The organism is Salipaludibacillus aurantiacus (assembly GCF_900111295.1).
Classification (GTDB): Bacteria; Bacillota; Bacilli; order Bacillales; family Salisediminibacteriaceae; genus Salipaludibacillus; species Salipaludibacillus aurantiacus.
Window position 1 is genome coordinate 288,358 of the sequence record NZ_FOGT01000002.1, and the last position, 57,671, is coordinate 346,028.

Genomic DNA, 57,671 nt, shown 5'->3' on the forward strand with positions numbered 1-57,671 from the left:
CGGCCGGATACGGTGTTCATTTACATAAGAAGAGTGGGTGAAAGCTTGAATAAACAAGTCTTCATTTTTGAAGTTAATGTGAATAGCGTCTAAAAATTTTCGGTATTTTATTTTTTGAGCGTTCGTCATTTGCATTTTCTTTGCCTGACGTTTCATTCCCCTTCTATGGATCTTTCTTGACTGTTGCATGAGAACCCCCATCACTTGTCTCATTTAGTTTTTAAATCCCAAGTTCCTTTTATAAGGAACTTGGGAGACTAACTGTTAAACTTTGTTGCTGATTTTAAAATCAGCAATTACCTTTAACAAAGCTTTTCTAAATAGATAAAAAGCTGGTTGCTGCCAGACAGGCAGTGATCAGCTGGCATCAAACATGCTTTATTGATGACGCTCTATGTAATCGATCACGTCACCGACCGTTGCGATTTTTTCAGCATCTTCGTCGGAAATTTCTAAGTCGAACTCATCCTCAAGTTCCATAACAAGTTCAACCACATCTAAAGAGTCAGCTCCAAGGTCATCCTTGAAAGTAGCTTCTTTTTTGACCTCTGATTCATCTACACCGAGGCGTTCGGACACGATTTTTGCAATTCTGTCTTGAATTGTTGCCATTTTACTTCACCTCCTCTCAGTAATTATAGGATAAACAAGTAAAAAATACTAGTTCGTTTTTGTTTTGTAAAGGCTATGGCATGACCATGCCGCCGTCGACATGTAAGGTTTGCCCTGTCATATATGAAGCTGCATCACTTGCTAAAAATGATACGACGCGTGCAACATCTTCAGGTTTGCCAAGTTCTCCTAAAGGAATTTGCTTAAGGAGCTCTCCTTTTGTCTCTTCCTGAAGCTTGTCAGTCATCTCAGTTTGGATAAATCCCGGAGCAATCGCGTTTGCCCGGATATTCCGGTTAGCCAGCTCGCGGGCTAATGATTTAGTCAAGCCGATCACGCCTGCTTTACTTGCTACATAATTGGCCTGTCCAGCATTCCCGAGAACGCCTACGACAGAAGAAATGTTAATAATTCTGCCATAACGCTGTTTCATCATTGTACGGGATACCGCTTTAGCACAGTTAAATACTCCTTTAAGGTTCGTATCAATGACAGCGTCAAAGTCCTCTTCTTTCATCCTCATAATTAAGGTGTCTCTCGTAATTCCGGCATTATTAACAAGAATCTCAATTGAACCAAAAGCCTCTGACACAGTCTTCACCATGTCTTGCACACTTTTTGAATCTGCCACGTCTGCCTGGACAGTTAAAGCTTCCACACCGAAACTGCGGCATTCTTCCGCTACCTGTTCAGCTTTGTCTTTACTTCCAGAATAGTTCACGGCCACGTTGACTCCCTGTTGAGCAAGTTCAATACAAATGGCTTTGCCAATTCCCCGTGATCCACCGGTTACGAGGGCATGTTGTCCTTTCATGGGATCACTCTCCTTTATTTTCAAAATGTGTTAATGCTTTTTCCAATGTTTCTTTATCATATACCGGCAGCACAGTCGCCCTTCTTGATACCTTTTTTACAAGTCCGCTTAAAACCTTACCGGGACCTGCTTCGATAAACGTATCGACTCCTTCGTTTACCAGGAACCTGATCGTGTCCTCCCAAAGAACAGGAGAATAAATCTGCCTGATTAACGCATCCGGAATCTGGCTTGCATTTTCAAAAGGTTCAGCTGTCACATTAGCAATTACCTGTAAGTCAGGTTGACTGAAGGTGATGTCATTCAGGACAGTTTTCATTTTTTCCGATGCGGGCGCCATGAGCTCAGAGTGAAAAGGCCCGCTGACTGATAATAACATAGCCCTTTTAGCTCCTTCCGATTTGGCAAGCTCTACCGCTCGTTCCACACCTTCAACCGTTCCGGAAATGACTATCTGGCCAGGAGAATTAAAGTTAGCAGGCTGTACAGATCCTGCTTCTTCAGTTGCCCGGTCAGTCACTTTCTGAAGAGTTTCCCGCTCCATCCCTAAAATGGCGGCCATCGTACCTTTGCCTTTAGGAACGGCCTCTTCCATAAACTGCCCCCGTTTCCTAACAGCTTTTACAGCTTCCTGAAAATCCATACTGTTCCCTGCCACAAGAGCAGAGTATTCGCCAAGGCTGTGGCCTGCTGCATATTCAGCGGTAATGTTTTTTTCTTTAAGCAGTTCCCAAATGGCAGTACTTACCGTCAGCAAAGCAGGCTGAGTATTTTCTGTTTTTTTCAGCTCATCTTCACTGCCTGTAAAAATCAGCTCACTTAGTTTTTCTCCGAGAGCTTCATCTGCTTTCTGAAAAACTGATTCGCACACTGGATAAGCCTCAGCAAGTTCTTTTCCCATACCGGCTTGCTGCGAACCCTGTCCAGGGAATAATAAAGCTGTTTTAGACATTATTCTTCTCCTTTCGATGCAGGCATTTGTTCAAGTTCCTGCTTTATCGTGCTGATTACTTTTTCTTCATGCATTAATTTGGCTTGTTTAACAGCACTAAAAAAAGCATGTGCATCTGATGAACCGTGAGCTTTAACAACCGGGGCCTGCAAACCGAATAAACCGGCACCCCCGTATTCTGAATAATCCATTTTTTGTTTAACCCGTTTAAATGACGGCTTAAGGACCCCAGCAGCAAGTTTATTCTTAAAAGAAGAAGTTAGTTCCTCTTTCAGAATAGAAAATAGTGAAATGGCCGTTCCTTCGATTGTTTTTAAAACAAGGTTGCCGGAAAATCCGTCACATACCACGACATCAGCAGCCCCATCCAGAAGATCTCTCGCTTCTACATTTCCAATGAAATTCATCTTGCTTTCCTGAAGGAGCGAATAGACTTCCTTTGTCAGCTCAGTTCCTTTCCCCGCTTCAGACCCCACGTTTAAAAGGCCTATCCGGGGATTATTTAAGCCGCGGACTTTCCGCATATATACGTCACCCATTAACGCGTATTGTACAAGATGGGAAGGTTTCGCATCCATATTTGCCCCGACATCAAGAAGCAGAAAACCTTCTCCTCCAAGTGTAGGCAGCATCGGGGACAATGCTGGACGCTCGATCCCGGACGTACGGCCGACAACCAGAAGACCTGCTGTCATAAGAGCGCCCGTATTACCCGCTGAGACCGCAGCGTCAGCTTTCCCTTCTTTTACTTGCTGCACCGTCAGCACCATAGACGAATCTTTCTTTCTTCTAACTGCTTTGACCGGGGCATCTTCTGCATCTATCACAACTTCAGTATGGATAATATCAAAACGGCGGGAGTCCATCCCTTTCAAAAGAGGTTTGATTTTCTTTTCATCCCCCACAAGTATGATATGTAAATCACGATAGGCATCGAGTGCTTTTCTGCATCCGTTCACCACACTCTCCGGCGCATGGTCGCCGCCCATCGCATCTATTGCAAGCCTCATTAATCCGCTTCCTCCCCTGCGTTAATTTCTTCTCTGAACATTGAGAAAGTACCTTTAAATACCAGCACCTGTTCAACATAACTTTGTACTTCCACTATTGTTCTGGTGTCTTTAATCTTAGTCACTTTTGCTTTAGCTACGACTCTCTCTCCAACTTTGACCTGGCTTTTAAAAGACACGTCCGCCGAGGCAGTCAAAGCAAGCTCATCGTTAATAACAGCAACCGCAAGAGAATTTGCCTGGGCGAATAAATGATGTCCTCTCGCAATACCTGTTCTTGAAAATACATGTTCATTTTTTATATCAAGAATCGAAATAGCATGTTTATCAAGCTCCAGATCAATCACTTCACCGATAACTTCTTCAATAGGAAGTGCTTTGACTGTGTCGTACTGTTGTTTAGCTACATGTTTAATTCTTTCTCTGACTTCCGGAATATTTAATTCAAGTCTGTCCAGCCTGATTGTCTGAACGCTTACCTTAAACTCTTCAGCCAGTGTGTCGTCCGTAATAAAAGGGTTTTCCTCAATTTTTTCCTTCAGCAAAGGCTGACGCTGTCTTTTTGACAGTTTCATTATTAATCACATCCACACTCATATGACTAGGTACTAATAGTAGTATATAGGTCCAAAAGTATGTTTTCAACCGGAATTTGCACCTAATCGAATTTTGATTCGCGGAAGGCTCCCTGTTTTTGAAGCGTTTCGCGCAGATTCCTGTAATCCTCACTTGTCCAGAAAGCACTTGACTGGACTAACTTAGCAGCATCTTGTCTTGCGACTTCCAGCACTCTGTAATCTTCTATAAGGTCTGCTACTTTAAATTCGGGCAGACCGCTCTGTTTAACACCGAAGAAATCACCGGGGCCTCTTAACTCCAAATCACGCTGGGATAATTCAAACCCGTCGTTTGTTTCAGTCATAATACTCATCCGTTCTTTTCCCACATCTGTTTTTGGATCTGCAAGTAAAACACAGAAGGCCTGAGCATCTCCCCTGCCGACCCTGCCCCTGAGCTGATGCAGCTGGGAGAGGCCGAACCTGTCAGCATCATAAATAACCATTAAGGTAGCATTAGGAACATTAACACCTACTTCTACTACTGTGGTAGAAACGAGAACCTGGCTTTCATTCTCTGCAAAGGAGAGCATAACCTGTTCTTTTTCATCGTGGGGAAGCCGGCCATGCATCAGTCCGACAGATACACCAGGTAAGGCCTGGTCCAGCTGAAAATGGACGTCAATAGCGTTCTGAACATCCAACTGCTCAGATTCTTCAATTAAGGGACAAATGACATATACTTGATGACCTTTTTGAATTTCCTTTTTCATAAAATCAATTACACGCGGCAACTTATCGTGCTTAGCCCAATGGGTTTTAATAGCCTTACGTCCTGCAGGCATTTCATCGATTGTCGATACATCCATGTCCCCAAAAGCTGAAATAGCCAACGTACGAGGAATGGGGGTAGCTGTCATAAATAAGACGTCAGGCTGGATTCCTTTTTCTCTTAACACCCTCCGCTGCTGCACGCCAAAGCGGTGCTGCTCGTCTGTTATTACAAGACCGAGATTACTGAATTCCACCCCTTCCTGAATAAGAGCGTGGGTTCCTATTATAATATCCACATCCCCCTTCTGAAGAGACTCAAGCGTCTCCCGTTTTTCTCTCGCACGCGATGAGCCTGATATGTGGGCAATCTTAAGGCCGGTGTGCTCAAACAATTTTTTAAGAGACTCGGTATGCTGTTCAGCCAGAATCTCAGTAGGCACCATCAATGCTCCTTGATACCCTGCCAGCACATTAGCATACAGAGCAATAGCAGCCACCACCGTTTTTCCTGATCCCACATCCCCCTGTAATAAACGGTTCATGCGATAAGGGGACTGCAAATCCTGAAACACTTCTTTTAACACTTTATCCTGAGCTGCTGTAAGAGGAAAAGGAAGCTCTTGGACAAATTCGTTCACCACGCTTTGATTAAAGGATTTCCCGTTTCCTTTGTCCCCTTCTCTCTGTTGTTTTCTGAAAAGCTGCATTTTCAGCTGAAATAAAAGAAGTTCTTCATATATCATCCGCCGTTTGGCCTGTCTGAACGAGTTTAGATCAGTCGGAAAGTGTAAATGGTATAATGCTTGTTTCCTGCCTGCCAGCTTATAAGTGTCCAGCAGCTGGGCCGGAAGAATTTCTTCAATCGAACTGCCAAATGACGAGAAAGCCTGGTCAATAAGTTTTCGCAATTGGCGGACTTTCATATCGCCTTTTACGGAATACACCGGCTCAAGCCTGTCGCTGTTGGGAGACTGCGGTTTAACTGTACCGCCTGTCATCACCATACGGTTCCGATCAAGTTTTCCCGAGAAAACGAGGTGGTCTCCAAGCTGAATTTGTTTTTTCAAATAGGGCTGGTTGAAAAACACGGCCTGCACTAAGAGACCGTCCACGAAAACGCGCACGGTCAGCCGGGACTTTTTTTTGCCAAAAAACCGAAGTTCAGGTTCACTGTATACTTTTCCTTGAACAGTTACCCTCTCGTCATGCTGGACTTCATTCAGAGGACGGATCGCGTGGTCTTCATACCGGAAAGGAAAATGTTCTATTAAATCCTCCACAGTGACTATGCCCATTTGCTGCAGCTGTTCAACTGCCCGCGGGCCGGCACCATGAAGGGCGGAAACCGATTGCTTCATTGTTCTCTCTCCTTATTTGGAGCCGGTACCGAATATTTGCTCCTTGTATCTGACTCCTGTTGGTGTCGCTGCTAAGCCGCCTTCACCCGTTTCCCTAAGGGTACTCGGCATCGTTTCACCTATACGGTACATTGCGTCTATTACTTCATCGCAAGGAATTCTGCTTTCTATTCCTGCAAGAGCCAAATCGGCCGCTACAAGAGCATTAGAAGCCCCAAAGGCGTTACGTTTAACACAAGGCACCTCAACTAAACCGGCAACCGGATCACAGACTAATCCAAGCATATTTTTTAAAGCCATGGCCATAGCTTGAGCCGATTGTCTTGGTGTACCTCCCGCCATTTCCACTATCGCAGCCGCTGCCATACCCGTAGCAGAGCCAACTTCAGCCTGGCATCCTCCCGCCGCACCGGAAATAGATGCATTGTTTGCTACTACAAATCCGAATGCACCGCTGACGAATAAATAGCGGACCATTTGCTCTCTTGAAGGATTCAGTTTCTCTTTAACAGCAAATAAAGTACCGGGTACAACTCCGGCAGCTCCCGCTGTAGGCGTGGCACAAATGGTACCCATCGCAGCATTCACTTCATTGGTAGCCATAGCCTTACTCACTGCATCAAGGATAAGGTTACCGGACAGTGTCTCATTTAATTGCATATATTCATTGAGCTTTTTCCCGTCTCCGCCTGTTAAGCCAGATACGGATTTAACTTGCTCTGTTATTCCTCTGTTCACAGCTCTTTCCATCACATCTAAATTGCGTTCCATCTGTGAAAAAATTTCCTCGTAAGAGCGCTCGTGCACTTCCATTTCCTGTCTGATCATAATTTCCGAGATAGGCAGGTTCTTAGTCTCACAAAGCTCTACAAGTTCCTCTACGTTGCGAAACATGCTGTTTCCTCCTTCGTCTGTAAAACGGAGCTCTTTTATCAATCGTGAATTTTAGTAACTTTCTTTACATGTTCGAGTTTCGATATCTCGGCCATCGTTTTTTCATCAATGTTCTGGTCTACTTCAATTACCATCAATGCTTCTTTCCCCTGTTCTTTTCGGGAAACTTCCATATGGCCGATGTTGATCTCATACTCGGCAAGCTTTGTTGATACTGAGGCAATCGTTCCATAACGGTCATCATGGACTACGAGAATAGCAGGATGGTTCCCGCTCAGTCTCAGTTCAAATCCGTTAAGCTCTTTTATTTCTACTTTTCCTCCGCCAATCGAGATACCTACGAGCTCCATTTCTTCTTTCCCTGCACCGAGACGGATTTTAACGGTGTTCGGGTGATCAAGGTTAGCCTCCTCTTCATAGAAAGAATAGGAAACCCCTTTATCTTCCGCATATTTAAATGACTCAGTCATCCGGGTGTCAAATGTGTCAAAACCTAATATTCCTCCTACGAGCGCCACGTCCGTTCCATGGCCCTGATACGTTTTAGCAAAAGAACCGTACAGGTGGAAGGCCGCCCATTCAGGTTCCTTTTGGAAAAGCTGCCTCGCCACCAGCCCGATTCGTGCAGCACCTGCCGTGTGAGAGCTGGAAGGGCCAACCATCACTGGGCCAATAATATCAAAAACACTTCTGTACTTCATACAGATGTCCTCCTTCGTCTAAACCGAACCAACACTATATAACAATCAACTAGTCTTTTAATTGTAAAAAAGCAGGAAATAGTAAATTACCTGTCTGACATGTTTATCTTAACAAATTGGTAAAAAAAGAGCTATTATATTTACAAAAACAGTGAGAACGCCTAAGGGATTAAGCGCAGACTGCAGATCCGGGTATTTTGGCTGAGTTAAATTGAACATCACAGACTTCGGGTGCCCTCCCTTTTATTCACCGGAAAAATATATTATTAAAACCTGGGCAAGCATCCGCCTGGTGGACTGAAATCACGGCTTTCCTCAAATAGAACAGCCGAACAAAATTCGAAAATTTTGTTCGGCTTTCTTTATGATTACTATTCTTTTATACCAACGGCGTTTAGTAATTATGAGTTTTTCAGGCGGGTCACAGATACTGATACCGTGCCGGGGCCGACATGTGTACCAATAACAGGGCCAATACTGGTTATAGTCTCTTTTTTAATTGAAAAATGCTCGTGCATCTGGTTCATAAGAGTCTCAGCCTCAGATTCCGACTGGGCATGGGAAATTCCAACATGAAGGTCGTCGCGGCCATAAAGGTCCTGAAACTCCTGAATAATTCTGTTAACAGCTTTTTTTTGCCCGCGAACTTTTTCAAATGGATAAACTTCGCCTTCCTTAGTTAAAGACAATATCGGTTTTATTTTCAACAGGGATCCAAGAACCGCCGAAGCTTTTCCTATCCGACCATTTTTCTCCAGGTATTCTAAAGTATCGACCATAAAAAACACCGAAGTATCTTCCAAAAGCTCGTTTACTCTTTCAAGGCATTCCTCTTTAGAAGCCCCTTCTTTAGCAAGAGCAGCCACTTCGACTACGATAATACCGATCGCATAGGACGCGCGCTTTGAGTCCACGACAGTTACAGGGACCTCATCCCCCAAGGTCTGAGATGCTATATAGGCAGACTGGAATGTGCCGCTCAGTTTGGAAGAAAGATGTATTGAAATAATATCCGGCTTGTCCATCTTTTCAAACAGCTGCCGGTACTCTGTTTCAAACTGGTGGGGAGTAGGCTGGGAAGTAGTAGGGATTGCCTCTGTCTCAGCTAATTTTATATAAAACTGGTCTGCTGTCAGATTAACCCCGTCTTCATAAGTTTCTTCGCCGAAATGAACTTTGAGCGGGACAACTGTTATATCGAGCTCTTTTTGAAGATCTTCAGGAATGTCTGCAGTTGAATCTGTAACAATTTTAACTTTACCCATCAAAAACAACCCCTTGATTAATTAGTAGCAGTTAACCCTTCCTTTATTCTACAGATAAAATGTAAGAGTAAAGAGGCTGATTTCCTGCATGCACTTCAATTTCTATTTCTGTGTGCTGTTCTTCGATGTAACGGACTAATTCATCCGCTTCTTCCCCGCTGCGGTCTTCTCCATGTATTATTGTCACAATTTCGGCGTCCTCTTCTACCATCTTATCGAGGAGTTCTTTTGCTACTTCCTGGACAGATGGCCCGGTTGAAACGATTGTTTTTTCATGGATCCCCATAAAGTCGCCTTTTTTAATCTCTACGCCGTTAAGACTTGTGTCTCTTACAGCATAAGTGACTTCTCCTGTTTTAACTTCCTGCATAGCTTCTTTCATTTCCTCAGTGTTTTCCTCAAGAGACTGGGCTGTATTGTAAGAAAGCATAGCTGCAAGACCTTGAGGTACGGACTTGGAAGGCACCACTGCCACTTCAAGGTCGGAAACTTCAGCCGCCTGTTCGGCAGCCATTACGATATTACTGTTATTAGGCAGAAGAATTATTTTTTCAGCGTGGCATTCGTCGATCGCCTTAATAAAGTCTTCAGTAGAAGGGTTCATTGTCTGGCCGCCTTCAATCACCTTCTTTACACCTAACCCTTTAAATAACTCGGCAATTCCGGCTCCCATTCCTACAGTAATGACAGCAAACTCCGTTTTTTCCTGCTTGTTTTCCGGTACAGGAGCTGCAGGCTGGCTGCCTTCCTCGTTTAAAATGGTAGTATGCTGTTCGCGCATATTTTCTATTTTAACGTTGACTAAAGAACCAAATTTTTGTGCTTCGGATATAACCTTACCAGGGTATTCAGCATGAATATGGATTTTTAGGAGGTCTTCATCTGAAACAACCAGCAGGGAATCTCCATGCTTGTCCAGCACCTCTCTGAATTCATCTTCGTTAAAAGAATTTTCTTCAACTTTATCATCTTCAAATTTAACCATTACTTCTGTGCAGTAACCAAACTCGATATCTTCCGTTGCCATGTGGCTTTGGGCAGATTGATGGTGCTCCAGCTTAACGAGCTCGTCCATACTTGGTGCATCCTGCTCAACTGTACTGGTTATTTTTTCGCCTTTCAGCACAGCCAGAAACCCTTCATAGATCGTCACAAGCCCCTGGCCGCCCGAGTCCACCACACCCACCTCTTTTAAAACAGGAAGGAGGTCAGGAGTTCTTTCCAGAGACGCTTTGGCCTCTTCAAGAACCCCTTCCATTAAACCATTAATATCCTGGCTGTCTTTAACGAATTGGCCGCCTCTATTTGCTGAATCTTTGGCTACGGTAAGGATTGTTCCCTCTACAGGTTTCATTACTGCTTTATAAGCCATGTCTACTCCATAGTTAAAGGCTTTACTCAAGTCTTCCGCCGTAATGGTTTCTTTGTTTTCCACCGACTTTGAAAAACCCCGGAATAACTGGGACAGAATGACACCGGAGTTTCCTCTGGCGCCCATAAGCAGTCCTTTTGCAAAACTGGAAGCAATTTTCCCTACATGGTTTTCAGACTGGGCTTTTACTTCTTTTACGCCAGAAGTAATTGTTAAATTCATATTTGTTCCTGTATCTCCATCCGGAACAGGAAAGACATTTAAAGCATCAATTTTTTTGGAATTATTGGAAAGGTTGTTTGCTCCTTCAACAAGCATTTGCGCAAACTTCTTACCTTCAATTTTTGTGACTGTCACGAATGTTCCTCCTAACTATAACTTCTACGGGTTGGTAACACGGACACCTTGAACAAAAATATTCACAGAGTCCACTTTTAATCCGAGCATTTGCTCCAGCTGGTATTTAACTTTAGATTGTACATTATGGGCCACTTCGGAAATTTTCGTGCCGTAACTTACAATAATGTACATATCAATATGAATTTCTTCATTTTCTTTTTCGCGAATGACCACACCGCGACCAAGGTTTTCTTTTCCCAAAAGGTCTGTGATTCCGTCTTTTAATTGTTTTTGTGAGGCCATGCCTACTATGCCGTAGCAATCCACAGCAGCCCCTCCTGCAATTACCGCCACTACTTCTTTGGAAACATCAATATTGCCAAACTTTGTTTTCATCTCTATGGTCATCTGAAACTGCCTCCCTTTAAGGTCTTTACCTTTATGGCTATCGTCATTTTACTATAAAACATACGAATTTAAAAGAAGATCCGGCGGCTGCAAAAGCACTATTACTTTATTGTTTTTTTGCGCCGCTGTCAAGTACATTTACTTGATAAAAAAACAAATATGACTTGAATTCTTTGACTTGCTATGCTAATATAACCAAGTGTTTCATTTTGATACTTGAACCGATTATAAACGATTGGACTTATCGTATAGTTGAAGGAGGGAATATCATGGCAAGAAAATGTGTTGTCACAGGCAGAGGCCCTAAATCTGGAAATAAACGTTCTCACGCATTAAATGCTACTAAGCGCCGTTGGGGTGCAAACGTACAAAAAGTCCGTATTTTAGTTAACGGAAAGCCGAAGCGTGTTTACGTTTCTGCTAAAGCACTGAAATCAGGCAAAGTAGAAAGAGTTTAATGACTCCACTGTTAAAAAACGGCGCAAATCTGCGCCGTTTTTTCATGCATTTATGACTGGCTTTTTACCCTTTTCGGAAGGATCCCATCACCGCACGTACAAAGCCTCCAATAAATTTTGGTAATTTAATCGTATAAAATTTCATGCTTTCCCCTCCTCGAAAGAACAACCCCTCATAGTGTTCTGATGATTGAGAAATCATAAATCGGTGTCTCGTTATTACACATTATATTCATGAAGAAAAAAATAGTACCTTTTTTTCAAAAATGATAATTATCAAGCTTTATCCATTGACTGAAATAAGTAAAGCCTTCCTGTTTTAAAAGATACTTTTCCGGTTTCAGCTGTTAATTCATTACTGATACATAAGCTGGACCCCTGCTCAATGTCTTTATTCTCAAGAGGGTAACGGAAACCTTGCAAGGTGAGCCCTTTCACCTCTTCTGTAAAAGGGAGCATAGAATAGTACTTAAAACTTTCTTTGTTAAAAGTGTAAATGCCAGGGTCTAATATTGTTATTTTATTCCACCGATCCTCGAGATATACAGGAACATTTACTTTTAAGCCTTTAAGAATAAGATGGGCGTTCATAAACAAGTGGTCAAGTCTGCCACCGGTAGCCCCAAGCAGAATAATTTGCGAAGGGTTTTGACGGAGACACCAATTAATTGCAATCTCCATATCTGTTTCATCTTTCTCTTTTGGGTAAATCTCTATATTTTTGAGCTTTGACTGTACCCACTGCCTTTCTTCCCCGGTAATTGAATCAAAATCCCCGAAAGCCATAAGCGGCATTATTCCGAAGGTTAAAAGATTATAAACTCCCCGGTCCACCCCTATCCAGGCTGCTGCAGGGTATTTCTCCTGCATTTTATCCAGTTCAGGGACCGATGTTTCCGGCCCGCTCCCGAGAAGTATAAAAGTCAAAGTTATCTCTCCTTTAAGTGAAGCAGCCCTCCCGGCCGTGTCACACTTATGCAGGCTGAAGGATTCTTCTGCTTCCTATATTTAATAAAATCAGAACAATTAAACAGACAATCATTGAGGGCAGAAGATATGAAATATTATACGTAAAAGCATAAACAGCTACAGGAGTACCTTCCGGAGCAAATTCTCCGAACCAGACCACACCTGCAGTAAAATGAGCAAGAAACCTCAATGCAACCCCTGCTGTGACACCTAGAATTAACGAGATAACTACTTTAGGCCCGCTTGCTTTCCCTTTAATTGTAAACAAGCCGGCCAATCCGATAACCGCAAAAGCAACCGGATAATCCAGCAACGCTTGCAGCCAGTGAACAATAAAGGGGTTATAGATCATATTAATGATTCCAAAGATTAATCCTGTGGCCACTCCGGGCCGAATACCTCTCCGGAATGCCATAACCAGAATAGGGAGCATTGCTAAGGAAACTGAACCTCCCTGAGGCCAAAAGCGCAAAAATGTCAGTAAATCAAGTATGACTGCCAAAGCTGCCATCATTGCTACTTCCGCCATGATTAGTGTCGATCGTGAATTATTCAAAGTAACCCTCTCCTTTATTTAGTAAAATACGAACCGCAAAGGAAGGGGCTGAACTGAAAAATAAAAAACAGCTATTGCCTCAAATGCAACAGCCGTTTATACCGGCTCCACATCCCTACGCAAGTATCAACTCACAGGTTCTCAGGGTCGAAGCGGCAGCTTCCTCTCAGTCCTTCTAAGGACTCCCCTTGTGGTTCTTGTATTTTATTTATAGTTTAATCTTACCTTGATGACCGGATACTTTCAATGGCTTTTTGCCTGTCTGTTTTTCCGTACACAGCAGACCCCGCCACTAAAACATCCGCTCCTGCTTCAATACACAACTCAGCAGTTTCAGCATTCACGCCTCCATCTACCTCGATTTCAATATCTTTGTCCAGTTTGGCAACCATCTCTTTAACTTTCCTTATTTTCGGAAGCACCTCATGAATGAATGTCTGGCCTCCGAACCCTGGATTTACTGTCATTAGAAGAACGAGATCTACGTCCTGAATGATATGCCTGACAGATTCTACTGGAGTAGCGGGATTTAAAACTACTCCGGCTTTGACACCGGCGTCTTTAATCAGATGCACAGTACGGTGCAAATGCGGGCAAGTTTCAACATGGACACTGATAATATCAGCTCCTGCTTTTGCAAACAAAGGAATATACTGATCAGGGTTCTCAATCATTAAATGGACATCCAAAGGAAGGTCAGTGACAGGACGTACAGCATTTACGATTAGCGGTCCTATAGTTATATTAGGGACAAAATGTCCATCCATTACATCTACGTGGATGTAATCGGCTCCTCCCGCTTCCACATCTTTTATTTCGTCACCTAATTTAGCGAAATCTGCTGATAAAATTGAAGGGGCTACTTTAACCATCTTTTAATACCTCCGTTTTTGGTTTTTAATCTCATCTAAAAACTGGGCATAATGCTCATAACGGTGCGAAGCAATAAGCCCGTCTTTATAGGCTTGTTTAACAGCACAGGACGGCTCGTTAATATGGGTACAGGCTCGGAATTTACAATCGTTTATCCGTTCAAGCATTTCAGGAAAGAACTGTGAAAGTTCTTCCGTCTCGATATTTTGAAAATCCAAAGAACTAAAGCCTGGAGTATCTGCTACATACCCGCCCTCTTCCAGCGGAATAAGCTCCACATGCCGGGTCGTATGCTTTCCTCTGCCGAGACTTTTAGATATTTCATTAGTTTCTATATTTAATTCAGGTTTCAACGCATTAAGCAAGGAGGACTTTCCCACACCTGACTGTCCGGCAAAGACAGATACTTTTCCAGATAAATATGGTTTTAACTGGTTCAGCGTTTCCTCGATATAGATCGATGTCTTCAACACTTCGTAACCAAGTTTTTTGTAATCTTCTTCATATTTTTCAATAAGTGAAGAATCTTCTCCGGAAAGCAGGTCGATTTTAGAAAGACAAATTACCGGGGATATATTGTTAGCTTCTATGTGCACGAGAAAACGATCTAAGAGAACAGGGTTGAATGAAGGCGATTCTACTGAAAACACGAGAATTGCCTGTTCTACATTTGCAATGGGAGGCCTCACAAGCTCATTCAGCCGGTCTTCCATTTCCAGAACGTATCCGTCAGTCTTATTAGCCGCCTCAAATTCTACCCAGTCGCCCACTAATGGCGTAAGTTTCCTCTTACGGAAATTTCCCCGTCCCCGGCATTGAAAGATTCCGTCTTCATTTTCCACATAATAAAACCCGCTCAATGCTTTTATAATACGTCCTCTTGGCATGCCATCCTCCTGATTTTAAATTTCGCAGACAAGTTTCCGGAAGACTCGTCCGCCTCCCCGGAAACCCCGTCTGAATTTATTGATATTCTTTCAATTCATCATACGTATATTCATAAGGAGAGTCTTCAAATTCTTCATCCCCGACAAAGAGAATAATAAAACCGGAATCTTCAGGCGCTACGGTCATAGGAACCTCAAATGTTGTATCTTCAGTAATTTCTTCATCGACAATCTGGAGCGGTGTCCGGTTATCCATATCTGTTACAGACAGCCTGATCCTGTATGATGGTCTCTCTTCTTCATCGCCGGCGTCTTCATTATTGTTGCTGCTCTCATCATTATTATTTCCTTCTTCATTACTATCATTGTTTTCCCCATTATTTTCCCCGGCATTTTCAACCATATCTTCATCGGCGTTATCATTATCGGGTACTTCTACTTTAAAAGGCACCGTTGCGGAGATGGGTTCTTCTTCGGGCTCCTCTATAGGCTCCTGACCTTTTGAAAAAACTGCATTCACTGTTGTGTGTTCCCTGATTTCCGTTCCTCTTGGAGGATACTGAGTGATTACCCTTCCTTCTTCCACTGTAGAATGATACTCTTCCTCAATTTTCAGATCTATCAGGTCGTTTCCTTCAAATGTGGCCAGAACTTCTTCCCTTGTCATATCATACAGGTTGCTCATAATATACGTCGGCCTTTCGCTCACAGTCAGGCGTACGACGGTCTCCTGAGGAACAACCATTGACCCGGGTTCAGGACTTTGATCAATTACTGTGTCGTCGTCATATTCGGATGTTTCTTCAAATTGGATACTGAAGTCATCAAAATCCTGCAGCAGGTCTTCAGCTCTTTCTCTCGACTGTCCGATTAAGTCTTCCATTTCCACTGGTTCTGACCCTTCACTGACTACTAACGTGACGATCGTACCTTCTTTTACAGACTGGCCTGCTCCTGGTCTGTGAGTAATAACAAGCCCTTCCTCCATCTCGTCATCATGGCGGAGTTCCTGTTCAACTTCAAGGTTGAGTTCCATTAATGTTTCAAATGCTTCGTTATATTCCATCCCCTGCAAGCCATCGGGAATTTCAACTTCATTCACATGGAGCCAGGTTGGTATTAAATAAAAAATAAGGAAAATCAGCCCGATAAAAAACACCAGTGCAAATAAGGAAGCTTTCACCCAGAACTTGGCACCTTTTTCTTTTTTCTTAGTATCCGGCTGTTCGGCTGCCGGCTTAGAGTTATGGAAGACATTTGTCCCTCCAGCTGTTTTGGAAGGTACAATTGTCTCTTCCTGGTCTGTCTGCCCTTGAATGCCTGCAGCAGGTATTGCTTTTGTCACTTCTTCATCAGGATCTGAAATCTGATAAGGGGCTTCAACACGGCGACCTTCGTCCAGAATAGTGGATAAATCAAGCAGCATATCTTCAGCCGAATTGAACCTTTTAAAAGGATCTTTTGCTGTGGCTTTAATTACAAAGTTTTCAATACTCTGCGGAATGGCTGGATCTTTTTCTCTAAGAAGAGGCAAAGGCTCCTGTAAATGTTTAATAGCGACTGAAACTGCCGTATCTCCAGAAAAAGGAACTTCTCCCGAAAGCATTTCATAAGTGACTACTCCAAGAGAATATAAGTCCGATTTGTAAGTGACCTGCCCTCCCCTGGCCTGTTCAGGTGATAAGTAATGAACGGACCCGAGAACTGAGTTGGTGTGGGTAATCGTCGCTTCGCTGATCGCTCTCGCTATTCCAAAATCTGTTACTTTTGCCGTCCCATCTTTACTCATAAGAATATTATGAGGCTTAATATCGCGGTGGACGATGTGATTAACATGGGCGTGGCTTACAGCCGCTACAATTTGTTCAAGAATCCTCACAGTTTCAGATACTGAAAGTCTGCCTTTCTCGTTAATATAATCCTTCAGCGTCTGGCCTTCCACATACTCCATGACAATATAATATAGATCTTCTTCTTCCCCGACATCGTAAATATTGACAACGTTAGGGTGGGATAAACTTGTTGCCGACTGGGCCTCCCGCCTGAAACGGCGGATAAATTCCTCATCTTTAGAAAACTGCTCCTTGAGCATTTTGACAGCAACCGTACGGTCTAATATTAAATCTTTGGCCAAATAGACATCAGCCATCCCTCCGCCGCCTACCGGACGAATGATCTCATAACGGCCACTGACCCTTTTTTGATTCATGTGTGACTCACACCTTCCGTCTCATGACGAACCAGTGTAAGTGAAATGTTATCTTCCCCGCCGGCTTTATTAGCATGATCAACAAGCTGTGAGGCAATTTCATCTAAGTTTTCAGAGCTTGAAAGGTATGAAGAGATTTCCTCATCAGAAACCATATTTGTCAGCCCGTCCGAACAGAGTAAAAGCATATCTCCTTCACGCCAGCTGATTGTTTTGACATCTACTTCAATGCTTTTTTCAGTCCCTAACGCTCTTAACAAAACGTTTTTTCTGGGATGATGTTCAGCTTCTTCCTCAGATATCTGGCCGGAGCGTACGAGTTCTCCTACTAAAGAATGGTCTTCTGTCATTTGCTTTAATTGCCTGTCTTCAAACAAGTAAACGCGTGAATCGCCCACGTTGGAAAAGGAAACATATTCATCGGTACACACGGCTGCAACAAGAGTGGTTCCCATTCCTTCACATTGGGCATTTTGGCGGGATTGAAGAAAAATCTCTTTATTTAATTTTTGTACCGTATCATTAAGCCATTCTTCGGCTTCTTTCGGAGAGAGCTGTTTGTCAATTTCTTTCCAGTAATCCAACAGCCCATCCCGTGCCATTTTGCTTGCTACATCCCCTGCCTGGTGGCCGCCCATCCCATCTGCCACAAGAGCGAGCATGTGCCCTGTCTGATTTTCTTTTACTGCGCCGTCATCTTCGTTATGAGGACGTACTTTTCCTGTATGGGTACGAAAAATCCCTTTCATCTGCCTATCTCCTCATTTCCACTGTCATCTATAATTAGTCATGTTTCATTACTGAAGAAATAAAAAAGCCGTCTGTCCCAAAATCCCCGGGAAATAACTGTACTTTTCCTGCCAGGTCCCCATTTTTTTCTGAGATTACGGCCGGAAGCCTGTCTTTTAGCTGTGAATCAAAAACAGCGTCTTCGTGCGTGTCAACAAACCGGGAAATTAAAAGGTCATTTTCTTCCACGTCAATGGTGCATGTACTGTACACCAGACGGCCGCCTTTTTTCAGAAGAGGCCAGACAGACTGGACAATCGCTTCTTGAATGGAAGATAAACGCAGTATATCATCTTCCTGCTTTGACCACTTTAAATCGGGTTTTCTCTGTATCACGCCTAAGCCGGAACAGGGAGCATCAACAAGTATTTTATCAAAAGTTTCGGGTGCAAACTTTTCATGAAGTTTCCGGGCGTCTGCCGTTTCTCCTTTAATGACAGACAGGTTAAGCCTCTTTTGCTGTTCCTTAACAAGTTTCACTTTATGGTCGTGGATGTCGATACTGATGATTTCTCCTTCATTATTCATACGTTCAGCCATATGAGCAGACTTCCCGCCGGGAGCTGCGCATGCATCCAGTATTTTCTCCCCCGGTTGAGGGTCAACTGCGTGAGAAACGAGCATCGACCCTTCGTCTTGAACTGATACGTAACCTTGTTTAAAAGCTTCCGAATTAATAACGGAACCTTTCTTTAAACGGAGGCTTTCCTTCAAGAGAGGGCCTTCTTCTACCTCCAGCCCTTCAGCTGTTAAAGATTCTTTAACATCCTTAACAGAGGAGCGCGCCGTATTAACCCTCAACGAATGAACAGGGGCGGAAAGGTTTGCCCGGGCCGTTTTTTCTGCCCTTTCAAATCCGTACTGGTTTATCCACCGTTTAAGAAGCCATTCAGGGTGGCTCGTTTCTACCGACAGCCGCTTGACATTATCATTTATTTTATCTAAAGAAGGAAGTTCCCCACGAAGCAATCCTCTCAGCATGCCGTTTACAAAACCGGCTGTCCCTTTATGCCCTCTTTTTTTAGCAATCTCTACGGCTTCGTTAATTGCAGCATGATCCGGGATACGGTCTAAAAATACAAGCTGGTAAACAGTCATTCTTAAAAGGACGTGAACCCACTTATCCAATTTTTTTAATGGCTTTTTCGTAAATGAAGATAAGTAATAATCCAGCCTCATCTGATTCTGGATGGTCCCGTAAACTAACTCGGTGAGAAGCGGGACATCCACTTGGGGGACTTTCATTTTTTTAATTGTATCGTTAATAAGAAGGTTGCTGTATGCCTGATTCTTTTCTATTTTCAACAGAATTTCCAACGCGGCATCCCTTACGGTGGCTGTATTTAAGTCTTTCTTCATGTAATTACTCTCCTAACTTCATTCCGGGCTCCCAATTACTCCCCGCCCCTCTTAAAAAGGTAGCAACATCCATCGGTTTTTTTCCTGCAGGTTGGACTTTTGTTAATGCCAGTGTCTTTCCATCCCCGCATGCCACCTTTATGTCGTGTTCTTCAATTGCCACGACCGTGCCGGGGGACTCGTCAGTATGATCTTGACTGGTTTCGGCTTCCCATACTTTAAACCTTTTCCCTTCAGCTTCTGTATGGGCAACAGGCCAAGGGTTTAATCCGCGAATCTGATTGAAAAGCTGATCTGCTGTTTTAGCCCAGTCTATGCGTTCTTGTTCTTTTTTTATATTAGGTGCATAAGTCACATACTCTTCATCCTGTCTAACCGGGTGAATATCTCCTTTCTCAATAAGAGGCAGAGTCCTGGTTAATAATTCTGCACCTAAACGGCTCAATTTATCGTGCATTGTGCCAGTCGTATCTTCAGGAAGAATAGGCAGTGATTCCTGGGCAATCATATCTCCTGCATCTAATTTAGCAACCATGTACATAATAGTTATCCCTGTCTTTTCTTCCCCATCAATCACTGCTTGATGGATAGGTGCCCCTCCCCGGTATTTTGGAAGCAGTGAGGCATGGACGTTAATACAGCCTTTCGGAGGTACATCAAGCAGTTCCTGAGGAAGTATTTGTCCGAAAGCCGCTGTGATAATTAAGTCAGGATTAATTTTTTCGACCTGTTTCCATTCGGTTTCGTTTTTTATTTTTTCCGGCTGAAAAACAGGCAGACCCATTTTCTCTGCTGCCACCTTGACAGGAGGCGGTGTTAACGTCTGTTTTCTTCCTTTAGGTCTGTCAGGCTGGGTAACTACCAAAGAAACATCATAGCCGTTATTAACCACTGATTCCAATACAGGAACAGCAAAATCCGGCGTTCCCATAAAAACTATTTTCATATATTATTCTCCCCTTAGAAAGTTTATAACATTGTATATGGATTTGTATCGATCGTAATGGATAGCCCGGTTCGGGCCATCTCTCCCTGATATGTTTTAATTATTTCCTGCAGTGCTTCAGTTAACTTTGGCTCAACTTTATATTTTACCATGCATTGGTATCGATATCTATCTTTGATCCGTGGTATGGCCGAGGCTACTGGACCGTAGACCATCGTCTGTTTTGAGAGCGATCTGTTTAGAAATGAGGCTATTTTTTCACTTACAGAGATGACCTGATCGAGCCTCTCATCACTTACGTGAATGAGCGCCAGAAAATAATAGGGAGGATAACCTCCCTGCCTTCGGACACTCATTTCTTTTTCGAAAAAAGACAGGTAATCATGAGCCTTTACATCAATAATACTGTAGTGGTCAGGTGTATAGGTCTGTACCATCACTTCACCTTTTTTAGTATGGCGGCCAGCTCTTCCGCTTACTTGAGTAAGCAGCTGAAACGTTCTTTCGGCAGACCTGAAATCAGGAAGATGGAGCATGGAATCCGCAGCCAGGACGCCTACAAGAGTAATATCAGGAAAGTCAAGACCTTTGGCAATCATCTGAGTGCCTAAGAGAACATCAGCTTTTCCTTCACCAAATTGTTTTAAAAGCCGTTCATGAGCCCCTTTTTTCCGGGTAGTATCAACGTCCATACGAATGACACTGAGATCTGGAAAAAGTTTCAAAAGCTCTTCCTCTACTTTTTGGGTGCCTGTACCGAAAAATCGAATTGAATCACTTTGACACTCCGGACAAATACTTGGAATCGTCTCAGAATGACCGCAATAGTGACATTGCAAAGACTGGTTATACCGGTGATAGGTCAATGAAATATCACAATGAGGGCATTGCGCTACATATCCGCAGTCCCTGCACATAATAAAAGTTGAGTAGCCACGGCGGTTCAAAAACAGAACTGTTTGTTCCTTTTTCTTAAACCGGGCCTCAATACCTTCTAAAAGTTCCCGGGAAAACATGGATCTGTTCCCTTCCCTTAATTCTTCTCTCATATCGACAAGGGTCACTTCAGGCATTTGCACATGGTTAACCCTGTTTTCCATAGTCAGTAAATGATAGACTCCTTTTTTTGCGCGGGCATAACTTTCCAGGGAAGGGGTCGCACTTCCTAAGATGACAGGACAGTTATAGATTTCTCCCCGTTTAATAGCCACCTGCCTGGCATGGTACCTTGGCGTTTCTTCCTGTTTATAGCTTGTTTCATGTTCTTCATCAATAATGATGATGCCAAGGTTTTCGAATGGGGCAAATATAGCTGAACGCGCTCCTACAGCAACGTCTACTTTACCTTCACGAATTTTCAGCCATTCATCGTACTTTTCTCCTTTGGACAAAGCACTATGTAAAACGGCCACTCTGGACCCGAATCTCTCCTTGAACCGGGTTACCATTTGAGGAGTCAATGAAATTTCAGGCACCAGCACGATCGCTTCTTTTCCTTTACGGATTACCTGGTCAATAGCCTGCATATAAACTTCCGTTTTTCCGCTCCCGGTGACTCCCCGCAGCAGAAAGGTCGTATGTCTTTCTTCGACAATTGAATCTATCACAGGAGTAAGGGCTTCTTCCTGTTCATCCATTAACGGCAGAGGGGAAGAGGACGCAAATGTTCGCCCCTCAAAAGGATCACGGCTCACAACCTGTTCTTCTTTTAAAAGATATTCTTTATTAACTAACTCCTGAACAGTCTGCCGGGAAACACCTGCCTGCTCCATCAGCTCTGAAATAACGACACGAACGTCTTCCTGGACGTTGTCATAAAAATAACTGAGCAGAGCTTTTTGTTTAGCTGCCTTTGAAGGAAAATCATCCAGCACAGCTTTAAGCTCTTCTTTTGATAAGGCGGATCTCACAACGAGCTGCTTCTTTTTTGTTTCATTTGTCTTCACTAATGGCGTTACTTCCACTAATTCCTGCCGGACTGCTTTCATCATATCTTTCTTTTCGTCTTCCGCTGCCTTCTTTCTCCATTCTTCCCAGCTGTCGAGAGTTTTACCATCTTCAAAGAAAGGTTTAATGGTTTCAGGCAATTTTGAGAGCATCTCTTTTGAAACTAGTGTCAGTTTTTTATCATACTTTGCTCTCATAGCCGCCGGAAGCATTGATTTCAGTACTGATATATGGAAAGACAGCGTATCATTTTTAATCCATTCTGCAAGGAAAAGCAGTTCTTTTGTTAAAGGCGGCTTTAGATCGATAAGGTTTTCAAGCTCTTTAAGCTTTTTTGAACTATAATTGCTCTGTTCATCCAGCCCGGTGACAAATCCCTGTACTTTTCTTGGTCCGAAAGATACGGTAACACGGGCGCCCGGAGCAATTGTTTCCCTGAATTCATCCGGAACAATATAATCAAACACCCGGTCTGTCTGATTCGCCGCCACATCCACTATAACTTTCGCTATCATTTAATGCCCCTCCGAAAACAATGGTTCAATGGCGTTCAGAAGATGCCCGGCTGCTTCATGTTTGGTAGTCAATGGAACCGGAATCTTTCTCCCGTCCGCGTAATAGAGCATTAATTCGTTCGTATCCCCCTGGAAACCGGATCCTTCTTTAACAATGGAATTGGCTGCGATTAAATCCAGCCGTTTTGATTCGACTTTATTCCTTGCATTTTCTTCTATATTCTCCGATTCTGCTGCAAAACCGACAAGAATCTGCTTTGTCTTTTTCCTGCCTAAAGATTTCAGGATATCTTTTGTCCTTTCCATTTCAATCTGTATGTCTCCGGGCGTTTTTTTCATTTTTTGGCTATGCGTATCTTTAGGCCGGTAATCTGCCACAGCGGCAGCTTTAATCACGATATCTGCGCTTCCAAAATGGGCGTCTGCAGCATTATACATTTCCTCTGCCGAAGTCACCGGAAGCAGTCGTACTCCGTGAGGCGGGTCAAGTGATACAGGACCGCTGATTAAAGTGACTTCCGCTCCCCTGGCAGCTGCTGCTTCTGCAATGGCGTACCCCATTTTTCCTGATGAGCGGTTAGAAAAAAACCTCACCGGGTCAATCACTTCCTGGGTCGGTCCTGCAGTAACCAAAACCCGCTTACCATGCCAGTTTGGATGAGACTGACGTATAAAATGGTGATTCACAACAGCGAGAAGATCTTCAGGTTCAGCCATTCTCCCTTTACCTTCATAACCGCATGCCAAATAGCCTTCGTCAGGTTCTACAAAGTCGTACCCAAAACCTTTAAGCGTTTCCATATTCTTTTTAACAGCAGGGTGGTCATACATATGAACATTCATTGCAGGGGCAATCATTACCGGCGCAGTGCTAGCCAGCAGTGTGGTCGTAACCATATCATCAGCTATACCGTGAGCCAGCTTTCCGATGATGTTAGCTGTAGCCGGTGCAATGAGAACCAAATCAGCCCAATCAGCAATATCTATATGGGCAATTTTTGCGGGATTCGGTTCAGTAAAGGTATCTACGTAAACATGATCTCTGGATAAGGCCTGAAATGTCAGCGGAGTGACAAATTCTCTTGCCGATGAACTCATGACCACTTTTACATTATAATTCTCCTGGATAAGCTTGCTTGTTAAAGCTGCTGCTTTGAATACAGCAATGCCTCCAGTGACACACAATAATATATTTTTTTTAGCCATTTTCTTCCCCCCGGATATCTTGTCCATTTAGTTTTCCATCTGTTTTATTATACTTTAAATTTCTGACTCACTGGGTGCAGACCCGTCAATTATTCTTTGATTTATTTTATCGTGGTTTACCGGATAACAAAGACGCTGACCCCAAAGTTCCGGCCGAAAAGCAAACCTTTTTTGATAGTATGTATAATTTTCAAGGTATAAAAGAAAGAAACAACCTATTATATTCAGGTTGTTTCTTTCTTGTCACGAATTTCGTAAGTTAGTTTCTCAGACTCAATTTCTTCCAGAGCCATCCCTACGTAATTGACTGACTTAGAATCATCTGCTTTTTGAAAGAGTTCAGGTTTTTCCCGAAGCTGTCTCGCTCTGTGTGCGGAAACAGTCACAAGCGTATACTTCGAATTAATTTTAGTCATTAATGAATCAATAGATGGTTGTAGCAATACAATCACTCCTCAACAAGTTCTTTATAAAGATGGATCAAACGTTCTTTCTTACAATTCTCGGCAGTTACGATGGATTTTATTCTTTCCACCGCTGCTTCCACTTCATCGTTTTCAACCACATAGTCGTATTTGTCCATCAGATCGATTTCATCTCTGGCCACTGTCATACGGTTATCTATCAGATCTTTCGTCTCCGTGCCTCGCCCTTCTATCCGGCTACGTAATTCTTTAAGGCTTGGAGGCATCAGAAAAATAAACACTCCTTCAGGGAATGTTTCCTTGACCTGCAGGGCTCCTTGAACTTCGATTTCCAGGATGACATCTCTCCCACTGGCAATCATCTCTTCGACATAGTTCCGGGGAGTACCGTAGAAGTTGTCCACGTACTGGGCATATTCAAGCAGTTCGTTCTCCCTGATCATACGTTGGAACTCCTCGTGAGATTTAAAGAAATAATTGACTCCTTCCGCTTCTCCTTCTCTGGGCTTTCTGGTAGTAGCAGAAACGGAATATTTAATATGCGTATCATGTTTTCTTAATGCCCCGCAAACCGTACCTTTTCCTACTCCTGAAGGACCGGAAAGGACGATGAGGAGACCTTTTTCTCGTTTCATATAAACCTCCAACTATTAGTTATAAAGTCTATTCTAGCATGTTTTCATTTGCTGCGGTAGGCAGTCTTATTATAACAAAGGGAATGCCATCGGAAAACCGATGGCAGACATACGTTAAAATTATAGTAGAAACAGGCTGAAAATGTTATTCTTCTGAATCATCGTCTTTACTGGAAATAACTCTTTGTGCCACTGTTTCTGGCTGGACAGCAGAAAGGATGACGTGGTCGCTGTCTGCGATGATGACGGCGCGGGTGCGGCGTCCGTATGTAGCATCCACCAGCATATTTCTTTCACGCGCGTCAGAGATAATCCTTTTAATGGGCGCAGACTCAGGACTTACAATTGAAATAATGCGGTTAGCAGATACAATATTTCCAAAACCAATATTAATAAGTTTAATATCCAAGTGTCATTCTCCTATCTTTATTAAAAAAGTTTATTTATTATTATAATTATTCTACATTTTGCACTTGTTCCCTTATCTTTTCCAAATCAGCTTTTAAATTCACAACAATTTGGCTGACGTCGAGATGGTTAGCTTTTGAACCGATCGTATTTATTTCTCTGTTCAATTCCTGAACGAGAAAGTCGAGTTTCCTTCCAACCACTTCCCCGTCATTTAAAATCGATGAGAATTGCTTAAGGTGACTGTCAATTCTTGTTAATTCTTCCTCAACATCTGATTTATCAGCATAAACAGAAACCTCTGTTAAAATACGTGATTCATCAATTTCAGTATTTCCTTCCATAAAACTTTCAACTTTTTTCAGAAGTCTTTCCCGATAGAGTTCCTGAACCTGCGGGGCAAAAGTCCGCAGCTGCTCCAGATAGTCAGACAGCTTCTGTAAGCGGTGTGACAAATCCTCAAGCAGTTCCCGGCCCTCGCTTTGCCTCATTTTGATAAGCTGGGAGACGGCTTCATCTACTGATGTTTTAACCATTTCTTCAAGCTCTTTTGATACCTCATCTGACTCTTTAACTGATACGACTTCCTCATGTAAAAGGAGGCGATCAATCGGAAACGCTTCAGAAGCTACAGTGTTTTCAACCATTTGTTCATAAAGATGGTGATACTGGTGAAATAAATCCCAGTCAATTGATAAGGATCTTTTAACAATACTTTCTCCCTGAAGGTTTAAAAAAACATCTACTTTGCCGCGTTTCACATAGCGGGAAATTGCTTTTTTAAGTCGGTCTTCCAGGAACAGCAACTGCCTTGGCATACGTATATTTATTTCGCAAAAACGGTGATTTACAGCCTTCATCTCGACTGTTACTTTAAAATTCCCATTTTCCTTAGCAGACCGCCCGTATCCTGTCATACTCTTAATCATTTATATCACATCCACACTTATATTCTAAACAATTTTCAAACTGACAACAAGGGGCGTATAAAAATCTTACCATTTTAAAGGGAAAATAGACATTATTTATCTCCTGAATACTATTGCCTTGTTCCATAGATGATTTTTGCTATAATAGGAAAAGCTCATAAACAGCCTGAGGTATTCCTGCCTGCAATCATTTATCAAAAACAGGCTGCAAATGACAGCTTATATAAAGGAGGTTTCCGAATGTCTTTTGACGGCATTATAACACGGGCGGTAACTGATGATCTGAAAGATAAAATAGCCAGTGGAAGAATCGTTAAAATACACCAGCCCTATCCTACTGACTTAATGGTTACTGTCAGGGCAGGCGGAACAAACCATTCCCTGTTCTTATCTGTTAATCCATCTTTTGCAAGATTTCACCTGACTAACATTAAATTTGATAATCCCCAAGAGCCTCCTATGTTCTGTATGGTTTTACGCAAACACCTTGAAGGGAGCATTCTGGAAAGCATTGAACAGAATGGGCTTGAACGGATTGTCACCTTTTCTTTTAAAGGCAGAAATGAACTGGGAGATGTATCATACAAAAAACTGATTCTGGAACTGATGGGGCGGCACAGTAATATTATTTTCATCGATAAAGAGAATGATATTATTCTGGACAGCATGAAACATATTCCTCCGTCACTTTCCCAGTACCGGACGGTGCTTCCTGGCCAGCCTTATAAAGAACCTCCCCACCAGGATAAATTGAACCCTCTGGAAATAGACGAAACCGGTTTGTTAAGAAAACTGAACTTTAACCAGGGCAAAATGGACCAGCAAATCCGTGATATATTCAGCGGGCTGTCCCCTCAGGTAATTAAAGAAATAATGCACAGGGCCGGTCTTATAAACAGAGACACATTGCCTGCAGCATTTACTGACGTATTAAAACCTGTAAAAGAAAAAAATTATAACCCATTTATGATTACAGGAGGGGCTAAAGAAGCTTATTCAATCATCCCTATGGATCATTTGGAAGGTGAACGCCTCTACTTTAACACTATTCATGACATGCTGGACCGGTTTTATGTCGACAAAGCAGAAAGGGACCGGGTGAAACAGCGCGCTTACGATCTTGAACGGTTTCTGCGGAATGAATATCAAAAAAATAAAAAGAAAATTTCTAAACTCCAAAAAACGTTAAAAGATGCTGACAAAGCGAAAAAGCACCAGAAGTTTGGCGAATTGTTAACTGCCCATATGCATCTAGCTGCTCCCGGGCAAAAAGAATTAACAGTAATAGATTATTATGACCCGGATCAAAAAGAAATAACTATTCCTTTAGATCCCCAAAAAACTGCCTCTGAAAACGCCCAGACTTTTTTTAAGAAATACCATAAACTGAAAAATTCAGTCGCTTATGTCAATGAGCAAATTGAGCAGGCTGAAACAGAAATGGATTACCTCGATTCGCTAATTCAGCAAATCGAGTTTGCTTCAACGAAAGATCTGGAAGATATTCGTGAAGAACTTGAAAACGAGGGTTATTTGAAGAAAAGAGTTCAGAAGAAAAAGAAAAAGAAACCTGCAAAACCTTCTGTAGAAAGGTATGTTTCCTCAGAAGGGGCAGACTTATATGTAGGAAAAAACAACAAGCAGAACGAGTATTTGACTAACAGGCTTGCCCGGCAAGACGATACATGGCTGCATACAAAAGACATTCCCGGGTCCCATGTGATTATCCGCAGTCAGGAATTCGGGGACGCCACGCTCAAAGAAGCGGCTAATTTAGCTGCCTATTTCAGTAAAGGAAGAATGTCGGGACAGGTGCCTGTTGATTATACGTTAATTCGTCATGTAAAAAAACCAAGCGGTGCCAAGCCCGGTTACGTCACTTACGATAATCAGACAACGTTATTTGTAACACCCGATGAAAATCTGATCCGCGAACTTAAAGAGAGAGCTGAGAAAACTAATTAATAAAAGGTGCCCTGATGAGCAGCTGCTCACGGGCACCTTTATTTTGTGTTTTCCTAGTGGAGCGCAGCCCACTTTATCATTTAAACGGCATTAAGCACTTTGAACTGCGATTTAACAAGGCTGTAATATTCACCTTTCTGGTCCATCAGCTCGTCGTGGTTACCTTGCTCCAAAATTTCCCCTTGTTCCAGTACAATAATATTATCTGCTTCACGGATAGTCGACAGCCGGTGAGCGATCATAATCGCTGTTCTGCCTTTAAGCAGTGTTTTAAGAGCCTTTTGAATAAGCTGTTCAGTCTCCGTATCTATTGAAGCCGTCGCCTCATCCAATATAAGAATTTGAGGATCAGCCAGTAAGGCACGGGCAAAAGAAATAAGCTGGCGCTCCCCGACTGAGAGAACGTTACCGCGTTCCTCAACTTCCGTTTCATACCCTTTATTAAGCTGGGCGATAAATTTATCTGCCCCCACTGTCCTGGCTGCCTCCATCACTTCCTCATCAGTTGCGTCCGGTCTTCCAAAACGGATATTTTCCATTATCGTTCCTGAAAAAATGAAAGTGTCCTGAAGCACAATACTGACTTTCTCCCGCAGGCTGTCAAGGCTCACATCTCTCAAATCGTGTCCGTCAAGGAGCACCTTGCCTGAAGTAGGGTCATAGAACCTGCTGATTAAGTTGACAATTGTGGTTTTACCGCTCCCGGTATGCCCAACCAGAGCGACAGTCTGTCCCTGTTTCATTTCAAGGTTAATATTTTGCAAGGCTTTACGGTTCTTGTCATAAGCAAATTCAACCTGATCGAACTGGATATGGCCTTTAACATCTTTAAGCTTTTTTGCATCTTGTTTTTCAGGTACAGACGGCTGCTCATCAAGAAACTCAAAAATCCGTTCAGAGGAAGCCATTCCTACGAGAAGCTGGTTGTAAACCTGGCCAAGCCGTGATATAGGCTCCCAGAACATTCCTATATAAAGTGAAAAAGCGAAAAATTCACCTACGCTTAATGCCTGCCCCTGAATTAAGAAAACGCCATACCATAAGAGCACAGCCGTACCGATTGCACTGCTCATTTCAACGAACGGGCGGAACATCGCACTTTTTTGTGTTGCGTTTCGCCATGCTTCAAAGTTCTGCTCATTCATTTGATTAAAAAAACCGATATTTTCTTTCTCCTGGGTATATGACTGTGTAATTCTGATACCTTGAATACTCTCATTTAAGTGGGAGTTAATCATTGACTGTTTAATTCTTACCTCCTGCCAGGACCTCCTGATGTTTCTCCTGAGTCTGGTAGAAATAAAAAACATCAGAGGGAGTACAACCATAATGGCCAGAGTGAGTTCAGGGCTAATAATAAACAGCATAATAATAATCCCTATCAGCATAATCAGATCCATTAACAAATTAATAACACCATTAGTAAACAAGTCCTGAAGGCTGTTCACATCATTTGTTATTCTCACAAGAATGGAGCCTGCTGACCGCTGGTCGAAGAAACGATGAGACAAACGCTGGATATGGTTAAATAACGCCTTTCTCAAATCAAAAATAACTAACTGCCCTAATTTATTCATAAACCGTATCCGCAATGTATTTCCGATCCAGGAGATCACATAAAGCCCTGCAATGACAAGAACCATCATGGTTAGAAAAGACACATCTCCTGTTTCAATAATATGATCAAGAGCATAGCTTCCTATTAATACAGGAGCCAGGAGCCTGACTGCTGTAGACATCAGCATTCCAAGGATGGCTACGGGCAGTATATTTGTTGAGTACGGTTTCATGTATCCCAGTAAACGGGTCATCTGCTTCCAGTTGAACGGCTTTTCGATAGCCTGGTCCTGCGAATAATGAAACCTCTTTAATGTTCTTTCTTCACGCGTTTTATAATTTTGAGTGCCCCGATTGTTTTCACTCACGTTCGTCACCTCCTCATGTGGCTTCTTCCAGAAATTGTTTGCGGTCCTGGAACTGTATATCATATATACGCTTGTAATGTCCTTCTTCTATGGCAAGGAGTTCGTCATGCGTGCCCCTTTCCACAATCTCCCCTTCATCCAGTACGATAATCTCATCTGCATGCATAAGTGAAGAAATACGGTGCGCGATAATAAAGGTCGTTCGTCCTTTCATAACTTCCTGAAATGCAGCTTGTATTTTTGCTTCAGTTTCCATATCCACTGCACTGGTGGCATCATCAAGAATAAGAATACTCGGGTCAATACATATCGCTCTTGCAATAGCTATTCTCTGTTTTTGCCCACCGGACAATCCTCCGCCCCGCTCTCCTAAAATAGTATCGTAGCCTTCCGGTAAATCTTTAATAAAGTCATGGGCATCTGCACGAATAGCCGCATCAATAATACGCTCCATCGATGCTTCCGGGGCCCCGTAAGATATATTATCCTTAACTGAAGACGAAAAAAGGAACGATTCCTGCAGTACCACACCTGTATTTTTCCGGATTGTTTTCAAAGTGTAATCAGTAATCTGCCTGCCGTCTATCCAAATACTGCCCCGATCAGGTTCATAAAATCGTGAAATCAGCTGCGTAATAGATGTTTTGCCTGACCCTGTAGCCCCAATGAGGCCAATCGTTTTTCCAGGCGGTGCTTCAAACGAAATATTTTTTAATGCCAAATCTTCTTCTTCATCATAACTGTGGCTTACATTTTCAAATACGACGTGGCCATCAAGGCGGTCTTTTTCTATTGCTCCCGGCTTATCAAAAATATCTTCTCTTTCATCGAGAACCTGTAAGATCCGTTCCCCTGAAGCTTTGGACTGCGAAAAGGTATTCACGATAAACCCCAGGTTCATCAGCGGGTTAATAATAAACCAGATTAAGCTGAAAAATGCGACGAGCACCCCCGGCTGTATCTCACCGTTAATAACAAGCCAGCCGCCGAATCCGAGCAGGACGACCACACAGATCTGTCCGATCAGTTCCATGAAAGGAAAGTATTTTGACCAAATATTAGCCGTATGAATAAACTTATCTTTATAATCCGTGTTTTTTGAGTCAAACCTGCCCATCTCATAGGTTTCTTTAGAGAGGGATTTAACTGTAGTCATCCCGCTGATATTTTCCTGTACTTTGGTCGTCATTCCTGCAAATGATTTTCTAATGTTTGTGAAGGCAGGATGGACTTTTTTATCGAACCGGTAGACGGTCAGGACGAGGAAAGGCATAGCAGCGAGTGTTACCACAGCCAGGGAAGGGCTGTAATAAAACATAATTCCCATACTCAAACCCACAAGCATAGCTAAATTAATAAGCTGGGCAAACCCAAATGATAAAAAGAAACGGAACCCTTCCACATCTGCGGTTAACCGTGACATCAAATCACCTGTTCGTGCATTATCATAGTAACGGAAAGGCAAAAACTGAAGTTTCTTATACAGCGCGTTTCTCAGTTCATAAACTGACTGAATGCCAAACAGGTCACCTAAATACTGGTGAAAGTATACAGCTGCTGCTTTAAGCAATGTGATAAAAAAGAACCCGGCCGCCACATAAGGGACAAGATGAAAATTCCCCTCCAATACCACATGGTCAATTGTAAATTGGAGAATAACCGGATATACCACCGTAAATGCTGTAACAGCTAATAAAAAAAGAATGGACAAAAAGAAATAGCGTTTATAAGGCCAGTAAAACTGTTTTAAACGTTTAAATGTGTCCATCATGGCACCTCCTTCACATATAAAATAATTTGAAAAAATTTACTTACCCCTAACAATTTTAAACAGTAGATCTAATATATCGGTTTCCGAAATATATTTCTATTTGTTTTAATTATCAAATTAGTTCAAATTCGCTGAAAATTGGAGGGTAACTCGATAATATCTGGCTATCCTTTACAATTTCTTCTATTTGCGCCGCACATTAAAAAAAGCTGAGTGGCAGTCACTCAGCATAAGCTATCGTAATTAATCCGATATTCTGTTTAACTTTGGAAGATAAAACGTCACGAAAGCCGTGTTTTTCCAACAACGCTTTTATTTCATAAGCGCCGAATCTGTGTCTTTTTTCAGCTATTCTTCCCCATTGAATTAACGCTTCTCTTTCTGTCCTGTCAAGCTGCCACTCTTCCGAAAGAACGAGGGATATATCAAGGGTTAATTCATCACTGGGATTTAAAAGAGCCACTCGCCCGCTGGTGGTCAGCACTCTCTTCATCTCCCTGACGACTTTTTCCGGTGCGGGCATTAAAAATAATAAGCAGGAGCAGAGCACAAGATCGTATGAGTTATCACTAAAAGGAAGCGATTCTGCATCCGCCACGTAATAAGTTACATCCGTATCCGGAATAACTTCTTTGGCAAGTGCCTGGGCGCGTTTAATCGTTAACGGCGACAAATCTATACCCGTTAACCTGGATTTCTCTGAAGCGCCTCTGTGAAGGAGCCTGCCTGTTCCGCAGCCAATATCAAGCACCCGTAAATGATCCCAGGAACCAAGTGTACTAAGCATCTGTTTCTGAATTTCAACGATCCATGACGAACAGGCCATTTTGTCAAAAAAATCTACCCGTTCATCGAATTCTTCCCGTGTCAGCTTTCTCATAACCATTCTGCCCCTTTATTATCGGCACTGCTTTACTTAAATGGTAATTATGATGTTTTGTTAACCACAGAGCCTTAAAATAGTCAGACAGACATCCAGCCTTCAGGATCCTCTCGCCACTGCTGCAAAAGTTTCAGTTGTTCATCAGTAATCTGTTTATTTTCCAGAGCTGTTTTAAGGAGGAACGAGTAGGTAGTCAATGAATGGAGAGAGTACCCTGATTCTTTTTCAGCCTTCTCAGCTAAGGGAAGCTCATAAGTGAAAATAGAACAAATTCCAAGTACCTTTCCTCCAGCATCTTCCACTGATTTAGCCGCTTCGATAGAAGAGCCGCCTGTCGATATAAGGTCTTCTATAACCAGAACTCTTTTTCCTTTATTTAATTTCCCTTCAATTCGGTTTTGTTTACCGTGCCCTTTTGAAGAAGATCTCACGTAAACCATCGGAAGATCCAGACGGTCTGCAATCCATGCGGCATGCGGGATACCTGCAGTTGCAGTACCTGCGAGCACTTCCACCTCAGGGAAATGATCCTTTATGTAGGAAACAAATAAATCAATAAACTTCTGCCTTTCAGCCGGATAAGACATAATTAACCTGTTATCGCAATAAATCGGTGATTTGATTCCGGAACTCCATGTAAAAGGGTCCTCCGGCTGGAGCGTCACAGCATTAATTGAAAGCAATAAGTCTGCCGTTTGTTTTTCTCTCATATCAAGCCCTCCATTCCTTTTTATAATTTGTGTAAGCTTCCATCGGATCAGCCGCCCTTGTGATTCCTCTCCCGACTACGATGGCAGTGCTCCCGAGATGGCGTGCTTTTTCAGGTGTGACGACGCGTACCTGGTCATCCATCGCATCTGATTTTCTCCTGATCCCTGGGGTAACAGTCAGAAAGTTTGGGAAGCGGCTCATGATGGATGGAACATCCAAGGCAGAACATACGACGCCATCCAGCCCTGCCTCATCCGTTTGCCTGCATAAATACTGCACATGGTCGGCAATTGACGAAGGTATACCTAATTCATTTACGAGCATATCGTCACTCGTACTCGTTAACTGGGTTACTGCTATACAGAAAGGCGAAGTGCGTCCTGCAGCTGTTCCGCTTTCCAGCCCTTCTTTAGCTGCTGCCATCATTTGTTTTCCTCCGAGAGAATGGACATTGACTAAGTCCACCTCCAAGCCTGCAAGTTGTTTCATAGCCCGTTTTACAGTGGTAGGAATGTCATGCAGTTTCAAATCCAGGAAAAGCTGGTGCCCCTGCTCTTTCAGCATATTTACAAGGGACGGGCCTTCTTTGTAATACAGCTCCATTCCAACTTTAAGGTACAGCTTTTCGTTCTGAAAACGGGATAGAAACGCGTTAACCTCTTCCTTGGAAGAAAAATCTAACGCGATGATAAGCTCACGCTGCTGCATGTCTTCCAGCTCCTTCCGACGATACTTTCCACATCATCAATGCCGAGTTCAGCCATTCTTGTTTCAAGGCTGCTGATTAACTCCGGGCAGGCAAAAGGGTTGACAAAATTGGCTGTGCCAATAGCAACTGCACTTGCCCCTGCCATCAGGAATTCCAGAATATCATCTGCCGTGTGGATTCCTCCCATTCCGATAATCGGAATGTCTACTGCCTGACTAACCTGATAAATCATTCTCACGGCAACAGGCTTTATTGCCGGTCCGGAAAGACCGCCAGTCCGGTTGGCTATCACTGGTTTCCCGGTATTAATATCTATTTTCATACCGAGCAGTGTATTTATCATACTTAAACCGTCTGCCCCTGCTTCTTCAACAGCTTTGGCCATTTCAACTATATCCGTTACATTTGGGGACAATTTCACGTAAACAGGGACTTGCGACACGGCTTTTACTTTTTTAGTCAGTTCAGCAGCTATGGCTGGATCACTTCCAAACTGGATACCTCCAACTTTCACATTGGGGCAGGAGATGTTTAATTCAAGAGCTGAGACATTTTTCACCCTTGAAACCGTCTCCGACACGTAAATATAGTCTTCCATTGTATTTCCTGCTACGTTTACTATGACTGGAATATCATATTGCTCGAGCCAAGGAAGTTCATGTTGGAGAACATGTTCCAGCCCCGGATTTTGCAGGCCTATAGCATTTAACATGCCGCTTTCTGTTTCAGCTACCCTCGGAACAGGGTTGCCCGCCCGCTCTTCTGCCGTTACTGCTTTTACAGTTATAGCTCCAAGTTTATTTAAATCGTAAAACCTGGCATATTCCTGCCCGAAACCAAAACACCCTGACGCAGGCATTACCGGGTTTTTCATAGATAATCCCGGAAGCTCTCTGTTCATGTTAATCATATAACTACCTCCCCTGCCCGGAATACAGGTCCGTCACTGCATATTTTCCGGTATTTTTTACCCTCTTGGGAAGTGGCATCTGACGCTTCACACACACATGCAAGGCAAGCCCCGACGCCGCATCCCATTCTCTCCTCAAGCGAAATAAAACCATCTGAAGCTGCTGCTGCTTTAACTGCTCGAAGCATCGGTACAGGCCCGCATGTGAAGAATGAATCATAGGGCTTTTCAGCCTGATTCATGGCATCAGTGACGAATCCGTGCACTCCTTTAGAGCCGTCTTCTGTCGTGACAATAATGTCACCAAGCTCTCTGAATTCTTTTTGAAGAAAGATATCTTCAGACTGGCGGAATCCGAGGATGGTCCGGACATTGACGCCTCTTTTTACAAGTTTTTTGGCAAGGTAATAGAGAGGAGGGATGCCAACTCCTCCGCCCACCAAAAGAGCCGTGCTGCCTTTTTGCAAGCTGTCCAAAGGAAACCCTTGTCCTAAAGGGCCTAAGACGTCTAATGTGTCATCTGTCTTTTTTGCAGCTAAAAGACGGGTTCCTCTTCCTTCTGCACGGTAAATGATGGTTAACTCTTGTTTATCCTGGCTGACATCACAGATACTGATCGGCCTTCTGAGCAGAGGATCAATCCCGTCACTAACTTTCACGTGTACAAACTGACCGGGTTCTGTCATTGTCTGAACTGAATCACCCTCCAACGTCATTCGGTATATACGTGGGGCAATTTCCTCCTGTCCTGTTATACGGAGCTGTTCGACTATCATACAAGCACTTCCTTCACTCGTTTTCCCGACTGTCCCATAGCTTCAGCTGAAAAGGTGAATAATTCCAGTACTTTTACAAGTGCTTCAGCAGTGTCCATCGATGTGAGACAAACGGTTCCGTGCTCGACTGCTTCCCGGCGTATACGGAAACCGTCCCGTGCAGGCTGTTTCCCTTTTGTAAGAGTATTGACTATAAATTGGGCTTTGCCCTGTTTAATAACATCCAGCATATCCGGGGAGTCTCCTCCTATTTTGGAAATGACGGTCACCGGAATGTTCTCTTCACGAATTCTTGCTGCCGTGCCTTCCGTAGCTAGAAGATGAAAACCGATACGGTGGAAACGGCGGGCTAACTCCATTGCTTCTTCTTTATCTTTATCTGCCAGAGTAAACAATACTGACCCATGAGTTGGAATTTTCATTCCTGAAGCAACTAAACCTTTATAAAGGGCTTTTTCCAAGGTAATATCTCTTCCCATCACTTCACCTGTTGACTTCATTTCAGGTCCTAAAGTTATATCCACGCTCCGCAGCTTTGCAAATGAGAAGACTGGAACTTTAACAGAAACCAGTTCTGGTTCAGGCAGACATCCTGTTGTAAACCCCTGTTCTTTAAGAGACTTCCCGATAATCGCTTTAGTAGCCAGATTCGCCATATTGACTTCGGTAATTTTACTTAAGAATGGAACTGTTCGGCTTGAGCGCGGATTAACTTCAAGGACATATACTTCACTATTATGAATAACAAACTGAATATTCATTAATCCTTTAATGTTAAATCCTTTAGCCAGCCTGATTGTGTAATCAATGATCCGTTCTTTTAAGTCAGCTTCGACATTTTGCGTCGGATAGACGGCAATAGAGTCACCTGAGTGGACCCCAGCCCGTTCAATGTGTTCCATAATTCCCGGAATGACGACGGTTTCGCCATCAGATATAGCATCTACTTCAATTTCTTTTCCTGTTAAATATCTGTCAATTAAAACAGGGTGCTTTTCATTTACCTTTACCGCCCGGGCCATATAACGAAGAAGATCGCTCTCGTTATAAACAATTTCCATTGCCCGTCCGCCAAGAACATAAGAAGGCCGGACAAGTACCGGGAAACCTATATTTAAAGCAATGTTTACTGCTTCATCTACAGACGTCGCTGTTTTACCGAGCGGCTGAGGAATATCAAGTTCCATCAGCTTCTGCTCAAATTTATCCCGGTCTTCTGCAGCATCCATATTTTCCAGACTCGTCCCCAGCAAATTCACTCCACGTTCTGCGAGATCTTCTGCAAGGTTTAGAGCCGTCTGCCCCCCAAATTGAACAATAACGCCTATCGGTTTCTCATGTTCAATGACATTCATGACATCTTCAATTGTTAAAGGCTCAAAGTAAAGTTTATCGGATATTTCAAAATCGGTGGAAACTGTCTCCGGATTATTGTTTATAATGATCGCTTCGTAGCCGGCTTCCTGTATTGCTTTTACCGTGTGTACTGTTGCATAATCAAATTCAATTCCCTGCCCGATCCTGATAGGCCCTGAACCCAAAACAAGAATCGAAGGCTTGGAAGTAATAAGTGATTCCTGTTCCTGTTCAAAAGTTCCATAATAATATGGTGTTTCTGAAGCAAATTCCGCAGCACAAGTATCAACCATTTTATAAACCGGTTTTATCCCGTAGGTATGAAGCCTTTCTTCTGTTTCCTTGAGGCTGAGAGATGTCAGCCCGGCTAAAGTCTCGTTTGAAAAACCTGATCGCTTTGCTTTATAGGCAAGTTCTTCTGTTAAGCCTGACTGGCTAATTTCTTTTTCAAAATTAATAATTTTTTCTATGTGATAAAGGAAATAGCGGTCAATTTGAGTTAACTGATGAATCTCCTCCAACGTAAACCCATCTCTGAAAGCTTCAGATACATAGAGGATTCTCTCATCATCAGCTTTTTGGAGGCGTACTTCCAGCTCTTCTTTCGGAAATCCGTTTCCTTTCGGATGCTGTAAATGGGTTAAATCTGTCTCGGTAGATCTGACTGCTTTCAGCAGGGACTCAGGGAACGTCCGGCCAACTGCCATGACCTCGCCTGTCGCTTTCATTTGTGTCCCTAAAGTTCTGTTCGCTGAATCAAATTTATCAAACGGCCAGCGGGGTATTTTAGTAACAATGTAGTCGAGTGCCGGTTCAAAACTTGCATAAGTAGTTTTAGTAATAGGATTTATACACTCATCCAAATGATAGCCAGCCGCGATTTTAGCTGATAGCTTGGCAATAGGATAACCGGTTGCTTTGGAAGCTAAAGCAGACGACCGGCTCACCCTCGGGTTCACTTCAATAATATAATAGTCTTCACTGTATGGATCGAGAGCGCACTGGACGTTACAGCCCCCTTCAATTCCTAAAGCGCGGATAATCTTTAAAGAAGAGTTTCTTAAAAGCTGGTATTCCCGGTCAGAAAGAGTCTGGCTTGGCGCTACTACAATCGAGTCCCCTGTATGGATGCCCACTGGATCTACATTCTCCATATTACAGACAACGATCGCCTGGTCATTCCCGTCCCGCATGACTTCATATTCCACTTCTTTAAATCCTGCGATGCTTTTTTCTATTAAACACTGATGAACTGGACTGGCAGAGAGTCCGTTTGGAACAATTTCCCGTAAATCTTTTTCGTTATAAACGAGACCTCCGCCTGTCCCGCCAAGGGTGTAGGCAGGCCTTACTATCACGGGATAGCCAATTCGCTCTACAAATGCTTCTGCTTCTTCAAGAGAATGTATAATATCGCTTTCCGGAACCGGCTCATTTAACCGGTTCATTAACGCACGGAACTCCTCCCGGTCTTCTGCCTCACGAATGGCTTTTAAGCTCGTACCGAGCACCTGGACCCCGTATTCATCCAATATGCCGTCTTCAGCAAGTTCTACAGCAAGGTTCAGACCTGTTTGGCCGCCTAATGTTGCCAGGAGCCCGTCCGGCCGTTCCTGGCGGATAATTCTCGATACGAAATCTTTTGTTAGAGGCTCGATATAAACTCTGTCGGCCGTTGTTTCATCCGTCATAATGGTGGCGGGATTTGAATTAATCAGAATAACTTCATATCCCTCTTCTTTTAAAGCCTGGCAGGCCTGTGTGCCAGCATAATCGAATTCTGCCGCCTGGCCAATCACGATTGGCCCGGAGCCAATAACTAGAATCTTTTGAATATCAGTTCGTTTAGGCATATGTTTTCCTCCCTGATGCTTTCTGGCTGTTTTTTACGTATGTTTTAAATTCATTAAATAATCCTTTGGCATCTTCAGGTCCTGGTGACGCTTCCGGATGGTACTGGACGCTGAAAGCCGGATAATGCTGATGTTTAACCCCTTCAATGGATTTGTCATTCACATTGATATGAGTGATATCAAGCGGTGTTCCATCAATTGAATCAGGATCTACTGTATAGCCGTGATTCTGGGAGGTAATTGAAATCTGGCCTGTACGCAAATCTTTTACTGGATGGTTGCTTCCTCTATGGCCAAAGGGCATTTTAACTGTAAGTGCACCGCTTGCAAGTGCCAGCAGCTGATGGCCAAGGCAAATGCCGAACAAAGGGGCACGTCCCAGAAGATTTTTGACCGTTTCTACTGCCTCAGGAACGTCTGCCGGATTTCCAGGTCCGTTGCTAAGAACGATCCCGTCCGGCTGCAGGGCTAAAATGTTGTCTGCATCCCAGGAATATGGCACAACCACCACTTCGTAACCTTCGGACACCAGGTCTTTTACGATTCCTTTCTTGACTCCATAATCGACCAGGACAATACGCTCTTTAACACCCGGGTTTATATACTGGTTTTTCGTTGATACCCTGGATACCTGGTCAACTGGCAAAGGTGTCTCTTTTAGCTCTTCTGCGACTTCATGAACATTTGCATCCATTGAACAGAGCCGCCCTTTTAAGGTACCGTGCTCTCTGATCATCCTTGTAAGTTTCCTAGTATCTATCCCTTCCAAGCCGGGAATATCTTCTTTCTTCAACCATTCGTGAAGAGAAAACTGCGACCTGAAATGGCTTGGATACTCTGCTGCTTCGCGTACAATTAAACCGTGTATAGCAGGTTTAATACTTTCAAAGTCGTCTCTGTTTATACCGTAATTTCCAATCAGAGGGTAAGTGAGAGTGACAATCTGGCCGCAATAAGACGGATCAGATAATATTTCCTGGTAACCTGTCATTCCGGTGTTAAAAACGACTTCACCCGCTCTTTCAGTATCACTGCCGATCGCCTCGCCGACAAACGTCTGTCCATTTTCCAATATAAGCTGCCGTTTCATATTGCCGCCTCCTCTTTCTCATCCATCCATACTTGTTGTGCTTGATAAACCGTCATAACCGGCCACCCCTGAAGGATTTCTCCTCCAAATGGAGTGTTTTTGCCTTTTGATAAAAATGTTGAAGGATCAACGGACGCGGTCTTGTTCATATTAATGACAGTAAAGTCTGCACATCCTCCTTCTGCTAAATCTCCATAAGGTAAACTGAATGCTGATGCCGGTTTAATTGTTAACCAGTCAATTAACTGTTTCTCAGAAATGATATTTTCTTTTACAAGCTTTGTGTAAAGGAGAGGAAAGGCGATTTCCAAACCTGTTATACCAAACGGCGCTTCAACCATCGGCAGTTTCTTTTCCTCTGCCGTGTGGGGCGCATGGTCCGTCGCTATAAAATCAATCGTTCCGTCCATAAGCCCTTCAATCAAAGCCTGTTTGTCAGCCTCGCTTCTTAAAGGGGGATTCATTTTGTAATTAGCGTCATCTCCCGGTATATCTTCTTCAGACAGGATTAAATGATGGGGAGTGACTTCAGCCGTGACATTTATTCCTGCTCGTTTAGCGTCTCTGATTACTCTGACAGATTCTTTAGTACTGACGTGGCAGACATGGTAGTGGCATCTTGCAGCTTCTGCCAGCAAGACATCCCGGGCGATATGGACGGATTCACTGACCGACAGAATACCAGGAATCGATTGCTTTTCTGAAAAATTTCCTGCATGGACGGCACCTCCATATAATAGCGAGTTATCCTCGCAATGGGCGACTACCGATTTGCCTGCTTCTGCTGCCTGGAGCATTGCTTCATACATTTTACCCGCTTCCTGGACGCCGACACCATCGTCTGTGAATGCAAAGGCTCCCCTTGCGGCGAGTGTATGGAAATCAGTCAGGTTTTTCCCAGCCTGGCGCTCGGTAAATGCTGCGTAAGGCAGGACACGTACATGTCCTTTTTCCTTCATTAAAGAAATGATGTTCGTCAAGTGTTCTTCCGTATCTGGCACGGGGCGGGTATTAGGCATAGCAGCAATTGTAGTAAATCCTCCCCGGGCAGCAGCTTTTGTTCCCGATTCTATCGTTTCCTTCTTTTCGCCGCCTGGCTCGCGAAGATGGACGTGCAGATCAACCATCCCCGGGATTAACAGCTGCTTTTTTACGTCAATCACTTTATCGGCTTCTGACTCATCTAAAGGTGTCCTGCTTATTTTTTCCACAGTGCCTTTTTCTTCATCCACTAACAAGTCACATACCTCTTTTTCATTTTCCTCTGTATACATCAAAGCGTTTTTATATAACGTGGTCATAAATTTTTTCCCCCTTTAGATTTAAAACATGTGCCAGGACTGCTTTCCGAACGTGTACGCCATTAGCCATTTGTTTAAAAATCCGTGACCGTCTGCACTCCACCAGGCTGTCTGCCAGCTCAACCCCCCGGTTTACAGGAGCAGGGTGCATAATAATGCTGTGTGGCTTCATTCTAAGTTCCCTGTTTTCAGTGAGGCCGAACCGGTGGTGATAGGCTTCTTTAGAATAGCCGCTTCCATTATCATGGCGTTCAGTCTGTATCCTTAAAAGCATCAGGACATCAGCCTGTTCCACCGCTTGATCCATTGTTAAATACTGATCGTCTTTAATCGACTCATCCATCCATTCTGACGGTCCGGAATAAGACACTTGGGCCCCGAGTTTCTCGAGGATTTTAGCGTTAGTGTGGGCAACTCTGCTGTGTCTGATATCACCGCATATGACGACATGAAGCGATTCAAATCTGTTAAATTCCTGCTTGATTGTTAAAAGATCCAATAATGACTGGGTCGGATGGTCTCCTGCTCCATCTCCAGCGTTAATCACGGGGATATTCAGCCCTTTGAGCTGCTCATAATATTTTGTTTCAGGATGTCTGATAACCAAGCCTTTGCACCCGATCGCTTCAAGCGTTTTAGCGGTATCATATAAACTTTCTCCCTTTTTTACGCTTGAATGGGACACTTCAAAAGAAAGGGTCTCAATACCAAGCTGCTTTTCAGCCATTTCAAAGCTGCACTTCGTCCTTGTGCTCGGTTCAAAAAACAGGTTGGCAACTACGGCGTTATGATAGAAAACCGGTGCTGCATCGCCGGCGAACTCATCTGCCTCAGTCAGCAAAGACTGTAATTCAGGTAACGTCAGATCATCTAATGTTCTTAAATTTCTCATGAGCTATTCTCCCCTTTGCAATTATGTAATTTGTAAACATGGCACAGCGCTCTCATCTTAATTTATATTTCGTCAATAGAGACTGCAGGAACACAAGGCGGCGACACTAAGGCAACAAGCGACTGCATGGAGTGAAAATTTCATCAGAATCTATACTTTCTTATCTTTTTAAAAAAAGCACCCTTGTGTCTACAAGGGTGCTCGTATGGGAAGAAGCTGAATACACTTCTCCCATGGCCGGCCACCCTTAAGAGCCTCACAGGGCTCTTTTAAAGGATGTTATTAAGCTGCACTATCTTTTTTATCACTCATATCTTTAAACATTTCTTCGCTTGTTTTCACCTGGTCACGGCCTGGTAAAATCAAGTTAAGGGCGATTCCGATAATAGTGGCCAAAGCCATTCCCGCGATTTCAATAACGTCTGTTACTTGTATGAATGCTCCGCCAATCCCGACGACAAGAATAACAGAAGAGATAATCAAATTCCGTTTTTTCCCAATGTCTACCTGATTATCGATCAGCATTCTTAAACCGTTTGAAGCGATAATCCCGAAAAGAAGGATGGAGACACCTCCCATTACTGCAGTAGGAATCGTTGTTATAACTGCTGAAACCTTACCAATAAATCCGAACATGACAGCGAGTACAGCCGCTCCTCCTATAACAAAGACACTGAACACGCGCGTCAAGGCCACTACACCAATGTTTTCCCCGTAAGTCGTGTTAGGCGGGCCGCCTATAAAGGAACTGATGAGCGTGGCAACTCCATCCCCCATTACAGAGCGGTGAAGTCCCGGCTTCTCAATGAAATTTCTTTCGGCTACTTTACTTAGAACCATCTGGTCTCCGATATGTTCCGATAATGTCACGAGGGCGATTGGAACCATGATGAAGAAAATCTCCCAGGAAAAAGAAGGACTGTAAGTGACAAATGGCACAATAAAGTCCGGTGCCTGTATCCAGTTCGCTTCTCTCACTGCCGAGAAATCAACGAGCCCCTGGAAAACTGCAAAAGTGTATCCTCCTGCAATTCCTATAAGAATAGGTATAAGTCCGAAAAATCCTCTGAAGAAAATTGAAGCGATAATTGTCAGCACAAGTGTAAACATAGCCACCGACAGATGAACACCGCTGTATGCTTCAGTAGCCGGGTCATTCATGGCCATATCAATAGCTACTCCAGCAAGCCCGAGTCCAATAACCATTATTACGGGTCCGACTACGATTGGAGGAAGGAGCTTCATAAGCCACTGAACGCCGGTTGCACGTATGATCAAAGCAACCACTCCGTACACGAGGCCTGCAAAAAAGCTTCCGATCATTGCCCCTTCAGGACCGCCAATGGTTATTGCAGCTATAATCGGCATTATAAATGCGAAGGATGAACCTAAATAGGCAGGAATTTTTCCTTTCGTCACTACAATATAAGCCAGTGTCCCTAACCCGCTGGATACCAGCGCCACCGCCGGACTTAAACCTGTCAACAGCGGAACGAGAATCGTCGCTCCAAACATGGCAAAGAGGTGCTGCACACTTAAAACCAGCCATTTATCAAGTCTTGGTACCTCATTAATTCCTACTGTCTGCTGTTTCATAATATTATTCCTCCTCAATACTAACTTTTGCACTCTTATAGTGCCTGCATACAAAAAACCTCTTTGACGGCCAAAGAGGTAATTCGTCTCTCGCAAGTGCTTATATACGTCACCTGTTTGAGAAGGAATATACCCCTTGTCAGCCTCTCTGGACTGTTTTAAAGGGAGGTTTTTTGTTTAAGAATAACTTCTTCTGCTTCGTCCACTTCCTGAAGCCGTGCTTCAATCATTTCAGCTTTGGATGTAGGTACGTTTTTTCCAATAAAGTCAGGGCGGATAGGCAATTCCCGATGCCCTCTGTCAATCAATACCGCCAGCTGAATCTGTGAAGGTCTGCCAAGATCAATGACGGCATCAAGCGCTGCTCTAACAGTCCTGCCCGTAAAAAGGACATCATCTACGAGAATAACTTTTTTATCGGTTACGTCCACAGTAATGTCCGTTCCTTTTATTTCAGGCTGTTCATCTGTCCTTTTGTGAGTCAAATCGTCCCTGTACAAGGTAATGTCCACTTCACCGGTGGCTACCTTTTCACCTTCAATCGCTTCAATCTTTTCTGCAAGCCGCCGTGCGATAAAAACACCTCTTGTTTTTATTCCTACGAGAATACAGTCGGAGATTCCTTTGTTTCTTTCAATGATTTCATGGGCTATGCGGGTTAATGCCCGTCTTATCGCCTGCTCATCAAGGATTATTTTTGACAAACGTTCCACCTCTTTTCTTTCAGTAAGAAAATATTCTATACTTATATATTGACTTTAAATAATAAAAAACCTTCTCACCGGTCAGCGAGAAGGTTGCAGTCTGTGAACATGCCTCCGTCTGGAAATTTATGCAAAAATCCATAATTGGAGTATTTCCGACCCTTCTCAGCCTCACGGGACTGTTTTAAAAGGAACTTTATTTTATTCTTTACACATTATTTCACGTAAGAAATTCGTTGTCAATGGTTATTTATTTTTTGCTTCTGTAAGACATGCCTTCATATCTTCAGGAAGAGGGGCTCTGAAGACCATTTCTTCCCCGGTACGAGGGTGGACAAACCCCAGTAGTTCAGCATGCAGAGCCTGGCCTTCAATAGGAAACTCGTGTTTTTTTCTTGGGCCGTATTTTGGATCCCCAATAATGGGAAACCCGATATACTTCATATGGGCACGGATCTGATGGGTTCTGCCCGTTTCAAGCTCGCAGGCTACATGGGTATACCGCTCAAACCTTTCAATCACATGAAAATGGGTCACTGCTTCCCTAGAATAGTGTTCAGTCACGGTCATTTTCTGACGGTCATCAGGATCCCTGCCGATAGGTGCATCAATTGTTCCTTTATCATGGGGGACAACTCCGGAAACAAGCGCCTCATACCGCCTCTTTGTGGATTTATTTTTTAACTGATCAACGAGTGATTCGTGAGCCAAATCATTCTTTGCCACCATTAGGAGACCTGACGTATCTTTATCAATCCTATGCACTATTCCTGGACGTATAACGCCATTTATACCGGATAAATCCTCGCAATGGTACATAAGGCCATTAACAAGCGTACCTGAAGGGTGTCCTGGGGCAGGATGGACAACCATTCCCCTCGGTTTGTTAACCACAAGCACGTCTTTATCTTCATAAATAATATCCAGGTTAAGGTTTTCCGCTTTTACTTCAAGCTCCTGAACTTCCGGTTCTTCTATAACCACTTCATCATTCAGGCGTATTTTATAATTGCTTTTCGTTTCTTCTCCATTCACTTTAACGTGCCCTTCTTCAATCCATTGCTGAACCAGGCTTCTGGACCAGTCAGCTGACTGCTGAGAAAGCCATTTATCCAGACGGACACCTTTTTCTTCTGCTATTAAAATATGTGTTTTCATGTTATGACTTCCCTTGCTTTTTTTCTTCTTTAAACACGTGAATCATCAACATTATAACTCCGGCTACTAATGCGGAGTCTGCAATATTAAAAATTGGATAATTATAATTGAAAATGTAGACATCAATAAAATCTACAACTGCTCCCCATAACATCCGGTCGATAAAGTTACCGATTGCTCCCCCTAAAACAAGGCCCAGAGAGACACCGAACCAGGGATGACCTTTTGTTGCTTTCTGAATATAATAAGCAACCACACCTACAACAACCACGGTTGCTATAAAAAACAGCCACAGTTGCCCTTGTAAAATACCGAAAGCAGCTCCTGCGTTACGGTGAGAAGTTAAATGCAGCACATTCTCAATAATTGGTATGCTTTCTCTGATTTCCATATTTTGAACGACCAGCTGTTTAGTCACCTGATCCAGAATAATTATAACTATTGCTATAATATAATACGGCAACGTATGCTTCCTCCATTCCGTCTGATTATGTACCCTTTTGCATTTTAGCACAGCCGTCCCCTTCAGACAATTGAAAAAGAAATCAACATACTTTTTTTTAAACTAAAAAACGGGGGATTAATTTGTTCCCCCCCCCCATTTCTTGAATAACTTATTCCTGCTCCTCAGTGTACCTTTTATATTGCTTATTTCTGTGAAAAGTCACTTTATCACTGCCTTCGTACCCATTCAGCCCAGTTGACAGAAAGCTTTCAAATTCTTCTGTATAACCTGTCGTATCATCATCCGGAGATGTATCTTCATCCATATAATTATTATAGTCGCCTTCAGGCAGTTCAAATAATACTTCTTCTTCCACCGGCCGGTCTGTGGCCCTCTCGTCTTTCTCCCTGGCTTTCACTGTCGTAGTGGCAGTAGGCTGGACCCTTAAGCGTTCGAGGGGGATTTTTTCCCCTGTTTTTTTACATATCCCATATGTGCCGTTTTCAATTCTTTTTAAAGCCTCATCGATTTCATGTAAATGCTTTTCCCACTGCTGCCGGACAGCCATATCCCTTCCCCTGAAATATAATTCCGTCCCTTCGTCCGCAGGATGATTGTCATAATGAGACAGCTCCCCCGGATCATTCATCTTGTCGTCTGTATAAGTCGCTTCCTGTTCTATTCTTTTTATAATAGCTTTTCTATCATCAGTTAATTGCTGTTTAAATTCTTCATACATTTTTTGTTCAGATCCTTTCGTAAAAAGTTATTTCTTATCGTTTGTTTCATTGCCCTTTTACATACGCCCCGCTCTTAATAATTAATAAAGCCCCTATTGCAATTTAAGGGAGTAAAAATATTTCCACGTGAACTTGGCTCTTTTGACCGTCTTAATCTGGTGGTTAATGTTGAGGTATCACATTTTCCTTTTAACTGTTCAGCTGCGATTTCTGATACAAAAAAACCTGCTGTGCTCATTCAGCACAACAGGTTTTTTACAAATCAAATTCTTTATATTATTCGTAATGGTTCACTACGGTATCGGTGCAATCAGGACATAATCCCGGATGAGACGGATTAGTACCTAAATTTGAGGAGACGACCCAGCACCGTTCACACGTTTCTCCTTCTGCCCGGTCCACAGAAACTGTCAATTCTTCATATGCTCTTGCAGATTCAGGAGCATCTGTTTTACTTGCTACTGAAGCTCCTGAAGTAATGAACAGTTTATGCAGGTCATCGATGGACTTAAGAAGTTCTCTGTCTTTATCCCCCGCATATACAGTCACGTGAGAATGAAGGCTCTTCTTTATCCCTTTCTCATTTCGGGCTTCTTCCAGAGCTTTAAGGACGTCGTCGCGTAATATCATAAAACGGTCCCACTTGGAGCAGAGGTCGTCTACGTTTTTATACGACTGGACTTCAGGCATGTCTGTCAGCTGGACACTTTCTTCCTGTACTGCAGGTACATGTTTCCATACTTCATCGGCTGTATGGGAGAGAATCGGTGAAACAAGCTTAACAAGAGCTGTCAGCGTCTCATACATAACCGTCTGTATCCGTCTGCGGCCAATGTGGTCAGCGTGTTTGATATATAACGTATCTTTAGCTATATCCATATAGAAAGAGCTTAGCTCTACGGTACAGAAATTATGGACTTTATTATATACAGCCGCAAATTGATACTCTTCATACCCTTTTTTAACTTCTTTAACCAGATCATTTAATTTAACAAGCATATACTGGTCTACTTCTGACAGGTTGTCATAAGCGACAGAGTGTTCTGCAGGGTCAAAGTCATGCAAATTCCCAAGAAGGAAACGGAACGTATTACGGATCTTTCTGTAAACCTCAGCAACTTGTTTCAGTATATTATCTGAAACCCGGACATCTGCCTGATAATCAACTGAGGCAACCCATAAACGAAGGATGTCAGCTCCAAGCTGTTTCATGACTTTATTAGGAATAATGACATTCCCGAGTGATTTACTCATTTTCTTACCTTCTCCATCAAGGGTAAATCCATGGCTGATGACAGCCTTGTAAGGTGATTTCCCAGTCACAGCTACAGCTGTTGATAAAGAGGAATTAAACCACCCGCGATATTGGTCAGATCCTTCAAGGTATACATCAGCCGGCCGGTCAAGTTCCTCTCTTTCCTCCAACACTGCCTGATGGGAGGAGCCTGAGTCAAACCACACATCCATAATATCCATTTCTTTTGTAAATGTTCCGCCAGGGCTGTGTTCTGATGTAAAGCCTTCCGGAAGCAGATCTTTTGTTTCCCACTCAAACCAGATGTTAGACCCGTGCTCACGGAATAATTGGGAAACGTGGTCTATCGTTTCATCAGTGATAATCGGCTGGTTATTCTCTCCATAAAAAATCGGAATTGGCACGCCCCAGGCTCGCTGGCGGGAAATACACCAGTCACCGCGGTCACGGACCATATTATAAAGCCTTGTTTCTCCCCACTTCGGCAGCCATGTCACCCCTTCAATTTCACGAAGAAGGTCTTCGCGGAAATCTTTGATCGAAGCAAACCATTGAGAAGTAGCACGGAAAATGACAGGTTTTTTAGTTCGCCAGTCATGAGGATAAGAGTGTGTCATGAAGCTCAGTTTTAACAATGCACCTTTCTCCTCTAGAGTTTCAGTGATCGGTTTATTTGCCGCATCATAAAATAATCCTTCAAACATTGGAGCCTCTTCAGTAAATACCCCTTTATCATTGACAGGGCACAGGACGTCAAGCCCATACTGCTGACCAACTATATAGTCGTCTTCCCCGTGGCCGGGAGCAGTATGTACACATCCTGTACCGGCATCAAGAGTGACATGGTCTCCAAGAACGACTAAAGACTCTCTTTCATAAAAAGGATGCTTAGCTTTCGTTTTTTCCAGATCGGCACCTTTGTATACCGCTGTGACTTCATAGCTTTCCCACTCAAATTCCGAAGCCAGCTGTTCGGCTAACTCTTTAGCCACCACATATTTAACGTTATCAGCTTTAACGACAGCATATTCCAATTCCGGATGTAGAGCAATCCCAAGATTGGCAGGAATCGTCCATGGGGTCGTCGTCCAGATAATATATTTCTCGTCTCCCTCAAGCACACCGTTACCTTCTGTTACATCAAAAGCCACATAAATAGACGGCGAGCGCTTGTCGTGGTACTCAATTTCCGCTTCTGCTAAAGCAGACTCTGAGGACGGAGACCAGTAAACCGGTTTTTTCCCTTTATAGATATAACCTTTTTTAGCCATTTCACCAAACACTTTGATTTGCTGGGCTTCATATCCATGAGTTAAGGTCACATAAGGGTTCTCCCAGTCTCCGCGTATACCCAGGCGCTTAAACTGTTCCCGCTGCCGGTCAATCTGTTCCAGAGCATATTCCTCGCATTTTTGGCGGAATTCTGCGACTGTTAATTTCTTCCTGTCCACTTTTCCTTTCTTAGTAAGCGCCGTTTCAATTGGCAGACCATGAGTGTCCCACCCCGGGACATACGGGGCATTAAATCCGGACATGGATTTATAACGGACAATAAAGTCTTTTAATATTTTATTTAAGGCGTGTCCCATATGTATGTCACCGTTAGCATACGGGGGCCCGTCATGAAGAACGAATAGCGGGCGGTCCTTTGTCCGTTCCTGTACTTTTTCATACAGGTTTTGTTCATCCCAATCGGCTTGCATATCAGGTTCACGGTTCGGCAGGTTTCCTCTCATCGGAAACGCCGTTTTTGGCATTAATAACGTATCTTTGTAATCCATTTTATATCCTCCCAGCAATTAAACTTTTTAACTGACTTTTTTCACCGTACTGTTAAGAGCGTGAGCGTGTTCCATCTTCATAAAAAACAAAAATACTCCCCGTCCACTCAGGGACGAGAAGTATAAACCCGCGGTACCACCCTTATAAGCCTGCAGATATTTACATAATCAGCGGCTCACTCAGCATGATCTATCGGTCATGACCCGGCATAGCTTAATAGAAAAAGAGCATTTTTCGTTCAGTATGCAGCTCCAGGGAGATATTCAAAACAATCAGGCACCGGACTTCCACCCTCACCGGCTCGCTTTGGCCCTAACTTGCTTTTACTGGCCCCTTCAACGCTTTTACTTCATATTGTCGACCATTACAGCAGACTTTAAACAGTCTCGCTGAAAATCTTCTTAAAGTATAAGATAAGTCCTCTAAAACCGTCAAGGCTTCATTTAAATGTTTTCGTATGTCTCTTCTTCTTCTTCCTCTTCAATGACAGGCTGGGAAATCATGTCCCAGTCATCGTTGTTCAGCATTTCAAGCTGGGCTTCAAGCAGCATTTTAAACCTGGTGCGGTAAACAGAAGCCTGCTTTTTCAATTCTTCAATTTCAAGTGAGATTTTACGGGATTTAGACAACGCTTCGTTAATAATTCTGTCCGCATTTTTCTCTGATTCTTTAATAATCAGCTTCGCTTCCTTATCTGCACTCCGTTTAACATCTTCTGCTGTCTCCTGAGCTACAAGAATGGATTTATTTAATGTCGTCTCAATGGAAGAAAAGTGATCAAGCCTTTCCTCAAGCTCCTGAACCCTGTCATAAAGCTCATTTTTTTCTCTGATCGCCAACTCATAATCTTTAATGACCTGATCTAAAAATTCATTTACTTCGTCTTCGTCATAGCCTCGGAAACCTCTTGTAAATTCCTTGTTATGGATATCTAATGGAGTTAATGGCATACAGAAGAACACCTCCGGATATTTGTTGGTATGTAAATCCATTCGACACAGAAAGGAAATATCCTTTCTATGGTATTTTACTTACGAGGGGAAGCCTATTATAAGCCGGTGTTTCCCTTTCTTAGTCTGTCCGTCCATCTCCAGTATTTCACATCTTCCTGCACCTCTGACGGACAGTACATCTCCTTTTGCCAGCGGATAAGAAGGATCATCAACTACTTTCCAGTCCACTTTCACTTTTTCACCAGTAACCAAAGGTTTAACTTTAGCTCTGGATAAATTAAATGCCTCTGCTATTACAGTATCCAGTCTCATGGAAGAAACAGTAATAAATTTTTCTTCTAACGATTTAACCTGCACCAGTAAATCTTCTTCTTCAAGCGGCTTTAATTTAATTTTAGCCTTACCGGCAGATTGAAAATTTACTTTAATATAATCGGCTACTTCTTCAGCTACTATTAATTGAAACCGGCTGTTATCAGTAATAATATCCCCAAATTTTTCCCTCTTCAGGCCTAAGCTCATAAGCGCTCCCAATACATGGCGATGCTCAAGGGTAACAAATTTCCCGGGGTACTCTATTTCAAATAAAGAAATCTGGAAATCTTCTTTTTCCGGGACCAGGTAATCCGGATAAAAAAGCGCCCGTTTTCTTTCAGTGGCGTCATGCCCGCCCTGGAAATCAACTTTAACCTCTTCACTATTCCCAACAATCTGTTTAATAATCTGTTGCTGACGAGGGTCAAGAAAGTCTGTTAATTTAGCACGGTATTCCACTTCGGCTGTTTGTTTCCAATCAATTACCTGGTCAACAAAAGAATGCTCGTCTTTACGAAAGTGTTCGTACAGGGACATATTCAACACAACCCTTTATAAAATCAGAGAAAATAAATACCTTACTCCGTCCATAGCAAACCGGAGCGCGAAAAGAGCAACAATTGGAGATATGTCGATCATGCCCAAAGGCGGAATAATCTGTCTGAAAGGTGCAAAAAACGGTTCTACAATTTTACCTATAGTCTGACCGAAATTTGACTCTCTCGCATTTGGAAGCCAGGACATAAAAATATAAATGATACATATAAACCAATAGATCTGCATAGCCTGCAATATAATTCCAGCTACAAATTCCACTAACTTTCACCTTCCTCAATATCTATGATTGCTCAAACATTTCTGAGATGGAGCCGGTCACGTTGACATTATCCGGCGTACAGAGAAAAATATTTGAACCAAGTTTCTGGATGTCCCCTCCAATAGCGTAAACTGTACCGCTGAGAAAATCCACTATTCTTTTTGCCTGATCTCTGGAAATCCTTTGGAGATTAATAACGACAGCTTTCCTATTCTTCAGATGGTCGGCAATTTCCTGAACTTCGTCATAACTGTGCGGTTCCAGAAGCAGCACTTTTGCCTGGTTCTGAATACTGCTTAAACTGACAATATTTTTTTTATCGGTTTTTTTACCACGTTCAATGGGATGATGAGTTTCTTCAATGTCATCTTCAATTTCAATTTCTTCTTCATCATATTCATCGTCTAACGCGAAAAAACGCTTGAATTTCCGTTTAATTGTCATTGTTTCACCCCGCTTTATTTTTCTTTTCCAACAAGTGAAGAGCCAATCCGGACAAAAGTGGCCCCTTCTTCCACAGCAATTTCAAAATCATTTGACATCCCCATTGACAACTCATGGCACGGAGCGTGGGAGAGCTTTTTCTCTTCAATGCCTTCTTTCAGTTCACGCAGTTTTCTGAATGCAGACCGGAGTAACGTGTGATCGTCTGTATACGGTGCCATGGTCATTAATCCAGCCACTTCAATGGAAGGATAATTTTTTAATTCTTCAATAAATGAGAGAACCTCCTCAGGCGAAAGACCCGACTTTGACTCTTCCCCTGTTACATTAACTTGCACAAAACATTTCTTGTATTCGCCTGGATTGGTGCGCTTGTCTATTTCTTTCGCTAAAGAGAGACGGTCAAGCGAATGGATATAGTCGAAGGCATGAATCATTTTCTTCACTTTTTTCGTCTGAAGGTTTCCAATAAAATGCCACGTGACGCCACTTCCTATTTCTTCCCATTTACTTAAAGCTTCGTCAAGCCTGTTTTCTCCAATGTGTTCGATACCTGCTTCAACAGCCTCTTTTGCTGTATCGACCGATACATATTTTGTTACAGCAATAATATGTACATTATCTGAATCTCTATTTGAACGTTCACAAGCTTTTTTGACAGAAGCTTGTACATTTTTATAATTATCTTTAACTGACAATCGACAAACTCCTCTCATTAAAAATTAGTCAGAGCAGGATAGGGAAAACAGAGAAAAATAAGGGTTCGAAGGGAGTTTTCCATCTCTCTTGTAAAAAACCCTTATTTCCCAATCTGCAATGTAATTGAAAATAAACTCTCTTAAAGTATAAAGAATCTTTACTAATCAAGCAATGGTTTCCATTAATGATATATCGAATATGTCAGGGAAATTGATGATTTTATCGAATTTTATGGGTGTCTCAGTTAATCCTCAACATAATCTGCGGGGGCTCCCCCTTTGTCCAGCCTGACAAGAATAACATCAGAACCTATTTTAACAATGTTTTTCCATGGAACTACCGTTTCTTCATCTTTTTGGAATAAATTTTTCATTCGTCCGCCGCCTATAACGATAGAATTCACTCTGCCTCTTTCGAGATCAATATCGATGTCAGTCAGGTGGCCTAATAACTTTCCATCTGAGAGGTTGACAATATCTTTTGACTGAAGCTCTGACATATTAAGCATGGTTATACCGCCCCTTTTCTGTCTCTTCCTAATAAAATATTATGCTTTCCTTCTTCGGGATATATCAAAAAAATAAGGCTGGCATAAATCCATGTTAAAAAGAATCGCCCTCACTGTGAGTGAGAGCGACTCCTGAAAAAAAGGTTTCTTAAGTGATGACGGTAAGAAACCTTTTTCACATTATACGGGACTGCTTTATTCTTAAATTATTCTCTGGCGTGCTTATTCATCTGATTTATGGCTGCTTTCTCAAGCCGGGAAACCTGCGCCTGGGAAATACCTATTTCATCAGCTACTTCCATTTGAGTTTTCCCTTGGTAAAATCTCATATCCAAAATCGTTTTCTCACGTTCATTTAAACGGATCATTGCTTCTTTTATAGCAATGTCCTCAATCCAGTTAACATCTTTTTGTTTATCATCACTGATTTGATCCATAACGTAAATTGGATCACCCCCATCGTTGTAAATGGGTTCAAATAAGGAAACAGGATCTTGTATAGCATCGAGTGCAAAAACCACTTCTTCTTTTGGTACACCCAATACTTTAGCTATTTCCTGAACGGTGGGTTCCCTTTCCCTTTTCTTTTCACTCATCATATTATCTCTGACCTGAAGTGCTTTGTAGGCAATATCCCGAAGCGACCTGGAAACTCTTATTGGATTATTATCCCTAAGGTACCGGCGGATTTCCCCGATAATCATAGGGACAGCGTAAGTTGAAAACTTAACATTCTGCTCCAGATCAAAATTGTCAATAGACTTCATTAAGCCTATACAGCCTACTTGAAAAAGGTCGTCCACAAATTCCCCCCGATTATTAAACCTTTGAATCACACTCAGGACGAGCCGCAAGTTCCCATTGACCAGTTTCTCCCTTGCTTCAGAATCTCCTTCTTGCATTTGCTTAAACAGAATACGCATTTCCTTGTTTTTTAAGACCGGTAATTTAGACGTATCTACACCACAAATTTCTACTTTATTTCGAGACAATGGTTTCCCTCCCATCAGGAGATAAGTTACAAAAACAGTATCTCCGCGGGAGGGAAAATTATGCAGGCGATCATTTCTGAAAAAAATGTATAAAGTGCTCAAACCTTTGCAGGAGTAAAGAGAATAGCTACACCATTTTATTAAATTCTTTTTGAAGACGCTTTATAATCCTCTTTTCAAGTCTGGAGATATATGACTGGGAAATGCCAAGCATATCCGCTACATCTTTTTGAGTTTTCTCCTCTTCGCCTGCAAGTCCGAAGCGCAGTTCCATAATTTGTTTTTCCCTGTCATTCAGGCTCCGTAAAGCTTTCAATAGCAGCTTTCTGTCCACCTTCTCTTCAATTCCTTTTGTAATAATATCTTCTTCAGTTCCTAATACATCTGACAGCAGCAGCTCATTGCCATCCCAGTCAATATTCAGCGGCTCATCAAATGACACTTCCGACCTTAATTTATTATTTCTTCTCAAATACATCAGAATTTCATTTTCAATGCATCGTGATGCGTATGTGGCCAGCTTGATTTTCTTCTCCGGATTAAAAGTGTTGACCGCTTTAATCAGCCCGATGGTTCCTATACTAATCAGATCTTCTATATTGATCCCTGTATTTTCAAACTTGCGGGCAATATAAACGACCAGCCTTAAATTTCTTTCGATTAAAATTGATCGGACAGACTCATCCCCGTCAGGCAGTTTTTTCAGAAGGTAAGCTTCTTCTTCTTTAGATAAAGGCGGAGGGAGCGCTTCACTTCCTCCTATGTAAAATACCTCATTGGATTTTAACTTTAATTTATTCAGGAGCCGGTACCACCAGAGCTTTAAACGAATCGTATACTTTTTCAACAGTATCTCCTCCTCTTAGTTGTTATGCCTGTTTTCTTTTTTGCATCATTCCGGGGTGAAGCAGGCAGTCGTACTCCCCTTTCTCCCCTAGTGAAAAATGACTTAAGCCGAGCAGCGTTCCCGGGCATTCATAAGACAAACCATTCTCAAAAACTACTACTTTTTCCGGTTTGATTGTCCATAGGAATTTTTGTTCTGTCCCAACCGTCCGGTATGGAACTATAGAGACCTTCCCAATATAGCAGGAGGGAATATCACCCATACTTTCCGGTGAGCTTTTTGATAATGTAAAGATTTCCTGTGGAAACTGCTTTTCTGCCTTGTTCATATCAATGACCATGACCGGCTTTTTCGTAATCGGGTCAGTCAGCTGGTTCCCGCTGTCTACAAAACCTTTCAACTTAATCTCACGGCCGCCTAATACGATTTCTACGTCCATCGTTTCATCGAATCGGATTTTAGAAGCTTCAACCGCTGCAAACCGCTCTTTAGAATAAAAAAATATTAACGGAAATCCAACAATGACAAACAGCCAGCTTATGGGACTGCCGAAGCTGTTTCCTCTTGTAGCAAAAGTACCTTGAATAAAAGAAGAATCGACTTGCAGAAAAAAATGAAGTCCTATTAATCCTCCGCCGGCTGCAAAATTAACAAAGTAAAACATAAGCAAGGCTTGGACAAAAGAACGTAATTGATGGGATGGGAAGGTAATAAGAATAATAATTACTGAGTAGAGAGCCTTCAAAAAAGGATTCATCATAAAGTGAAGAACCGGTATAAACATCACCCATACATACATAGACGCAAAAAAAGCTCCTGCAAAAAGTCTTTTTTTAAGAACTTTTCTTTTTAGTACAATCGAAGTCAGCAAAAGTAAGAGTAAATCTATGAAAAAATTTAGCAGCCAAATTACATCTAAATAAAGAGTCATTTATGCCACCGTCCAACTTCGAATTTAAGGATTAGTATATCTTACAGCCCCCACTAAGTCTGTCATTTTTTGCCACGAAAAAGAAACTTATTTTAATAGATTTTCAGGGATTGTGTCAGCACAATAAACTGTATAAATAAAGACATAGAGATGGAAAGTGGGACAGTGGTTTCCGGGGTCATCAGTATTACCTGTAATTTTTTCTACAGGCTTAAAGGACACCGTTTCAGAAAAAATGGCATAAAAAAAGAGCCGGGATCTATTAAATCCTGGCTCTTTTTTAATTAACTGTTCAGTTTGAAATTTACCGTTTGCGGCGATTTCTAAGAAATGTAGGGATATCGAGAGTATCCATTTCATCATCGGCAGGCTGATTATTTGGAGCAGGCTTAGGAGTCTCCTGTGAAGAGGCTGCTTCCTCTCTGGAATGAGACTGCTGAGTCTGACTTTGCTGAGGCTGCTGACGCTGCTGAGTCTGCTGACGCTGCTGGCTGATTGATGGCCTCTGAGGTGATGTTTTTTCAGCTTTTTGCTCATCAAACCCTGTAGCAATGACTGTCACTACAATTTCATCTTTTAAGTTTTCATTGATGACAGACCCAAAAATCATATTTACTTCGCTGTCAGAGGCTGTAGAAACAATTTCGGCAGCTTCATGAACCTCAAACAAGCTTAAGTTAGTACCACCGGTAATGTTCATTAAAATACCTTGCGCACCGTCTACACTCGTTTCAAGTAAAGGTGAGGAGATAGCCTTTTTAGCGGCTTCAGCCGCTCTGCTTTCACCAGTAGCTACACCTATACCCATCAGGGCAGATCCTTTTTCACTCATAATTGCTTTAACATCAGCAAAATCCAGGTTAATTAAACCAGGAGTAGCGATTAAATCAGAAATCCCCTGAACACCTTGACGCAGGACATTATCGGCTTCCCTGAATGCTTCAAGCATAGGTGTGTTTTTGTCTACAATTTCCAGTAGGCGGTCATTAGGTATCACAATTAATGTATCAACTTTATCTTTTAAAGCTGCAATTCCATTAGATGCCTGAACCATCCGCTTTCTTCCTTCAAATGTAAAGGGGCGGGTGACAACACCAACAGTTAATGCTCCAGCTTCTTTTGCAATTTCCGCAATGACCGGAGCAGCACCTGTTCCTGTTCCCCCTCCCATACCAG

General features: G+C 42.7%; 56 protein-coding genes, 1 riboswitch and 1 other annotated feature (2 of these 58 only partly in view). Of the genes, 2 read left to right on the forward strand and 54 right to left on the reverse strand.

The features are described from left to right. The 12 genes from rnc to BMW59_RS03490 all read right to left on the reverse strand — a co-directional run. Positions 1–135 carry the 5' portion of a ribonuclease III gene (gene rnc / locus BMW59_RS03435; RefSeq protein ID WP_425441251.1) on the reverse strand. 576 nt of this gene lie to the left of the window's left edge, so the window shows 135 of its 711 coding nt (coding positions 1–135); it begins with the start codon at positions 133–135; its stop codon lies beyond the left edge, outside the window. A 243-nt stretch (positions 136–378) separates the two neighbouring features. Beyond that, positions 379–612: an acyl carrier protein gene (gene acpP / locus BMW59_RS03440; RefSeq protein WP_093047624.1), complete on the reverse strand. Its 234-nt coding sequence runs from the start codon at positions 610–612 to the stop codon at positions 379–381. Between the two features lie 73 nt (positions 613–685). Then, a complete protein-coding gene (gene fabG / locus BMW59_RS03445; protein ID WP_093047625.1) occupies positions 686–1,426 on the reverse strand; it encodes a 3-oxoacyl-[acyl-carrier-protein] reductase in 741 nt (246 codons plus the stop codon). Between the two features lie 4 nt (positions 1,427–1,430). Continuing rightward, positions 1,431–2,378, reverse strand: a complete 948-nt coding sequence (gene fabD / locus BMW59_RS03450) for an ACP S-malonyltransferase (protein ID WP_093047626.1) — start codon at positions 2,376–2,378, stop codon at positions 1,431–1,433. Next, the gene (gene plsX / locus BMW59_RS03455) at positions 2,378–3,388 is read right to left on the reverse strand and encodes a phosphate acyltransferase PlsX (protein WP_093047627.1); all 1,011 of its coding nucleotides are present in this window, start codon (positions 3,386–3,388) and stop codon (positions 2,378–2,380) included. Before plsX ends, fabD begins: the two co-directional genes overlap by 1 nt. Beyond that, entirely contained in the window at positions 3,388–3,963 is a 576-nt protein-coding gene (gene fapR, locus BMW59_RS03460) for a transcription factor FapR (protein ID WP_093047628.1), read from the reverse strand. Before fapR ends, plsX begins: the two co-directional genes overlap by 1 nt. 83 nt (positions 3,964–4,046) lie before the next feature. Next, positions 4,047–6,077 (reverse strand): ATP-dependent DNA helicase RecG, encoded by a 2,031-nt coding sequence (gene recG, locus BMW59_RS03465; protein ID WP_093047629.1) that lies wholly within the window; start codon positions 6,075–6,077, stop codon positions 4,047–4,049. 12 nt (positions 6,078–6,089) lie between these two features. Beyond that, complete coding sequence (gene sdaAA, locus BMW59_RS03470) at positions 6,090–6,971, reverse strand: L-serine ammonia-lyase, iron-sulfur-dependent, subunit alpha (protein ID WP_093047630.1); 882 nt, start codon at positions 6,969–6,971, stop codon at positions 6,090–6,092. 38 nt (positions 6,972–7,009) lie between these two features. Continuing rightward, positions 7,010–7,672 (reverse strand): L-serine ammonia-lyase, iron-sulfur-dependent subunit beta, encoded by a 663-nt coding sequence (sdaAB, locus tag BMW59_RS03475; protein ID WP_093047631.1) that lies wholly within the window; start codon positions 7,670–7,672, stop codon positions 7,010–7,012. 401 nt (positions 7,673–8,073) lie between these two features. Then, complete coding sequence (locus BMW59_RS03480) at positions 8,074–8,937, reverse strand: DegV family protein (protein WP_093047632.1); 864 nt, start codon at positions 8,935–8,937, stop codon at positions 8,074–8,076. Between the two features lie 43 nt (positions 8,938–8,980). After that, a complete protein-coding gene (locus BMW59_RS03485; RefSeq protein ID WP_093047633.1) occupies positions 8,981–10,666 on the reverse strand; it encodes a DAK2 domain-containing protein in 1,686 nt (561 codons plus the stop codon). A gap of 24 nt (positions 10,667–10,690) precedes the next feature. Next, a complete protein-coding gene (locus BMW59_RS03490) occupies positions 10,691–11,056 on the reverse strand; it encodes an Asp23/Gls24 family envelope stress response protein (protein WP_093047634.1) in 366 nt (121 codons plus the stop codon). A 269-nt stretch (positions 11,057–11,325) separates the two neighbouring features. Between BMW59_RS03490 and rpmB the strand changes: the two genes are divergently transcribed. Then, a complete protein-coding gene (gene rpmB / locus BMW59_RS03495) occupies positions 11,326–11,514 on the forward strand; it encodes a 50S ribosomal protein L28 (RefSeq protein ID WP_093047635.1) in 189 nt (62 codons plus the stop codon). 64 nt (positions 11,515–11,578) lie between these two features. Here rpmB and spoVM read toward each other — a convergent pair whose 3' ends face one another. The 15 genes from spoVM to BMW59_RS03570 all read right to left on the reverse strand — a co-directional run bounded on the left by spoVM (position 11,579) and on the right by BMW59_RS03570 (position 26,167). Next, positions 11,579–11,659 carry a stage V sporulation protein SpoVM gene (spoVM, locus tag BMW59_RS21310; protein ID WP_143051187.1) on the reverse strand — a complete coding sequence of 27 codons (81 nt, stop codon included), beginning with the start codon at positions 11,657–11,659 and terminating at the stop codon, positions 11,579–11,581. A 131-nt stretch (positions 11,660–11,790) separates the two neighbouring features. After that, positions 11,791–12,441, reverse strand: coding sequence for a thiamine diphosphokinase (locus BMW59_RS03505; RefSeq protein ID WP_093047637.1), 651 nt, complete (start codon positions 12,439–12,441; stop codon positions 11,791–11,793). 46 nt (positions 12,442–12,487) lie between these two features. Next, positions 12,488–13,039: an energy-coupled thiamine transporter ThiT gene (gene thiT / locus BMW59_RS03510; RefSeq protein WP_093047638.1), complete on the reverse strand. Its 552-nt coding sequence runs from the start codon at positions 13,037–13,039 to the stop codon at positions 12,488–12,490. Positions 13,040–13,134: 95 nt separating this feature from the next. Continuing rightward, positions 13,135–13,238: riboswitch (TPP riboswitch) on the reverse strand. A gap of 22 nt (positions 13,239–13,260) precedes the next feature. Then, entirely contained in the window at positions 13,261–13,911 is a 651-nt protein-coding gene (gene rpe / locus BMW59_RS03515) for a ribulose-phosphate 3-epimerase (RefSeq protein WP_093047639.1), read from the reverse strand. A gap of 3 nt (positions 13,912–13,914) precedes the next feature. Then, positions 13,915–14,799, reverse strand: a complete 885-nt coding sequence (rsgA, locus tag BMW59_RS03520) for a ribosome small subunit-dependent GTPase A (protein WP_093047640.1) — start codon at positions 14,797–14,799, stop codon at positions 13,915–13,917. A 76-nt stretch (positions 14,800–14,875) separates the two neighbouring features. Continuing rightward, a complete protein-coding gene (pknB, locus tag BMW59_RS03525; protein ID WP_093047641.1) occupies positions 14,876–17,008 on the reverse strand; it encodes a Stk1 family PASTA domain-containing Ser/Thr kinase in 2,133 nt (710 codons plus the stop codon). After that, positions 17,005–17,757 (reverse strand): Stp1/IreP family PP2C-type Ser/Thr phosphatase, encoded by a 753-nt coding sequence (locus BMW59_RS03530; protein WP_093047642.1) that lies wholly within the window; start codon positions 17,755–17,757, stop codon positions 17,005–17,007. The genes pknB and BMW59_RS03530 overlap by 4 nt, the downstream gene beginning before the upstream one ends. A gap of 34 nt (positions 17,758–17,791) precedes the next feature. After that, positions 17,792–19,156, reverse strand: a complete 1,365-nt coding sequence (gene rsmB / locus BMW59_RS03535) for a 16S rRNA (cytosine(967)-C(5))-methyltransferase RsmB (RefSeq protein ID WP_093047643.1) — start codon at positions 19,154–19,156, stop codon at positions 17,792–17,794. Between the two features lie 4 nt (positions 19,157–19,160). Next, positions 19,161–20,102: a methionyl-tRNA formyltransferase gene (fmt, locus tag BMW59_RS03540; RefSeq protein WP_093047644.1), complete on the reverse strand. Its 942-nt coding sequence runs from the start codon at positions 20,100–20,102 to the stop codon at positions 19,161–19,163. A gap of 23 nt (positions 20,103–20,125) precedes the next feature. Further along, positions 20,126–22,564 (reverse strand): primosomal protein N', encoded by a 2,439-nt coding sequence (priA, locus tag BMW59_RS03545; RefSeq protein WP_093047645.1) that lies wholly within the window; start codon positions 22,562–22,564, stop codon positions 20,126–20,128. Next, positions 22,565–23,770 carry a bifunctional phosphopantothenoylcysteine decarboxylase/phosphopantothenate--cysteine ligase CoaBC gene (gene coaBC / locus BMW59_RS03550; RefSeq protein ID WP_093047646.1) on the reverse strand — a complete coding sequence of 402 codons (1,206 nt, stop codon included), beginning with the start codon at positions 23,768–23,770 and terminating at the stop codon, positions 22,565–22,567. A gap of 224 nt (positions 23,771–23,994) precedes the next feature. After that, positions 23,995–24,213, reverse strand: a complete 219-nt coding sequence (rpoZ, locus tag BMW59_RS03555; protein ID WP_093047647.1) for a DNA-directed RNA polymerase subunit omega — start codon at positions 24,211–24,213, stop codon at positions 23,995–23,997. A 5-nt stretch (positions 24,214–24,218) separates the two neighbouring features. Further along, positions 24,219–24,830: a guanylate kinase gene (gene gmk / locus BMW59_RS03560; RefSeq protein ID WP_093047648.1), complete on the reverse strand. Its 612-nt coding sequence runs from the start codon at positions 24,828–24,830 to the stop codon at positions 24,219–24,221. Between the two features lie 145 nt (positions 24,831–24,975). Further along, the gene (gene remA, locus BMW59_RS03565) at positions 24,976–25,239 is read right to left on the reverse strand and encodes an extracellular matrix/biofilm regulator RemA (RefSeq protein ID WP_093047649.1); all 264 of its coding nucleotides are present in this window, start codon (positions 25,237–25,239) and stop codon (positions 24,976–24,978) included. Positions 25,240–25,285: 46 nt separating this feature from the next. Further along, complete coding sequence (locus tag BMW59_RS03570; RefSeq protein WP_093047650.1) at positions 25,286–26,167, reverse strand: YicC/YloC family endoribonuclease; 882 nt, start codon at positions 26,165–26,167, stop codon at positions 25,286–25,288. Between the two features lie 240 nt (positions 26,168–26,407). On the opposite strand from BMW59_RS03570, the gene BMW59_RS03575 reads away from it, so the two are divergent. Continuing rightward, positions 26,408–28,132 carry an Rqc2 family fibronectin-binding protein gene (locus BMW59_RS03575; RefSeq protein WP_093047651.1) on the forward strand — a complete coding sequence of 575 codons (1,725 nt, stop codon included), beginning with the start codon at positions 26,408–26,410 and terminating at the stop codon, positions 28,130–28,132. 80 nt (positions 28,133–28,212) lie between these two features. Here the strand turns inward: BMW59_RS03575 and BMW59_RS03580 are convergent, their stop codons facing one another. From BMW59_RS03580 to ftsZ, 27 genes are all read right to left on the reverse strand, one after another. After that, positions 28,213–30,057, reverse strand: coding sequence for an ABC transporter ATP-binding protein (locus BMW59_RS03580; protein ID WP_245732934.1), 1,845 nt, complete (start codon positions 30,055–30,057; stop codon positions 28,213–28,215). Positions 30,058–30,070: 13 nt separating this feature from the next. Beyond that, positions 30,071–31,825 carry an ABC transporter ATP-binding protein gene (locus BMW59_RS03585; RefSeq protein ID WP_093047653.1) on the reverse strand — a complete coding sequence of 585 codons (1,755 nt, stop codon included), beginning with the start codon at positions 31,823–31,825 and terminating at the stop codon, positions 30,071–30,073. 223 nt (positions 31,826–32,048) lie between these two features. Next, positions 32,049–32,708 (reverse strand): class I SAM-dependent methyltransferase, encoded by a 660-nt coding sequence (locus BMW59_RS03590; protein ID WP_177174169.1) that lies wholly within the window; start codon positions 32,706–32,708, stop codon positions 32,049–32,051. An 83-nt stretch (positions 32,709–32,791) separates the two neighbouring features. Further along, on the reverse strand, positions 32,792–33,421 hold the full coding sequence (gene pyrE / locus BMW59_RS03595) for an orotate phosphoribosyltransferase (protein WP_093047655.1): 630 nt from the start codon (positions 33,419–33,421) through the stop codon (positions 32,792–32,794). 1 nt (position 33,422) lies between these two features. Next, positions 33,423–34,130, reverse strand: coding sequence for an orotidine-5'-phosphate decarboxylase (gene pyrF, locus BMW59_RS03600; RefSeq protein WP_093047656.1), 708 nt, complete (start codon positions 34,128–34,130; stop codon positions 33,423–33,425). Continuing rightward, a complete protein-coding gene (locus BMW59_RS03605) occupies positions 34,100–35,032 on the reverse strand; it encodes a dihydroorotate dehydrogenase (protein ID WP_093047719.1) in 933 nt (310 codons plus the stop codon). Before BMW59_RS03605 ends, pyrF begins: the two co-directional genes overlap by 31 nt. Before the next feature lie 5 nt (positions 35,033–35,037). Next, positions 35,038–35,817, reverse strand: coding sequence for a dihydroorotate dehydrogenase electron transfer subunit (locus tag BMW59_RS03610; RefSeq protein ID WP_093047657.1), 780 nt, complete (start codon positions 35,815–35,817; stop codon positions 35,038–35,040). Further along, positions 35,814–39,026, reverse strand: a complete 3,213-nt coding sequence (gene carB / locus BMW59_RS03615) for a carbamoyl-phosphate synthase large subunit (protein ID WP_093047658.1) — start codon at positions 39,024–39,026, stop codon at positions 35,814–35,816. The genes BMW59_RS03610 and carB overlap by 4 nt, the downstream gene beginning before the upstream one ends. Continuing rightward, entirely contained in the window at positions 39,019–40,116 is a 1,098-nt protein-coding gene (gene carA / locus BMW59_RS03620; protein WP_093047659.1) for a glutamine-hydrolyzing carbamoyl-phosphate synthase small subunit, read from the reverse strand. The genes carB and carA overlap by 8 nt, the downstream gene beginning before the upstream one ends. Then, the gene (locus BMW59_RS03625; RefSeq protein WP_093047660.1) at positions 40,113–41,417 is read right to left on the reverse strand and encodes a dihydroorotase; all 1,305 of its coding nucleotides are present in this window, start codon (positions 41,415–41,417) and stop codon (positions 40,113–40,115) included. The genes carA and BMW59_RS03625 overlap by 4 nt, the downstream gene beginning before the upstream one ends. Then, the gene (locus BMW59_RS03630; protein WP_093047661.1) at positions 41,401–42,309 is read right to left on the reverse strand and encodes an aspartate carbamoyltransferase catalytic subunit; all 909 of its coding nucleotides are present in this window, start codon (positions 42,307–42,309) and stop codon (positions 41,401–41,403) included. Before BMW59_RS03630 ends, BMW59_RS03625 begins: the two co-directional genes overlap by 17 nt. A gap of 282 nt (positions 42,310–42,591) precedes the next feature. Next, complete coding sequence (locus BMW59_RS03635) at positions 42,592–43,905, reverse strand: solute carrier family 23 protein (protein WP_093047662.1); 1,314 nt, start codon at positions 43,903–43,905, stop codon at positions 42,592–42,594. Positions 43,906–44,063: 158 nt separating this feature from the next. After that, the gene (gene pyrR / locus BMW59_RS03640; RefSeq protein WP_093047663.1) at positions 44,064–44,609 is read right to left on the reverse strand and encodes a bifunctional pyr operon transcriptional regulator/uracil phosphoribosyltransferase PyrR; all 546 of its coding nucleotides are present in this window, start codon (positions 44,607–44,609) and stop codon (positions 44,064–44,066) included. A 246-nt stretch (positions 44,610–44,855) separates the two neighbouring features. Further along, positions 44,856–45,767 (reverse strand): RluA family pseudouridine synthase, encoded by a 912-nt coding sequence (locus tag BMW59_RS03645; RefSeq protein WP_093047664.1) that lies wholly within the window; start codon positions 45,765–45,767, stop codon positions 44,856–44,858. A 1-nt stretch (position 45,768) separates the two neighbouring features. Next, the gene (gene lspA / locus BMW59_RS03650; protein ID WP_093047665.1) at positions 45,769–46,230 is read right to left on the reverse strand and encodes a signal peptidase II; all 462 of its coding nucleotides are present in this window, start codon (positions 46,228–46,230) and stop codon (positions 45,769–45,771) included. A 151-nt stretch (positions 46,231–46,381) separates the two neighbouring features. Beyond that, positions 46,382–46,951, reverse strand: a complete 570-nt coding sequence (locus BMW59_RS03655) for a TraR/DksA C4-type zinc finger protein (protein WP_093047666.1) — start codon at positions 46,949–46,951, stop codon at positions 46,382–46,384. A gap of 277 nt (positions 46,952–47,228) precedes the next feature. Next, positions 47,229–49,988, reverse strand: coding sequence for an isoleucine--tRNA ligase (ileS, locus tag BMW59_RS03660; RefSeq protein ID WP_093047667.1), 2,760 nt, complete (start codon positions 49,986–49,988; stop codon positions 47,229–47,231). Between the two features lie 106 nt (positions 49,989–50,094). Next, positions 50,095–50,337 (reverse strand) — a binding site (T-box leader). A gap of 95 nt (positions 50,338–50,432) precedes the next feature. Further along, a complete protein-coding gene (locus BMW59_RS03665; protein ID WP_093047668.1) occupies positions 50,433–50,939 on the reverse strand; it encodes a DivIVA domain-containing protein in 507 nt (168 codons plus the stop codon). A gap of 81 nt (positions 50,940–51,020) precedes the next feature. After that, on the reverse strand, positions 51,021–51,794 hold the full coding sequence (locus BMW59_RS03670; protein ID WP_093047669.1) for a YlmH family RNA-binding protein: 774 nt from the start codon (positions 51,792–51,794) through the stop codon (positions 51,021–51,023). Between the two features lie 15 nt (positions 51,795–51,809). Beyond that, positions 51,810–52,073, reverse strand: coding sequence for a YggT family protein (locus BMW59_RS03675; protein WP_370640553.1), 264 nt, complete (start codon positions 52,071–52,073; stop codon positions 51,810–51,812). 22 nt (positions 52,074–52,095) lie between these two features. After that, a complete protein-coding gene (locus BMW59_RS03680) occupies positions 52,096–52,518 on the reverse strand; it encodes a cell division protein SepF (RefSeq protein ID WP_093047670.1) in 423 nt (140 codons plus the stop codon). 14 nt (positions 52,519–52,532) lie between these two features. Beyond that, positions 52,533–53,216, reverse strand: a complete 684-nt coding sequence (locus tag BMW59_RS03685; protein WP_093047671.1) for a YggS family pyridoxal phosphate-dependent enzyme — start codon at positions 53,214–53,216, stop codon at positions 52,533–52,535. Positions 53,217–53,461: 245 nt separating this feature from the next. Continuing rightward, positions 53,462–53,725 (reverse strand): YlmC/YmxH family sporulation protein, encoded by a 264-nt coding sequence (locus tag BMW59_RS03690; RefSeq protein WP_093047672.1) that lies wholly within the window; start codon positions 53,723–53,725, stop codon positions 53,462–53,464. Between the two features lie 206 nt (positions 53,726–53,931). Then, positions 53,932–54,717, reverse strand: a complete 786-nt coding sequence (gene sigG, locus BMW59_RS03695; protein WP_093047673.1) for an RNA polymerase sporulation sigma factor SigG — start codon at positions 54,715–54,717, stop codon at positions 53,932–53,934. Positions 54,718–54,844: 127 nt separating this feature from the next. Next, positions 54,845–55,564, reverse strand: a complete 720-nt coding sequence (gene sigE, locus BMW59_RS03700) for an RNA polymerase sporulation sigma factor SigE (RefSeq protein ID WP_093047674.1) — start codon at positions 55,562–55,564, stop codon at positions 54,845–54,847. Between the two features lie 22 nt (positions 55,565–55,586). After that, positions 55,587–56,495, reverse strand: coding sequence for a sigma-E processing peptidase SpoIIGA (gene spoIIGA / locus BMW59_RS03705; RefSeq protein ID WP_093047675.1), 909 nt, complete (start codon positions 56,493–56,495; stop codon positions 55,587–55,589). 304 nt (positions 56,496–56,799) lie between these two features. Continuing rightward, a protein-coding gene (ftsZ, locus tag BMW59_RS03710) for a cell division protein FtsZ (protein WP_093047676.1) crosses the window boundary here: on the reverse strand, positions 56,800–57,671 show its 3' portion. The gene runs 307 nt beyond the window's last position; the window shows 872 of its 1,179 coding nt (coding positions 308–1,179); the start codon falls outside the window, past its right edge; the stop codon is at positions 56,800–56,802.

Excerpts from the sequence above, each read along its gene's own strand:
- acpP (WP_093047624.1), bottom strand. The coding sequence starts at position 612 with ATGGCAACAATTCAAGACAGAATTGCAAAAATCGTGTCCGAACGCCTC.
- fabG (WP_093047625.1), bottom strand. The coding sequence starts at position 1,426 with ATGAAAGGACAACATGCCCTCGTAACCGGTGGATCACGGGGAATTGGC.
- fabD (WP_093047626.1), bottom strand. The coding sequence starts at position 2,378 with ATGTCTAAAACAGCTTTATTATTCCCTGGACAGGGTTCGCAGCAAGCC.
- plsX (WP_093047627.1), bottom strand. The coding sequence starts at position 3,388 with ATGAGGCTTGCAATAGATGCGATGGGCGGCGACCATGCGCCGGAGAGT.
- fapR (WP_093047628.1), bottom strand. The coding sequence starts at position 3,963 with ATGAAACTGTCAAAAAGACAGCGTCAGCCTTTGCTGAAGGAAAAAATT.
- recG (WP_093047629.1), bottom strand. The coding sequence starts at position 6,077 with ATGAAGCAATCGGTTTCCGCCCTTCATGGTGCCGGCCCGCGGGCAGTT.
- sdaAA (WP_093047630.1), bottom strand. The coding sequence starts at position 6,971 with ATGTTTCGCAACGTAGAGGAACTTGTAGAGCTTTGTGAGACTAAGAAC.
- sdaAB (WP_093047631.1), bottom strand. The coding sequence starts at position 7,672 with ATGAAGTACAGAAGTGTTTTTGATATTATTGGCCCAGTGATGGTTGGC.
- BMW59_RS03480 (WP_093047632.1), bottom strand. The coding sequence starts at position 8,937 with ATGGGTAAAGTTAAAATTGTTACAGATTCAACTGCAGACATTCCTGAA.
- BMW59_RS03490 (WP_093047634.1), bottom strand. The coding sequence starts at position 11,056 with ATGACCATAGAGATGAAAACAAAGTTTGGCAATATTGATGTTTCCAAA.
- rpmB (WP_093047635.1), top strand. The coding sequence starts at position 11,326 with ATGGCAAGAAAATGTGTTGTCACAGGCAGAGGCCCTAAATCTGGAAAT.
- spoVM (WP_143051187.1), bottom strand. The coding sequence starts at position 11,659 with ATGAAATTTTATACGATTAAATTACCAAAATTTATTGGAGGCTTTGTA.
- rpe (WP_093047639.1), bottom strand. The coding sequence starts at position 13,911 with ATGGTTAAAGTAGCCCCTTCAATTTTATCAGCAGATTTCGCTAAATTA.
- rsgA (WP_093047640.1), bottom strand. The coding sequence starts at position 14,799 with ATGCCAAGAGGACGTATTATAAAAGCATTGAGCGGGTTTTATTATGTG.
- pknB (WP_093047641.1), bottom strand. The coding sequence starts at position 17,008 with ATGAATCAAAAAAGGGTCAGTGGCCGTTATGAGATCATTCGTCCGGTA.
- BMW59_RS03530 (WP_093047642.1), bottom strand. The coding sequence starts at position 17,757 with ATGAAAGGGATTTTTCGTACCCATACAGGAAAAGTACGTCCTCATAAC.
- rsmB (WP_093047643.1), bottom strand. The coding sequence starts at position 19,156 with ATGAAGAAAGACTTAAATACAGCCACCGTAAGGGATGCCGCGTTGGAA.
- fmt (WP_093047644.1), bottom strand. The coding sequence starts at position 20,102 with ATGAAAATAGTTTTTATGGGAACGCCGGATTTTGCTGTTCCTGTATTG.
- priA (WP_093047645.1), bottom strand. The coding sequence starts at position 22,564 with ATGATAGCGAAAGTTATAGTGGATGTGGCGGCGAATCAGACAGACCGG.
- coaBC (WP_093047646.1), bottom strand. The coding sequence starts at position 23,770 with ATGGCTAAAAAAAATATATTATTGTGTGTCACTGGAGGCATTGCTGTA.
- gmk (WP_093047648.1), bottom strand. The coding sequence starts at position 24,830 with ATGAAACGAGAAAAAGGTCTCCTCATCGTCCTTTCCGGTCCTTCAGGA.
- BMW59_RS03570 (WP_093047650.1), bottom strand. The coding sequence starts at position 26,167 with ATGATTAAGAGTATGACAGGATACGGGCGGTCTGCTAAGGAAAATGGG.
- BMW59_RS03575 (WP_093047651.1), top strand. The coding sequence starts at position 26,408 with ATGTCTTTTGACGGCATTATAACACGGGCGGTAACTGATGATCTGAAA.
- BMW59_RS03585 (WP_093047653.1), bottom strand. The coding sequence starts at position 31,825 with ATGGACACATTTAAACGTTTAAAACAGTTTTACTGGCCTTATAAACGC.
- BMW59_RS03590 (WP_177174169.1), bottom strand. The coding sequence starts at position 32,708 with ATGAGAAAGCTGACACGGGAAGAATTCGATGAACGGGTAGATTTTTTT.
- pyrE (WP_093047655.1), bottom strand. The coding sequence starts at position 33,421 with ATGAGAGAAAAACAAACGGCAGACTTATTGCTTTCAATTAATGCTGTG.
- pyrF (WP_093047656.1), bottom strand. The coding sequence starts at position 34,130 with ATGCAGCAGCGTGAGCTTATCATCGCGTTAGATTTTTCTTCCAAGGAA.
- BMW59_RS03605 (WP_093047719.1), bottom strand. The coding sequence starts at position 35,032 with ATGAACAGAGAGCTTCCGGGATTATCTATGAAAAACCCGGTAATGCCT.
- BMW59_RS03610 (WP_093047657.1), bottom strand. The coding sequence starts at position 35,817 with ATGATAGTCGAACAGCTCCGTATAACAGGACAGGAGGAAATTGCCCCA.
- carB (WP_093047658.1), bottom strand. The coding sequence starts at position 39,026 with ATGCCTAAACGAACTGATATTCAAAAGATTCTAGTTATTGGCTCCGGG.
- carA (WP_093047659.1), bottom strand. The coding sequence starts at position 40,116 with ATGAAACGGCAGCTTATATTGGAAAATGGACAGACGTTTGTCGGCGAG.
- BMW59_RS03625 (WP_093047660.1), bottom strand. The coding sequence starts at position 41,417 with ATGACCACGTTATATAAAAACGCTTTGATGTATACAGAGGAAAATGAA.
- BMW59_RS03630 (WP_093047661.1), bottom strand. The coding sequence starts at position 42,309 with ATGAGAAATTTAAGAACATTAGATGATCTGACGTTACCTGAATTACAG.
- BMW59_RS03635 (WP_093047662.1), bottom strand. The coding sequence starts at position 43,905 with ATGAAACAGCAGACAGTAGGAATTAATGAGGTACCAAGACTTGATAAA.
- BMW59_RS03645 (WP_093047664.1), bottom strand. The coding sequence starts at position 45,767 with ATGAAAACACATATTTTAATAGCAGAAGAAAAAGGTGTCCGTCTGGAT.
- BMW59_RS03655 (WP_093047666.1), bottom strand. The coding sequence starts at position 46,951 with ATGTATGAAGAATTTAAACAGCAATTAACTGATGATAGAAAAGCTATT.
- ileS (WP_093047667.1), bottom strand. The coding sequence starts at position 49,988 with ATGGATTACAAAGATACGTTATTAATGCCAAAAACGGCGTTTCCGATG.
- BMW59_RS03665 (WP_093047668.1), bottom strand. The coding sequence starts at position 50,939 with ATGCCATTAACTCCATTAGATATCCATAACAAGGAATTTACAAGAGGT.
- BMW59_RS03670 (WP_093047669.1), bottom strand. The coding sequence starts at position 51,794 with ATGTCCCTGTACGAACACTTTCGTAAAGACGAGCATTCTTTTGTTGAC.
- BMW59_RS03680 (WP_093047670.1), bottom strand. The coding sequence starts at position 52,518 with ATGACAATTAAACGGAAATTCAAGCGTTTTTTCGCGTTAGACGATGAA.
- BMW59_RS03690 (WP_093047672.1), bottom strand. The coding sequence starts at position 53,725 with ATGCTTAATATGTCAGAGCTTCAGTCAAAAGATATTGTCAACCTCTCA.
- spoIIGA (WP_093047675.1), bottom strand. The coding sequence starts at position 56,495 with ATGACTCTTTATTTAGATGTAATTTGGCTGCTAAATTTTTTCATAGAT.